The sequence below is a fragment of the Streptomyces sp. NPDC001093 genome (assembly GCF_040298985.1).
Taxonomy (GTDB): Bacteria; Actinomycetota; Actinomycetes; order Streptomycetales; family Streptomycetaceae; genus Streptomyces.
In genome coordinates, this window is record NZ_JBEPBF010000021.1 from 1 (window position 1) to 56,972 (window position 56,972).

Here is a 56,972-nt window from a genome sequence, read left to right on the forward strand (position 1 = left end):
TGTTCAGGCGAAGGCCGCCTTCACGTACGGCGGATACCAGACCGAGTGATCAAGTTCGACGCACCATTCGACGTCGGAGGTTAAAGCTCAAGCTAAGGCGTGTTTGAGATGTGCTCATGGTCCTTGACGTATCAGGGTGAGTTGGACGGTGGCTTCGTAGCGGACGGCGAGCTTGTCGTACCGGGTCGCGACGCCGCGGGTCTGTTTCAGCAGCCCGATCCGGCACTCGATCTTGTGCCTGCCCTTGTACACAACGCGGTCGAAGCCGGGCGGCCGTCCGCCGGCCGTACCGCGCCGCAGACGGTGTCCGGCCCGGTCGCGCTTCTCCGGGATGGTGTGCGGGATCTGCCGTCGTCGCAGGTATTCGCGGATGGCCCGGGAGGATCGGCCCGGTCGGCCAGTACGTGGCCCGGCTGGGGTGTGTGGATGCCCGTCGCCGGCACGCGGGACAGGGATGCGGTCTATGACTTCGGTGAACACCGGAGCGTCGACTCGCTGTCCGGCGGTGACTACGGCCGCCAGGATGTGGAAGGACGCGTCGACGGCGAGGTGCAGCTCGGTGGTCAGGCCACCGCGCGAGGGGCCCAGCGCGTGGTCGTCCGGCTCGGGCGCCACGCCGTTGGCGGACGCCCGGTCCGGACTGTGAGCCCCCTTCTTGCGGGCCTCGGTCGCGTGCTGCTGGGCCCGGCAGACGGTCGAGTCGACCGACACCTCCCACTCTGTGCCCGGCCGCATCCGCTGCGACCTGCAGCCTCTGCAGCACCGTCGCCCACGTGCCGTCGATCTGCCAGCGCCGGAAGAGGGTGTGCGTGGTCTCCCAGGGACCGTAACGCTGGAGCACGTCCCGCCAGGGCGTGCCGGGTCCGCGCCCGCCACCAGATCCTGTCGAAGACCTGCCGACGGTCGCGTGTCGGCTGGCCTATCTTCGGTATCGGCGGCAACAGCGGTGCCAGCCACCACCCTTGTTTGTCCGTCAGATCGCCCCTAGCCACCCCGTGATCGTTTCAGGGCCTTGATCGACATCTGCAACACGACCTAGGGGCGCGTATCTGGTCGTGATCAATGAGCCTCGCAGCTTCCAGGGCTGGTGCCAGCCTGGGGTACGGGCCCGGCGATCTACGGCTGCGCTCCTGCTGATTGACGGAATCTCACCGCTCCGCCCTTGTCGGCCGTGAGCCCGCGCCCCTCAGGGGCCGGTGTCATCCCCAGGTCTGACGCGGCTTCGCGCGGTCCGACCGAAGTCGCCCATCGGAACGGGAACTGCGGCTGACTTCACGGCCTGCTTACGCCGGGACGATGGAGCGGTCCCCGGAAGGCAGTACCCCTACGGACAAGCGAGCGTCGTGAGCGTCACCGGATCCAGTACGGCGGTGTCCGGCCTCGGTGCCGTGGGACAACCGACAGCGAGAGGAAGTACCGAAGATGGCCAAGCTGCAGAGCCTGGACCCGAATACGCCGATGTTCGCGCAGTTCAAGGAGAAGACCGGACCCATCGTCCTGGCCAACACCTTCTTCGTCCCGAAGGAGAGGACTGAAGCATTCCTGGGCCTCTTTCGAAGGCAGGCGGAGTTCATGAAGGCTCAGCCGGGATTCGTCTCCCTCCAGATGCACAAGGGAACGGCGGACAGTCAACTCATGATGAACGTCGCGGTCTGGGAGTCGACCGAGGCGCTCGCCACGGCTTTCGGCAGCCCGGAGTTCCAGCGCATGGCGGCCGAGTTCCCCGACGACATCGTGTCGTACCCGCACATTTTCGAGCAGATCGATGTATGACACGGCAGCTGTGGCCGGGGGAGGGCAGCCGGAGAAGCCCCGCCCTCACCCGGGCAGTCTCCCATCCATGTACCATGCCGGTCGCCAAGGCCGTACACCCGGGCGAGGCTGGACTCGGTGACGAGCCAGTGAGCGCCGGAGACGATGCGGACGAGGCGTTCCTCGTCCCATGCCGGGCGGACGAGGGCCTGGTGCTCACCGCACTCGGCGAGCCCGGCGTCACCGGCCTCGTACAGTGCGGCGAAGCGCATCGGATGGGTTATGACCAGCACGTGAGGGACGATCGAAAGCCAGCGGGGGCCTGATTCTGGAATACTCGCCTCAGGGGTGGGGTGATGCGTCTCAGGGCGTTCTATGGCAGACGCCTATGCGGGTGACGTCTTCCGGCGTCGCGGACTGCCGACCAGTCTCCCGTTTGGACACCTTGGCCTGTGGCCACCCCAGCAGGGCCGCCAGATCCCGTTGCGTGCGCTGGCCGCGCAGCTCATGGAGCCGACGGCCGAGCGCCTCGCGGGCTTGCTGGAAGTCCGTGGTCACAATGGGAAGTTACCCGCTGATCCCGGTCGAATGGCCCAGCGTGGTGCGAGGCAGCCTTGCGGGCCTGGCGTAGCGGAGGTCGCATGCTGGAGCGCGGTGAACATGCTGCCGTACTCGGCGAAGCTGATCGGCTGCGGCACGTGCACGGGCTCCTTCGGGCCGAAGTTCGCAAGCGGCTCGCGAGGCACGGTCACGTCGGCTCCGCCGTCCGTGAGGTCGAGTGCGACGGCTCGGCGGGGTCGGTGACGGGATCGCCCCGCACGACGTAGGTGTCGGTGCCGGGCTCGGTGTTCAGGGTGGTGTATCCGTCGTTGGCCAGAGTTCGTGCCGACCCTTCACAGTCGCCGGGTCATGGGGTGTCCCTTCGTCCCGTAGGTGATGTGCCCGCGCGCGCCGCAGTCGCCGTGGATATCGGGAGTCGACGGGCGCTACAGGCCCGTGCCGACCGACGGTTTCAGATGCCGAGAGGGAGACCAAGGGGGGAGCCCACAAGAGTGCTGACGGGTTTTTCGAGAAGACCGTCGGTGATGTCGTCGGTGCCCTGTGCCTGGGCGGCTGTGGCGGGGACGATCACTCCGAGGGAAAGCAGTGCGCTCACTGCTGCAACGGTCATGATGCGGCGGACAGACATCACGGTGATTCCCTCTTGGTGGGGAGAAAACGCTGGACGTATGGACGGGCAAGAGACTTTCCACCTGCCTGGCCCGTGCACGCTTTACGTCAATCGTTTGAGGGACGGCCGTACCCGCCACAGAGGCTTGATAGAGGCATTGAGAGGCTCCTGCACGGAGTACAGGGGCCCTCTGCCAGGCGTCCCGGGTGAACGGCACACGGGTCCGTTCACGGACTTGTGTCCTGGACGGAATCGCCCGAGGCGGAAGCGCCAGGCCGGGGAGCCGATCCCGTGCAGCACTGTAGGCGGCGACGTCCTCCGGACGGGTGCTGATCGTCGGGGCCGTCAATCGGTTCCAGTCGACACCGGCAACCGCGCCGCGCTGTGACGGGTGGCAGCGTGGTCGCCCGCTGGCAGTCATTCACAGGGTGGTGCGACAAGATGACGCACTATGTTCATCGTGTTGTCACCTTCATGCGGGCCGACACCGGAAGTGTGGCGGGTGTAAGGCGGGTGACGGAGAGGCCCTGAAACGTGACGGTGTGGTGGCGGGGAACGGTGAGCGCGGGTCGCTCAAGGACATGGATGCCGGTGGTGGCCTGGGCGGTGACGCGAGCGGTACTGCTGCTGACGCTCTTCGGCGCCCTGCGCTTCCCCGGTGACGACGTCCGCCCCGACGTGGTCGTGATTTACCACGGCTGGTACGAACGGCTGCTGACCGGCAGTTTTCCGGTCGGCGACGTCACCTGGCAGTACCCGCCCGCTGCGGCGGCGGCCTTCCTCGCCCCGGCACTGCTGCCGTTCCTGACGTACTCGCACGCCTTCTACCTGCTCGCCTGCGCTGCCGACGCGACGGTCCTGGCGATGCTGCTGCGGGCAGGGCGGGCCCACGGCCGGGACCTGGCCGGCGCCTGGCTGTGGGTCGCCGGGGTCGCCGTGCTCGGCCCGCTGGCGCTGGCCCGCTACGACGTGATGGTCACCGCCCTCGCGGTCGCCGCCCTGCTCGCCGCGGCCCGGCACCCTCGGGTGGCGGGCGCGCTGGCCGGGATCGGCGCGCTGGTCAAGGTGTGGCCGGTACTCGTGCTCGCCGGTGTGCGGCCGGGCCGCGCGACCCGCCGCTCCTGGGGGGCGGCGCTGGTCACCACCGTCGGTGTCAGCGCCGTGTTCGTGGCGTCCACCCGGGGACCGTTCGCGTTCCTCACCGAGCAGCGTCAGCGCGGTGTCGAGATCGAGTCGCTGGGCGCCCTGCCGTTTCATGTCCTGCGCTGGCTCGGCCTGTGGCACGGCACCTCCCGGCTGCACTATGGGTCGTTCGAGTTCCTCGGCCCGTATGTGCCCACCGCGGCCCGGATCGCACTGGCCTGCGCGGTGCTGGCCTTCTGCTGGCTGGTCTGGTGGCGGGTACGCGCCCGCACTTTCAGCGACGTCGTGCTCTACGACGCGGCGTTCGCCGCGGTGCTGGTCTTCGTCACCACCAGCCGGGTGATCAGCCCGCAGTACCTGATCTGGCTGCTCGGGCTCGGCGCGCTCTGTCTGACCAGCCGCTCCACCGTCCAGCGCCGCCCTGTGCTGCTCATCCTGGCCGCGTGCTTCTTCACGGTGCTCGAATTCCCCGTCGGCTTCGGCCCGGTCGTGCGGAGCAATCTGCCGGGCATAGTCGTACTGCTGATCCGCGACGGGCTGCTGCTCGTGGCGATGGTCTCGGCCTGCCGCCGGCTCTGGCGCAGTACGGCCTCGCGGCAGGGAGCGACGCCTGACGACGCGGCTTCCTCGGACGCGGACTACGCTGTGGCACAAGCGGGTTGAGCCACCTCAGGGCCAGGGGCCAGGGGCCAGGGGCGTCAGCCCTCGCCCCGGTGGGTCCAGGCGTGGAGTTCGGCATCCACCGGGCGGTCCATGGCCATGGACATCTCCGACCCCATGACGTTCCTGGCGAGCGAACGCAGGCGTTCGAGGGCTTCGGCACGCTGGTTGCCCTCGCCGGGCGGCAGGTCCCGCGCGCGATGCGCCGCCGGACCGATGACATGGGCGCGGATCAGCACCATGCTCACAACCCCGGACGAGCAACGTGCCTACGAACGGCGGCAGCCGGCAGCCGGTAGCCGGCGAAGACGAAGAGCGGCGGCCAGGCCCGAATCTAGATTGGTGGTCGTGAACGACAGCAGAGGAATCTCGCCTCAAGAGGCCACCGACATCCTGCGGAAGCGGATCCGGCACGGCGAGTTCACCACGACCGGCAGACTGCCGTCCCAGGAGAAACTGGCCGAGGAACTCGGTGTGTCGCGCCGTGCCGTCCGCCAGGCCCTGCAGGCGCTGCAGGACGAGGGACTGCTGGGCAGAACCGGAAAAGGCGGCGTCGCCCGCCTCGCCGAACCGCCCGTCGCCGACGAGGTGCCGCAGCCCAGCCGTGCGCCTGGCACATCGGCTGGAGGCGGCGTTCCTGGCGCCCCACGTGCAGATCGACGCCGTATGTCTCACTGCCGAGTCGCTGATGGTCTTCATGGACGCTCCGCTGCGTCTCGTGGTATTGCGTCGAGCCGAACCCGATTCGGTCACGGCACGCATCATCCTGCCGGCCAGGGAACACAGACTTCTCTACCCCGCCCCCTTGCAGGGCTGGGGCAGGGACGCGGCCGTCGACGCGGCTGTCCATGAGCGCTCCGAGCGGTTATTCGACGCACAGATCGAGGTGCTCAGGCTCCAATTCGACCGCTTGCGGATTCGGCACGGAATCAACGCCGAGGTGAGGTTCCGCGTCGCGAACAACTCGCCCTACCAGCAGCTCTATCTGCTCAACAGGACAGAAGTTCTGTTCGCGCACTACAAGATGACGGAGCGGACCGAGGAGATCTATGGCAACGAGGTACCGTTGCGGGACACATCGGGAAGCCAGCACCTGCTCTTCCCCTTCGACGGCCGCCACAGTGAACGGGACAGCATGCTCGTTCGCGACACCCAGGAATGGTTCGACGCGTTCTGGGACGGCCTGGGCCCGATCTGATGAACACTTCGGCGACGGACCAGGGAACGAGGCGGGCACAGGCGGATCCGAATCGGGGATGTGCGCCACCGCGCCACCGGAGTATCCGCGTCCGCATGGTGAAACGTGGGGAAAGCGGGCCTTGGAGGGCTGCCCTGTGCGGGCATGCCGTCCCTTCTGTAGCCGATGTCCGTGATGACGGTGAACTGGCCGAGGACTCCGAGGCGGTAAGCGTGGCGGACGGCCGTGGTGGCGCGGGATGACTTCCTGCTGCGGGAGCCGTGGATCGTCGCGACGCCTACGTCTTCCACGGCACGGTCACCCTCGCATGCATGGTCCGTGCTGAGCATCGGGAGCTTTTCACTGGTCACCGGTCTGTCGATCACCGCCTTGCGGCACAACGACGACGCAGGGCTGCTGAAACCCGCCTACGTCGACCCCGACACCGGATACCGACGGTGCCGGTCCGGCCAGTTTGACGAGGCGCGTCTGTATGCCACGTCGCGCCGTCTCCAGGTTTCTCCAGGTTCCCGTCGATGCGATGCGCGGTTGGCGAACACGGCGCCGGTGCTGTGCTTGCCGAGCACCGGTGAGCGCCTGCAAGCCAGAGTCGACACGCTGACGAAATTCATCGAGACCGTCGATGGATACTGCGATGGTCGCCCGGCAGCCGCGAACTACCGGGCACCCGAGGGGCAGTTCAGCGCAGCAGCGGCTCCCCGGGGGTGCGCGCCGAGAGGTCAGGGTGTGGGCGCCTGCAGGAGGGCGGCGAACTGCTCCAGGGCGAGATCGGTACGCTCGCGTTCGCCGGTGGTGGTGAGGTCGAACAGCAATCCTCGTATGACGGCCATGACGAGGGTAGGGGTGGCGGTGTCGTCGTTCCCGGTGGCGATGTCGGCGAAGACGGTGCGCAGTGGGCCGAACCAGTCGGTGACGGCCCCCGCCTGGTCCGGGTAGTGCTCTGGGTGAGCCAGCAGGTCGGCGTGGACTTCGAAGAACAGCCGGACGAACGGGGCGCGTTCGGGCGCACTCAGCCACGTCCAGATCCCGCGCAGCCGCTCCTGGACGGTGGCGCCGCTCGGCGGCAGGCCGTGCGCGAGGCGCTCAGCGCCGCGTCGGCGCGCCTCGGCGAGAACCGCGGCCACCAGTTCCTGCTTGCTGCCGAAGTCGTAGAGCAGCATCCGCGGGCTGGTACCCAGTGCCACGGCCAGCGGACGAAGACTCAACCCCGCCAGCCCCTCCGCGAGGACATGGTCGGTGGCCTGTGCCAGAACGCGGTCACGCCGGACGGGATCGGCAGGTCGTCCCACGGTGTGCACCGTCCTCTCGTGCGATAGTGCCGTGCAAGTATATGACACGGGTGTTTCACTAACAGAAGGAGAGCCGTGGAGACCGACGGCGTACACGAGCTCGACCGGGCACTGGTCCTGGGGCCCGGCGGGCGTCTTGGCATCGCATGGACGGCCGGACTGGCAGCAGGCCTGCGCAGCTTCGGGGTGGACCTGGGTGAGGCCGATCTCATCGTGGGCACCTCCGCCGGAGCGATCGTCGGCGCAGTCCTCGCCACCGGGCAGGACCCCGCCCGCCTCGCCACCGCTTCCGTCCGGCGCCCCGCTGACGTTTCGTCCGCGCCGCGCCGCCCCGATCCGGCTGTGACGGGTGCGGTGTTCGCCGTCCTCGGCGCCCCGGGCCTGGACCCTGCCGATGCTCGTCGCCGGGTGGGTCGCATCGCCCTGGAGACAGTCGACGCGGAGGCGGAGAACCAGCTGATCGCCCAGCGCGCCGCGCTGATCGCTGCCGACAGCTGGCCGCGGCGCCCTCTGCTGATCCCGGCCGTTGACGCCGAGACCGGTGAGCCGATCGTGTGGGACGCCGCCGCGGGCGTCCCACTGGTACGCGCGGTCGCCGCGTCCAGCGCCTTCCCCGGGATCGAGCCGCCAGTCGCCATCGGCGGCCGCCGCTACCTGGACGGCGCCCTGCGAGCCGGCACCAACACCGACCTGGCGGGCGACGCCCGCACGGTGGTGGTGGTCGACCCGCTCGCCCACCGCCACCCCCACCCCACAGTCGACGGCGCTCACATCCTGGCTCCCGATCCGGCCGCGGTGCGCCTCCTGGACACCGAGCAGAGCGACCCTGAAGCGTGGAAGGCGGCCTACCAGGCGGGCGGGGCCCAGGCCCGCGCGGCAGCTGAGGGACTACGCGCGCACTGGCGGCCTGCCTCGGCCCGGGGCTGAAGGGACAGCATTCGTCGCCTGGTGTCCGTGCCGTCGTGACCAATGCGATCGGGAACGTCGGGACAGTGGTCGGCTGTCTTGTGGTGATCGACGGCTCGGCCGGTTCATGCCTGGAACTCGGTGAGATCGATGGCGTGAACGCGCAGCGGGTAGCCGTACACCGGGTGTACCGTCTCTCGCTCGGGCACCATGCCGAGCTTGCGGATGACGTTCTCAGAGGCGTTGTCACCCACCCGATTGATGCTGATGACGCGGTCCAGGCCGCGGTCCTGGAGAGCGAACTCAAGCGTGGCGTGGGCGGCTTCGGACGCGTATCCCTGGCCCCAGAACTGTGAGCCGATCCGCCAGCTGATCGCCACGGCCGGCATCACCTCCGGCATGAACTCGGGCACGGACAGTCCCGTGAAGCCGATCAGTTCGCCCGAGGCCAGCAACTCGACGGCGAAGAGTCCGAAGCCCTCCTCGTCCCACTCCTCCTCCCACCGCTCGATGTCCTCGGCCGTGTGGTCCAGGTCGCGTACCGAGCCGTCGCCGATCCAGCGCATGACCCGGGGGTCCGCGTTGATGTCCGCCATCGGTGCGAGGTCGTCGTCGTGCCAGCTACGGAGGAGGAGGCGGGGTGTGCGGATCTCGGTCATGCGCCCATCCTGCCGAAGGCGACGGCCTCATCGGTAATCCGGCACTCGCCCGCGCTACTGCCTCATGCCCTCCCCGTGCCCGGCCTGTCCCGGCTCTCCCAGCTCGCAGAGTCGTGTGGCGTTGGGCGTCACAGGGATGTGACGGCCCGGCACTCCGGTGCGTTGTAGGAGTGGGCTCAGGGACCCAGGGGCCTCGTGACATCCGCTCGCCCCCTATTCCGAGCGGGTGGTCGCGCAATGAGGGGCAGGCAGGTGAATCCCCCGTCGTCTGCCTGCCCCATGCGCATTCCCCCACGAAGGCTTCCGTGCAGGGTCTGCTTGCGGACCGCTACAAGTTGTAGGAGTTGACGTCGTCAGCATGTACGACTTCGGCGCGCACCATGACCAGCCCCACCTGGTCATGGAACTCGTCGACGGCTGGAACCTGGCTCAGGAACGCTCCCTGCGCGGCGCCCTGCCCCCGGCCGAGGCGGCCGCCATCACGGCCCGGGCGGCCGCCGGCCTCTGCGCGGCACACCAGGAGGAAGTGGCCCAGCGGGACGGCGAACCCACCAACGTGATGCTGGCCGCCGACCGCGCGGTGAAGATCACCGACTTCGGCATCGCACGCTTCCCCGAGGAGGTCGCTGGCGCCCTGACCGCCAAAGGCAAGATCATCGGCACCGCCGACCACCTGGCTCCGGAACGCGCGCTGGGCCGTCCCGCGCAGCCCGCGTCCGACGTCTACTCCCTCGGGTGCGTCCTGTACGAACTGCTCACCGGGCGGCCTCCGTTCAGCAGAGCCATGTCACCGGCCGTGGTCCAGCAGTACGTCAGTGCCACACCGGGCACCGGCCGACCGCCTGCGCCCCGGCGTACCGTAGCCGCTCTCCGACTACGTGCTGCGCATGCTCGTGAAGGACCCGGCCCACCGGCCCACTGCCGAGCAGGCAGCCGCTTGGGTGGCCGCGCAGCACGTCACACCTCGACCGGCCGAGCACGACGGCACCACCCTCATGCCCGCCCTGGCAACTCCATCGTCTCCGGCACTGCACGCCGGTAAATCCCGCGCAGCACGCACTCCCGCCCCAGCGGTCGCCGCAAACCGGCCTCCAAGGCCGTTCTCGCCGGCGTCGGCCTCGCGCTGGTCGCCGGGGGCTACGGCCTCGGAGCCTCGCTGAATTCAGGTGCCACGGCGCCCACGTCTCCGGCTTCTCCCTCACCCGCCCGCATCGCATCAACACCCGCCGGTCGGACCCCGGCCACGCCTGGACGCCGGCTATGACTGCCAGCCCGTCTACACGGAGCCGGCCGAGCGCGGCATCACTGCCGAGATCACCGAGCGTGGCACCAGGACCCCGATCCGGGCCGACGGCCGCTGGGTTGTGGAGCACACGAACTCGTGGTTGAACAGCTTCGGCAGACTCCGGCGCAACACCGAACGCAGCCGGATCCGCGCCGAGTTCTACCTCGCCCTTGCCACAGCAATCATCACCGTGCGTAGCCTCATCCGGCGGGCCTGGTACACCCGCCGCTGGGACACCCGACCCGCCGGCCCCCGCATCCCATAACCCCAGCTCACGCCCGACTGGCGGACGCTCTCACTCGTGAGGTGCACCAGCACCTGGCTCCGTACGACGGGTATCCGGACGGCCACGGCATCACACCGCGGATCGCCCGCCCGGGAAATGGACTCGAGCCGACCACTTGGCCGGCCAGCGGCCGCACGGCGTTCCCGAGCGTTTACAACAGCGCCGGGTGGAACACCCAACATCGGGGAGGCAGGCTGTAGTCATGCGGTCGCTCATCCGCCCGTCCAGTCCATCTGCGGCGGGCGGTCATAGCCCGATCCTCTGCAGAGTCGCGCAGTGTGTGCCATTCGTGATCATACTGCTCGCGCTGGGGATCGAGCTTTCCCCTGCACACGCGGTGATCACCGGTCCTCTCCTCGCCGCCATGCCGGCATTGGCCGCGCTGACGATGGGCCCCAAAGGCACCCTTTCAGCAGCGGCCGGAGCCTTCACCGTCACCGTCATGACGGCCACCCTGCACCACAGCTGGGGAGGCCAGGTCTACAGCAACCTCGTCTCCCTCCTCGTCGTGACGGCAGCAAGCGTCACCATGAGTAAGGCAATGCACACGCGCAGGCAGAGCGAGCTCAACCAGGTCCGCCGGGTCGCCGCTGCGGCGCAACGGGTTCTGCTGCGGCCTGTGCCACCCCGACTCGGTCCCGTCCAGATGGCCAGCAAGTACCTCGCGGCAGAGACGGGCGCGCAGATCGGCGGCGATCTGTACGAGGCAGTACACACCCGGTACGGGGTCCGGATGATCGTGGGAGACGTCCGCGGCAAGGGGCTGCCCGCCGTGCGCCTGGCCGCGGCTGTGCTGGGTGCGTTCCGGGAGGCTGCGCATTACGACGAGGATCTGGCGGAGGTGGTGAATCACTGCGCGGCAGCGCTGGAACGCGAGCGGGTGGCGCTCAGCGCGGTTGATCAGGCGGAGGAAGACAATCTGACCGAGGATTTCGTCACCGCACTCGTGGCTCAGGTATCAGACGCCTTCGTGGTCGAGGTGGTCAATCGGGGCCACCCGCCCCCGCTGGTGCTCCGCCGGGGAAAGGTAAAGGCCCTCCTCCCTGCCTCCCCGCTGCCGCCCCTGGGCCTGGAAGATTTCATCGCCGTTCCGCCTGCCCAAGCGGAGAGCTACCCATTCATACCCGGTGACCGTCTCCTGCTGCACACCGACGGCGTGATCGAAGCCCGCAGCCCCGACGGTGATTTCTTTCCCCTGCCCAAGACCGCGGAATCGGTGCACCCCTGTACCCCGTCCGAGTTCCTGGAGCAGTTGCACCAGGAACTGATCCGGCACACCCACGGCTACCTGGCGGACGATGCGGCGATGCTCCTCGTTGAACGGCTCAACGAAGGAGGCGAGAGCGGGCTGCATGGCCCCCACGCCCTCTGAGGTACTCGCGCCGGCCGCTGTGCCTGGCCGCCGGAGCCCGCCGCGGAGGCGGTAGCCGGCCGAACCCCCGCGACCAGCAGCCTTGCTCCGACCTCACCAGGACTCTCCTCCGGCTGTAGCCCATCGCGCCAGCAGTGTGCCCCGCATCCCACAGTGTTCGGGTAGCGCGCGCTACCTCTCTGATGAAGGAGAGTCCGCATGCTGCTGCGTGAAGTGATGTTCGCCGTCGACGCCGACGCACACGGCTACCTCACGGTTCGACGACGATGACGACTTCCCACCGGAGATGCCGTTCGGCTGGCGCGGTGGCCCCGTACGAGGCCATTGCTATCAGTCGGGTCCAGCCGGAACACGGCGGCTGGTACGTCGTACGTCGTACCAGTCGTCGGCGGAGTCGATGGTCCGCTCGTCCGTGCCAGTCGATTCGGCGCAGCACACAGCCGCGCAGGGGACGGTGGGCCAGGTCGAGGAATCGCAATTCCTCGGTGCTCTGGGACTCCGGCACCGCGACCAGCACGGTTCCGCCGGACACGATGAGGGCTGCGAGGCGTTGCGATCCCTCGCCGAAGAGGGATCCGGGCAGGTGATGAGGCAGAACAAGCATGTGACAGCGTCGTATATGCCGAGGGCGACGACGTCGGTGAGCGGGTCGGCCAGGGCGAAGCGTGCCTGGGGCGCCTGGCGGGGCGCATAGGTAAGCATGACCGCAGAGACATCGATGCCCGTCCAGTCCCCTTGCGATAGCCCGCTGTTCGCGACGCATCACGTGGAGTGCGCGGCGATTCTGGGGGACGGCTGGCACATGGCCGCTGACCTGCCGGTTCTTTCGCTTTCTCGCCGGGTGTGGCCGAGGGTGAGAATAGGTCCGTCGGGCGAGGCAGGGGATGGGTATGGCGAGTGAGGGCGGGCCGGTCACGTTGCGGGGAATCGCGGAGCGGCTGGGGCTGAATGTCTCGACCGTCTCGCGCGTGCTGAACGGATCGCGGGGCGAGCAGGAGCGGGCGGCGTCGCAGGAGACGGCGCAGCGCATCCGCCGCCTCGCCGAAGAGCTGGGCTACCGGCCCAATCCGCACGCCGCGAGCCTGCGCACCCGGCGCAGCAACCTGGTCGGGGTTCTCTTTCCGCAGCTGTCGGAGATAGTGGTGGCCACCATCTACGAGGGCATCGAGGCGGAGGCGACCGCGCGGGGCCTGTCGACCTTCGTCACCAACACCCACGACGCCCCCGCGCTCCAGCGTGAGCGGATCGGCATGGTGCTCGCCCGCCGCGTGGACGGGCTGATCATCGGCGACGCCCATCTCGACGGCGCGGTCCTGACCCGGCCCGAGTTGCGTGAGGTGCCGTTCGTCCTCGTGAACCGCCGCTCGGACATCGGCGGCGTGTCGGTGACGTGCGATGACAGGCTCGGCGGGCGCCTGGTCGCGGAGCACTTCCTGGCGCTGGGGCACCGGCATGTGGCCGTGGTGGCGGGCGAGCCGTTCGCCAGCACCGGCGCCGACCGAACCGCCGGGTTCGCCGAGCGCTACCGGGAGGCCGGACTGCCGATTCCCGCCGAGCGCATCCGCAACTCCTCCTTCGACATCGCCGGAGGCCGCCGCGCCGCCCTGGAGCTCCTGGACCGTCCCGACCGGCCCAGCGCCCTGTTCGCGGTCAACGACTTCGCCGCGATCGGCGTCGCCGGCGCCGCCCGCGACCTGGGCCTGATCCTCGGCACCGACCTGGCGCTGGCCGGTTTCAACGACACCCCGCTCGCGGCCGAGCTGCCCGTTGCCCTCACGAGCGTGCGGTCTCCCATGACCGAGCAGGGCAGGCGCGCGGTGCGCCTGCTGCTGCGCCGGATCGCCGGCGAGGCCCCTGCGTCCGAGGTCCTGGCGCCCAAGCTGATGGCGCGAACCTCCAGCGGGGCTGCGGTCGGGCCTCCGCTGGCCTAGCGGGGCGTTCGCAGGCCTTCCGGGACACGGCGCAGGCCTCGTCGTGCCGCGATGCCCAAACGATTGCGCCAAACGTTTGGGCACCTCATACTGAGCTCCGGGCAGGGGAGGGCGACGTGGCGCAGCCGGGGGAGGGATCGCCGATGACCGAGCCGTACATCGCGTGGACCTGGATCCCGGACCCGCATCGGCACCGCGTCCTGTCGGCGCGGTTCCGCGGCGAGGTCCTGGTCGTCGGCTACGGCTCGGACGGCGCGGCGGACTCCGGTGTCCTCGCCCTGGACCCCGTGGTCGGCCGCACCCTGTGGGCCCGCGAGGTTCCGGGGATGGTGGCCGGGCCCGGAGGCACCAGGGAGGTCATCGCGGTCCTGGACCGTGAGCGGGATCTGTACGGCTTCCGGCTGGGCGACGGTGCCCAGCTGTGGCGCCGACGAAGCGTCATCGGACCCGGGCGTCCGGCTGAGGACGCCAGGAAGTCGGCGGTGTTCCACGTCGGTACGGCGGCCCGTGGCAGGGACCTGTTCACCGTGACACGCGAGTGGACTCGTACCCTCGTCGGCATCGACGGGCCGGAGCGGGAGGCGTCGAACGAGATCGCCGTACTCGACGCCGACGGCCGTGTCCGCGACCGACGATCCGGTGTGTCGTACTACGACGACTCGTGGACCCGCCCGGTCCGGGAGTTCTCCCTCTCATGGCGCCGGATCGTCGCCCGCGACGTGGTCGATGCCTCCGTGCGCTGGCGCTCGCGCAAATGGCGGGGTTCCACGCAGGTCCACATCTGCGTTGACCGGGAAGCGGGCCTGGTGATCGGGGTCGGAGAGTACGGCATCAGGGCCTACGACATCGCCACCGGCTTCCCGCGATGGCGACGCCGTGGCGTGCGGGCGCGGCCGGGCGTGGCCTTCTCCCTCGTCGTTCGCAGTGCGGTGGTGTCGGACGGCGTGCTGTGTGTCGAGGCGGGTGGTCGCCTCACCGCGTTCCGGACCGCCACCGGCGTGCTGCTGTGGCGACGGGACATCGACGACGGGGAACACGACCTGCGGGCCGACCGCGGTGTGCTTTACCTGCTGGGCCCCCGGAACACGAATCTGCGGGCGTTCGCGGCGAGTGACGGAGCCGAGCTTTGGCACTGCACACCCGACGCCGCCCGTCCGAAGGCGCGGCACCTCATCGGTGTCCGCGACGGTTTCGTGTATGTGAGCGAGGGGGAGGCGATCCGTGCCCTGAGGGCCCCCGCCCCCGACAGGACCGTCCGGCCGGGCGGGGGCGAGACGGGGCTCGAGGTGTTCCTCGAGACCGCCGAGGAGGCGGAGAGACTGGCCGCGCCCCTCCCGCGCCTCGGCCGCCGCTTCCTGCTCGGCCTGGAGCGGGAGCACCGCGCACACGCCCCCGACGACGGCTCCTTCCGCGTGGTCTCCGTGCGGGGCCGTGACATCGCGGTGGCGGAGTACGGCTCCCGCTTCTACGACGAGGGCATCCCCGTCCACCTCGCCGTGGACCTGCGTACGGGCGCCTTCCAGCACTGGCACGCGAACGCCGTCGAGAACCGCTCCCGGCCGTCGCTCGCCCTGGCGCGTCTCGTCCCCCCATGGGACCCCGTACGGCGCTGGCTGGCCGCCGGTCCCACGGCCGCGCCGGTCACCGTCACGATCCGCACTCGAGGGCAGCTGGCGCGCTTCAGCGCGGCCGAGATCGCGCGCGCCGATCGGCCCGGCCCGGCCGCCGTACCGCACCTGAAGGCCTCACCGCTGCTCACGCTCACCAGCCCGCGTACCCGCTGCCTGATCCGTGACCACCCGGCGGAGACGCTTCCCTACCAGGCCCTCTTCGGAGGTCAGGTCCATGCCCCGACCCACATCGGCGCCGACCCGCGCCCCACTCCGGCGCCGGCCCACCGCCGAGGGCCGGCGCCGGACGGAACCGACGGCTGATCGCCCGCGAACGCCACCGCCTGGCCCACCTGCCCGGTGTGGCCATGGCGACCGGCTGCGTCACCGTGAAGGCGCTCTCCGAGCAGCTCCATGGTGACGGTCCCCTCGCCCGGAGGTCGGCCCCCCTATTGCAGGCCCGTGAAGAACCTGACTCGGGGAGAGAGAACTTGAAGTCGTCACTGGTTATGTGGGTCGGTCGGCCCGCAAGCCGCGGCGGGCCAATCGGGCGGCCTCGGTCTTTACGGCGCCGGCGCTGGGCCATCACATACACCGCGACGGGCTTCTCCTGCGGCGTGATCCGCCCGAGCTGCGGCACGATCGAGTCATCGAAAACCCAAAGGTGCTCCTCAGCCGATGGCCTGTGGTCGTCGACCCTGGGCGCCTGCAGGCGCAGTTGGGCAGTGCAGCGGACCGGCCCGACCCAGGCGGCGGCGCGCTCGGCGCGCGGCATACCGCCAGCGACCAGTCCTCCGGGAGCCGGGGGTCGGCAAGAAGCCGGTCGGCGTCGGCGAGTCCACGGCCTGGTCATCTGCATAGGCCGCGAAACCTTACGCGGTCCGCTCGCCCGCCTGCCTCCGCTGGCGCTACGCCAACGCCCGTCACCGACGTCGGGGCCGCCGAACGCAAGGAACGGGCCCCTATCCGCAGCGAGAAAAGCCGCTGGCGCCGGCCGCCCTCTCAAACCCGCAGCCTGTCCGCAACCCAGCGAACCTGCGCGGTCGCAGCACCATCCCGGGTGGTCATGTCTACGCTGGCGGCGTGGCATTGGTGTGGGTGACGGGCAATTCAGGGACTGGTAAGTCCACGGTCTGTGGGGTGTTGCGAGCGCGTGGCTACGTTGCGCTCGACGCCGACGAGGACGGCTTCAGTGGCTGGATCGACCGGGCTGGGGGCGAGGTTGTGGTGGACCCTCCGTATCCGGTTCCTGGGGGCTGGCTCGACCGCTACGGGTGGGCGATCGTCCGTGAGCGCGTTGAGGCCCTCGTCGAGGAGTCTCGTTTCCGAATCGCGTTCTTGTGTGGGTCGGCGGAGAACGAGGCTGACGTACGCGATCTTTTCGACCTCGTCGTGTGCCTGGTGATCGACGAGGACACCCTCCGCCACCGGCTCGCGACCCGCACCACGAACACATTCGGTCAACATCCCGAAGAGCTCGCAGCGGCCCTGAAGTGGAATCCTCGGATGCGTGCCATCTACGAAAGCCGTGGCGCGACGATCATCGATGCATCCAAGCCGGTGACCGAGGTGGTGGACAGCGTGATCGGCGCAGTTCAGGGGCTGACAGGGTCCACCCGATAACTCGGACGACGTCTGCGCGCCGCGTGGTCGCTCAGCGGCATTCCCGGAGTCCCACAGGGCACCTGTGCACCCGCCCCAACAGTGACGGTCACCGGGAACCATCCCGGCAGGAGGCGGAGTCGATCAGGATGGCCGTGACGCGGTCAACAGGGGTGTGGCCGTCGATGGGCGGGTGAGCGGCGCCGGTGCGTACGACGCCGAGCAGCGCGAGCGGGGCGGTCTGACTACGGAGGTGACGGCTTGGGCGCGCAGGGACGTCGCCGACGTCCCGTGAGAGGGCCCGGTGACGGCGGCGGCTGGAATACGGCCGCGCGGCGGCCGGTTGCCTCCGGACATGCGACGTGATCAGGAACCACCCGGCGACATCCACCCCCTGCTGGCCGGACGGTTCAGCCCCTCTCGGTTCGACCCGTCGGCCGCCGTGGACGACCACGCGGTCAGTCTGCTGCTGGAAGCCGCGCGGTGGGCGCCGTCCGCCGGCAACTCCCAGCCCTGGGGCTTCTTCCTGAGCCGCCCCGGTGAGCCGGAGCACGAGCGGGTGGTGCGCCACCTCGCCCCCAGTTCGGCCCGGTGGGCGGCGGACGCGGGCCTGCTCGTCGTCGCGCTGACGCGCCGCCACGTCGACGAGACGCAACTGCTCTACTCCGAGTTCGCGGACTACGACCTCGGCCAGGCCATCTCCCACATGACCATCCAGGCCCAGGCGATGGGACTGGCCGCTCATCAGTTCCGCGCCTTCGACCTGGAGGGTCTCACCAAAGAGCTGGAGCCGAGCCCCGGGTGGGTGATCATCTCCATGATCGCGCTGGGCAGGGCGGCCGAAGGGCCGCCGGCGCGCCGCGACCGGCGCAGCATCGCCGATCTGCTGTCCGCCCCCTGGCCGCTGTCGGAGTAGCGCTGTCGCGTCATATCCGCAACGGTTCCACGATGTTGGGAAAGCGGTTACCGAAGCGTAGCGAACGGACGTGCGCCACCTCTAGGCTCTGCGTGACCGCCGGGCACTGTGAAAGGGATTGACATGTACATGATCAGTCGAAGACCGCGAGCCGTGCGGCCGACCGTCGAGGCTCTGCCGCTCCCCGAGACAACGATGCCGGCCGCCCACTCCGAAGACCTTTCCGGGGCGACACCGGCCGAGGCTTCGGGCACCGGCATCCACAACACCTACAACGACAAGTCGGCGTACATCTACCTCGCCGATGCCCTGGACACCGGCACCTCCCTGGTGGAACTGGACACCTGGACCGTCCGCGTCGAACACGACGATCCAGGGGTGCGGGGTGGTGTCGCCCTACCGGGTGCGCGGGGCGACTGCCTGCGCGCCGAGGACACCGGAGAAGACCGTCCAGTCGATGGTCCCGGCGGCGAGGTCCTTGAGGTGCTAGGCGTAGACGACGTTCACCCAGGTGGAGGCGGGGGCGACGGCTTGCTCGAAGGTGCTGGGGATGATCTCCACGATCGCCATTCCGCTCAGGGCGGTGTATCCGGCCCGGTTGTTCGCGCGGCCAGCGGTGCCGAGGTCCGGGTAGCGGGTGCCGTCGCTCCTGCTCAGCAGGTCGGCGGGGGTGTGGAGGATGCTGCCGAGGTGGGCCTTGAGGTAGGCGTCGAACGAGGCCGGGTTCATGCCGAGGGTGTTGTCGAACCCGACGCCTGGGCGGGCGACGGCGACACGCAGCGGTACGCCACCAGTCACCACCTGACGGTCGTCACCCACGGCTACGACGTGTCGCCCACCCTCAGCTCCTCCGACCCCTCCCTGGCCGATGCCCGGGCACGCCTCGGCGAACTCGCCGCGGACGGGGCCGCGTACATCTCCACCCACTGGATCACCATCCCGTCGAACGACGTGCTCGGCGAGGTACTCGGCCGTGGCTGACACCCTGCGCTCGCGCACCCTGACGCGGGTGCTGGCGGCCGGGGCGATGGCGCTTGCCTTCGCCCTGCCGGGCCAACTCGCCCCGGCGGCACGGGCCACAGCCGTGACCGACCCCGTGCCGCTGGTCAACCCCTACATCGGCACCGGCGCGAACAACGACTTCAGCGCCGGGAACACCTTCCCCGGAGCCGACGTCCCGCACGGCATGCTCCAGTGGTCCCCGGACACCACCTCGCGCCCCAAGGGCGGCGGGTACAACTACGGGGACTCGGCCGTCTCCGGCTTCAGCCTCACCCACGTCTCCGGCGTCGGCTGCGACGCTGCCGGGGACCTGCCCATCCTGCCGGTGGTCGGCTCGATCGGCTCCGACCCCGGCGCCACGACGGAGTCGTTCTCCCACAGCGACGAAACGGCGACGGCGGGCTCCTACTCCGTCGCCCTCGGCAACGGCACACACGTGTCGCTCACCACGACCACGCACGCCGGAATCGGCCAGTTCACGTTCCCCGCCTCCACCCAGGCCGACCTGCTGCTGAAACTGAACGGCACGCAAACCCCGTACGCCTCCTCGACGCTGAACGTGACCGGCGGCGACACGGTGACGGGCTCGGTGACCAGCACCGGCTTCTGCGAGGCGACCAACCCCATCACCGTCTACTTCGCCATCACCTTCGACCACCCCTTCACCGCCGGCGGCTACAGCGGCGGCGAGTACCTCACCTTCGACACCACCAGCAGTCGGACGGTCGAGGCCCGGGTGGGCATCTCCTACACGTCGACGGCCGAGGCCGCCGCCAACCGGGACGCGGAGGTCACCGGCAAGAGCTTCACCGACGTGAACTCCGCGGCGACGACGGCGTGGCGCGACGCACTGTCGAAGATCACGGTCAGCGGCGGCACCGGCGACCAGCAGCGCATCTTCTACACCGCCCTCTACCACGCCTCCCTCTTCCCCAGCGTGGTGAGCGATGCCGACGGCTCCTACCGTGGCTACGACGGCGCCCTGCACACCGTGACCAGCGGCCACAGCGCCCAGTACACCGACTTCTCCAACTGGGACACCTACCGCTCCCAGGCACAGCTCACGGCGCTGCTCGACCCGTCCGCGGCCTCCGACATGGCGCAGTCGATCGTCAACGACTACAGGCAGGGCGGCACCCTCACCAAGTGGGGCATGGCCACCGGCGAGACCCACATCATGGTCGGCGACCCGGCCGTGCCCGTGCTGGCCGACTACTACGCCTTCGGCGCACGCGACTTCGACACCTCCACGGCTCTCGCCGCCATGATCGAGGAGCAGACCACCGACACCGACGTCACCCCCGGCGTGACGTACCTGGACTCCTTCGGCTATCTGCCCACCAACTCGCTGTACGGCTGTTGCCACGAGTACGCCACCACCTCCACCCAACTGGAGTACGACACCGACGACTTCGCCCTGTCACGGTTCGCGGGCGCACTCGGCGACAGCGCGAACCGGAAGAAGTTCCAGGACCGGGCGCAGGACTGGGAAAACGTCTTCAACACGTCCTCCGGCTACCTCCAGCCCCGGCACTCCAACGGCCGCTGGATGGACGGCTTCAACGCCAAGTTGATCACCGGCACGGCAGCCAACGACTTCGCCGAGGGCGACGCCTTCACCTACACGCCGATGATCCCGTTCAACCTCGCCAAGCTGGCGTCCCTGGAGGGCGGCACTTCGTCCCTGGCGTCGTACCTGGACGGCGTGCTCAGCGGCTACCAGGGTCTGGGCAGTGTCATCGGCACCCAGTCCAACATGGGCAACGAGCCCAGCATCGGGCTGCCGTGGGAGTACGACTGGGTCGGCGAGCCGTACAAGACGCAGTCCACGGTGCGTGCCGTGCAGGACCAGCTATGGACCGACGCCGCCGGCGGGGAGCCCGGCAACGACGACCTCGGCGAGATGAGCGCCTGGTACGTCTGGTCCGCGCTCGGCCTGTACCCGGAGACGCCGGGCACCGCCGACCTGGCCATAGGCAGCCCCCTGTTCACCTCCGCCGTCGTCAGCGCAGGCGGGCACACGCTGACCGTCAACGCCCCTTCTGCGGCGGACGGTTCTCCGTACGTGCAGGCACTGACCCTCAACGGCGGCACCTGGAACAAGGCCTACGTGCCGGCGTCCTTCCTCGGCTCGTCCACCGAGCTGGACTTCACCCTCTCCTCGACCGCCGACACCTGGTGGGCGGCGGACGCCTCGGCCGCACCGCCGTCCTACGACGGCACCCCGGGCACGGGAGTGGCCCAGCCCAGCGGTCCGCTCACCGAGACCCTCACCGGCAAGTGCGTCGACGACGCAGGCTCCGGTACGGCGAACGGCACGCCTGTGCAGATCTACGGTTGCAACGGCAGCGCTGCGCAGACCTGGAAGGTTGTCCCTGACGGCACCCTCCAGGTACTGAACGACTGCATGGACGTCACCGCCGGCGCCACCACCTCCGGGGCAAAGATCCAGCTGCACACCTGCAACGGCACCCAGGCCCAGCAATGGCGGCCCGACAGCTCGGGTGAACTCGTCAATCCGGTCTCGGGTCTCTGCCTCACCGACTCCAGCAACGGGGCAACGAGCAAGATCCAGTTGACACTTGGGACGTGCACGGGGAGTGTCGGCCAGCGCTGGACTGCGCCGACCGCGTAAGGGGCGGTGGGTCCCTCACGCCGAGACCGTGGGAGGGACCCACCCTGGAGGTCAGCGGCGCGCGTCGGACGTGGTGGTGTAGGGGGCCGCTGCATGCTGGGCGGCGTAGAGGAGGGCCGGTTCGATCTTCGGCCAGAAGTAGCTGTCCTGGCAGGAGAACGGCGGAGTGAAGCCGTCGCAGCCGACGCCGTCGCTGTCGCCGATCTCGATGGTGAAGCTGGCCAGGCCGAGCTTGTCGTACGTCCAGTCGTCGGTGCCGCCGGAGGCGTTGTAGAGGATCTCGCCCGCCTGGCCGTACTGGTAGCCGGTGAGCGAGGCCATGTGGGCGGCCAGCGCGCGCAGGGCGGTGTCGTTGCCGGTGTGCACGGTGGAGTCGTACTCCCAGGGGAAGAGCACCATGCTGGCGTCACTGTGCATCGTGATCATCATGCCCTTGGCGTTCGACGGGGCCGGGTCGGCGTCGCCGGTGCCGGTGCGCACCGCCGGGAACAGCTCGCGGAAGAGGCTCTCCAGAGCGGTGTTCTCCACCTCGGAGTCGGCGGCCGGGCCGCCGTAGGTCTGGTCGCACGCTGCGCTGGAGGTGCCGGAAGCGTCCCAGTGGGAGCCGGTGTTGCGGTTGAGGTCGACCCCGATCTGGCTGTAGGCGCTCACCCCGCACCGGGAGCCGTGCGAGTCGTCGGCGTTCTTGCGCTGCAGGACGGGGTTGTCACCGCCCGCCGCGACCATGTCGACGCCGTCGGGGTTGGCATCGGGCACCACCCACATCTCGGTGGTGTCCATCAGCTTGGTGATCGCCGAGTCCTTGCCGTAGTTGCTGGTCAGCGCGTCGATCCAGCGCCACGACATCTCACCCGTCGTCAGTTCACGGGCGTGGATCTGGCTCATCAGGAAGAACCGCGGCTTGGCCGAGTTCGGGCTGAGGGCGCAGTCGCCCGTCTGGATCTTGGTGATGCATATCGCCTTGAGATCGCGGCCGCCTCGCCCCCGCTGCTTCAGCCACGACCGACCATAGGTCACCACCTTGGCGAGATCGGGGTGTTGGGAGGCGGTGTCGTCCAGGTGGGAGTACTGCGCGGTGACCGTGTGGTAGCCGCCGTCGAACGTGTCACCCGCGGCGGCGCGCGTCACCGCGGTGGGGGAGGGGATCGCCTCGGTGAGCGTGGAGGCGATGGCGGGGGTGAAGCCGAGCCGGCGCAGTCCGGCCGCGGTCGACGTGTCGCCGGAGACGAACAGGCTGTTGCCGTCCCGCTTCTCCAGCAGATCGTATCCGGAGTCGGCGAGGCGCTCGGCATCGGCGAGCGGATGGCGCGTGGGCACACGGTAGATGACGACCGTACGGTGCCCGCCGTGGGGGCGGCCGGTGGTGGTGGCGTGGCCCGCTGTGGCGTCCGCGCCGGTGCCGGCCAGCGCCGCCTGCGGCAGCAGGGCTGTGGCGACGATGACGGCACCGGCGGTCAGGCCCGCCAGGCGTTTGTATGCCATGGAGGTGACCTTTCGTGGGGGATGGACGCATCCAATATGGCATGTTCATGGTGAGAACGACATGGCTGGTGCGGTGCGGCCCCGGGTTGTCCTGAACGCGGGTGCGCGGGTGCGCGGGTGCGACGAGGAAGGCGCGAGGTGGCGCGTGCGGCGCCGGATTGACGAGGAGTCAGCGCGGCGGCCGTGACGACGGCCGGGCACCGGGTGCGGTCAGCCGCGCACGTGCAGCCCGAAACCCGTGGGGCCCGCGCGCTCCACGCCCTACCCGGCGCTCGGCGCGGTCTTCCAACGCATGGCCCAGCGGGCCTGGTTCAGACGGTTGACGCAACACGACGAGCGTCGTCAGTTCGCGGAGCCTGATCCAGGCAGTGGCCGAGGGTGCGACCGCCCAGCGCACTCCTCCCGGCAACGACACCAGCCCTCGGTGGCGCGCACCACTATCCGTGCGCTCCGCCCACCGACGTCGCTATGCGGACCAGCGCCGCCGTCGCCCTGGAACGGGACTGTTGAGGCCAGGCGATCGACAAGGTGGCCGGGGGTGCGTCCGGGACCTCGCGGTACGCGATGCCCGGGCGCGGGTATCGGGCGCACACGGATTCCGGGAGCAGGGTGACGACGTCTCCGAGTTCGACGAGCTTGAGCAGTTGGGCGAGGTCCTGGATCGCGTACCGGTCGACGATCCTGTCGAGGTGGCGGGACAGGCATCCCTGAGTGTTGTGCTCGCTGCGCGGGAGACCGAGGTCGGCGAGGGCGATACGGTCCCTGGCGGCCAGTGGGTGGTTGGCCGGGAGAGCGGCCAGGCGGCGTTCGACCGTCACCAGCTCCGTGTCGAGACCGGTGCGGTCGAACGGTTCGTAGATCAGGGCCGCGTCGGCTTCGCCCCGACGCAGCAGGCTGGGCTGGTCGCGCCAGCCGGAGAGGCGGATCGTGACCGGTTCGGCCGCGGGTTCGGTGGCGTACCGGGCGAGGATGGACTCCAGCAGGCCTCCATCACCGTCGGCCTTCACTGCGAGCACCAGCTTCGGCTCGGCCGCGCGTTGTGCCCGGCGCCCGGCCGCCTGCAGGGCGTCCAGCGCGGTCCGCGCCTCCGCGAGCAGTACGGTGCCGCACGGGGTCAGCGTGACGCTGTGCGTGGTGCGTTCGAAGAGGGTGACGCCCAGCTCCGCTTCGAGGTTGCGGATGGCGCGCGACAGGGGAGGGGCGGAGATGCCGAGGCGTTCTGCGGCGCGGGCGAAGTTGAGTTCCTCGGCGACGGCGACGAAATAGCGCAGCGGGCGGGACTCCACGGCCTGGCACCTCCGATTGGTATGTCCGTGAGGGTAACAAGCAGGATCCCTGCGATCCTTCCGTCCTGCCGGGCCGGATCAGATGCTTCTTCCATGATTGTCATCACCACTCCCACCGGCCAGATCGGCCGACAGGTCCTCGACGCCCTGCTCGACAGCGAGCAGCCGGTCCGCGTGATAGCCCGTGACCTCTCCCGGCTTCCCGCCCGGGTGCGCGAGCGGGTCGACGTCGTCCCCGGCTCGCACGGCGACCTCGATGTCGTCATGGAGGCGTTCGCGGGCGCGGACAGCGTGTTCTGGGTCGTCCCGCCGGACTCCCGGGCGGACAGCGTCGAAGGCCACTACCTGGACTGGACCCGTCCCGCGTGCGAGGCGATCACCCGTCACGGCGTCAAGCGCGTCGTCGCCGTATCGACCCTGGGCACCGGGATCGAGAAGAACGCCGGGCACCTGACGGCGTCCCTGGCCAAGGACGATCTGATCAGGTCCACTGGGGTGAGCTTCCGGGCGCTGGGGGCGGCGGCCTTCATGGAGAACCTGCTCTGGCAGGTCGAGGCGATCAGGAACCAAGACACGTTCTTCCTCCCGTCCGTGGCGGACCGGGTCCTCGCGACGATCGCCACCCGCGACATCGCCGCGACGGCCACGCGGCTGCTGCTCGACGACTCCTGGAGCGGGCAGGACGGCGTTCCGCTGGTCAGCCCCGACCGCATCTCCCCCGACGACATGGCTCAGATCATCTCCGAGGTGCTGGAGCGGCCGGTCCGGTACCAACAGGTGCCTCTCGACGCGTACAAGGAGACGGCTGTGGGCCGCGGGGCCAGCGAGGCCTGGGCACAGGGCCTGGTCGACATGGCCGCGGCCCAGATCGCCGGCGCGTACGACGCCGAGCACCACTCCGCCGAGCCCTCCCCCACCGGTTTCCGCCAGTGGTGCGAAGAGGTGCTCCGGCCGGCTGTTCTGGCCTGAGAGCCGTGGCGGCCGTCGGTCTCGGCGTGGCTTTCGGCGTCTCAGCGGATCACCGGGTATTCGTCAGCCGTCATAGGAAGGCGGACAGGGCCTTTGCCGCGTCAACCCAGGAGTCCCCGGTCGCGCGCTGCCGGGCGGGTCAGTCCGAGCAGGCCGGCGAAGACAGCGGGACGATGTTGCATGCCGGATCTCTCGTGATCTCGAAGGGGTGAGGAGTGGGTGCTTGGCCCTTTGCCGATGCGCGGCGGCCTGGTGAGGACCCCGCCGTGGCCTTGTGGCCGGGCGGGGTTCGCGCTACGCGGCCGGCCGGCCGGTGTACGGCAGCGGGTGGGGTGGCGGCGTCGTAGGTGTCGGGGCTGGGCTCGAGCCGCTGTGGCAGGAGTCGCGGCAGCCCTGGGGGAGCAGCGGTACTGGCGCAGGGCACTTGTTCTCGGGGTGCGGCATTCGGGTCCGGGAGCCGAGGCTGCGGTCGCTGGAGGCCGTGCGAGGCCTTGAGGCAGTGGAAGTGGCGGTTCCCATTCGTGTCGGGACCGCCACTTGTCGGGTGCAGAGTGTCAGGCCGCGCGGACGGAGTGGGAAACGTTCGGGTGGATGCGCATCGGGTCACCGCGCAGTCCTAGGCCCGCGTCTGGTGGGTCCAGCAGGCGTGTCTCGGCGCTTGTGGTCGATCGCGGCCCGCCGGCGGTGACCGGATCACCCGGTGAACCGACACGGACGTGCTGAAACCGCGGTGCATGGCGCAGCGTCTTGATGCCCAAGGCCGGGAGAACGTGTCGGAGTCACGCCATCTCGGGCCTATGCGGATGTATCAAGAGAGGCTGATTCGACATGACACGCCGGAACCGTTCCCTGTACCGCGGCGCCGCTCTGGGGATGGCCGCTGCCGCAGTGGTCCTGCTCACAAGCTGCACGCAGAACAGCACCACAGCGAACAGCAGTTCTCCGAACGCGAAGCAAACGCCTTCCTCATCGGCCGTAGCATCCACGACGGTGGGCACGTCGACCGGGCACACCGCTGCCGGCTCCTCGGCCAAGACCGGCGGCTGCCGGTCGCTGCCGGCGTCGCCCACTGTGAAGGCGAGCGTCACGGCGGCCTACCGCAGACAGACCCAACCGCCCCTCACCCACATTGCTCCGGTCAAGGGCACGTTTTATTACGGCAGTTGCGGCGGCGTGCTCTACGCGGGAACCCGCTTCCACCTCATTGCCGGCAGCACGGAGGCGGAGCAGGTCGCCCTGCAGGACGACGGAGCCGCGATGAAGTACTTCGTCGATCGCACCGGAGCCGGTTGGCGCTACGTGGCCAGCGACAGCTTCCCCGCCGGCCCTCGGGGGTGTGCCGCCATCGCCCAGATCCCGGCCCACCTGGCCGCCCTGTGGAACGACTGCCAGTCCACGGCAGGCCACGAGTGACCTCTGAAGCGAAGTAGCCCATGCCCCGATCGCCGTCAGCGGCGCCGACGAGGAGGACCGTGCCCTCTCGTTTGCCCACGGTGCCGCGGTAGCGCTGGACGACGGTCGTACCTGGCGGTGTTCACATCGCCGGTTCCTGGACGTGGGGGCCGGGGGTGCCCCTATGCCCTTCGTCAAGCTGTCGTGATGATGGGTGGCATGTTGGATGAGGGCCGTGGGCCGGGACGTGAGAGCCGCCAGGAGTGGACGCCGCTGCACTTCGCGGCGGACGAGCAGGATGCCGCGACTGTGGGCTCTCTTCTGGCCGCGGGTGCGTGGGTGGATGCCCCGGATGGGCAGGGTAATACGCCGTTGTGGCAGGCGGTGTTCACGTATCGAGGTGATGGTGCGGTGCTGTCGTTGCTGGTCAATGCTGGCGCCGATCCCGACAGGGGCAACCTTCATGGTGTGAGCCCGCGGCGTCTTGCCGACTGGCGCGTCGGTTCGGATGTCGTGGTGCATCTCGGCCAACGTCCCGCCTTCTAGGGCTGTTTCTGCAGGTCAGCCCGATTTGGCAGGGTGGGGTTCGTAGATGGTTCCGTCGCGGAGCATCGCGAAGAGGACGTTTCGGCGAGCAGGTGCTCCCACCCTCGAGCACCGGGTGGGGAGACTCAAGGCTCTGGCCGCAGTTCCGTGAATCCCGGCTCTGCCTGGTATCCGACGCTGCCGTCGGTGCCCGCCACCTTGGAGCTTGGACAATCGGTACGCTGACCCCCATGGGGCTGGACATCACGGTGATGATCGCAGACTGGTCATGGCTGAGGGAGGTTCCGCCCCGGGAGCGGCTGCCGCGGCTGCGGAACGCCTGGTATGCCGATGAGACGGGGCTGTGGGATCACGACGCGCCGGAGGTCGAGGGCGACTGGGAGTGGCCACGGGGACCCAACAGCGCCTTCTTCGCTGTATACGAGTTCCGGCACACCTGTGGCTCGTTCAAGGCGCACTTCTGGGCCGGGCAGCGGTGGGAATCCGTCCGCGACCATGTTGATCCCCTGGTGCGGGCCGAGCTGGACACGTTGTTGCTCGGGTTGATCTGGATCGGGCTGGACGGTGAGGCGCAGCACACGGATCCGGACTGCTTCAGCGACGACCCCAGCGTCTATGGGCTGCTGCTCGCACAGCCGCCAGACGCCGTGAGGGAACTGGCTGCGACCTGGGAGCGGGTACGGCCTCGCCTTGACAGGATGCAAAGAGCCTTCACCGAACATGCCGCCGATCCCGAAGGATGGGTCGGCAACTTCGGCGCGTTCACAGACCTGCTGGCGGAGTGGGGCCACGTCCTCACCGAAGCCGCCCGACGAGGCTGGGGCGTCGTGGGGCTGAGCGAGTAGAGCAAGGACGTCCCTTCGAAACCGGGCCTCAACCGTCCTCTTCGCCACGGCAGAAGAAACCCTGCCGGAAAGATTGCCTGTTTGCGCCACTGACCTGGGGATTCGAAAATTTTCTGACCGCGATTCCTCGTGTCCTGCGGTCCACGGGGGAACCCTGGAGTCAATGGGCTCGGTCTGGTGGTGCGGGTACAGGAGGTCGCCGACCGCGCGGTGACCCGGCCGGTCATGGTGGCCCGGGCCTGGGCCGACCGGTGCACCGACGACTGGGAAGGCGCGATCCCGGAGTGTGAGTGGGTTGGCCGTCAGTGGACCTACCCGAGCCACTGAGAGCACTTGCCCTGCCCGGGCACACGTCGAATTGGCGTGGCTGGCAGCCTCCCTTCTAGCCCGGGCCGCTCTCTCGACGAAGCTCGGCCCAGAAGCCGTGAAGATCACGGGCGGGTGAGGATTCGGATCCGCAGGAGCCGGAACGAGGCCTGGCCGTACATGGCTCGCTTGATCGTTTTCACGCGATTGACGTGGCCTTCGACCTTGCCGGAGCTCCATTCGTGGGTGAGCCCGGCGGTGACGGCGTCGAAGTCCTGGCGGAGGAAAGCGGCGAACTTGGCGACGGGGGTAACGTCGGATTGTTCGGCCTGGCGGATCCAGGCGGGCAGCAGTTGGCCTCGACGGTTGCGGACGAGGTCGGTGAAGGCTCGGTCGAGGTCGCAGGCCCGCGCGATGTCCGGGCAGGCGAGGCGGGCCTGGTCAAGGTGCTCAATCTCCCGGGCGCTGAGGAGGTCTCGGTTGCGCATGATCCATGCAGTGATCCGGCGCGGGCTCGGAATTTCCGTTGGTGCGGCCGGAGCCGTGCCGGCTTTCAGGGTTCGCAGGTAGGGCGTGAGTGTCGAGTAGCCGCCGCGGAATCCGCGTTCGCGGATCTGCTGGAACAGCGTGCGGCCGCTGGTGGTGTCGGCGGCGTACTGCTGCTGCAGGTACGGCTTGAAGGCATCCAACTTCTCGGGGCGGCGGTCACGGGCGCTGTCGAGGAGGGCGGTCGCTCTCGGGGGCCACCGAGGATCGCAACGGGTCGGCACTCCACAGCGGGTAGGACCGCAGGGCTGTGGCGGTCGCCCTCTGGAGCGACCGGGGATCGCAGCGAGGTGAACTGGCGGCGGGCGTGGCGGTGGTCCTTCGGTGCGACCGAGGATCGCGACAGCGAGTATCCGGCCGTCGGCGCTCAGGTCTTCTTCGGGTGGCGGCCGTTCTCCAGGACAACGCATCGCCCCCAGGCCTGGCCGGATCCGGATCTTCCCCGCGGGCGCGGGGCTGCAGACGTGGACGTTGCTTCCGGCGTTCTTCGCGTCGGGACCATCCCCCGCGGGCGCGCGGAGCACCTCCTGCCCTGAGGTACGCCACTGCCGTGTAGACCAGTTGAGGTTATCGGCAACGAAAGCAGCGAAATTCATCGGGGTTGGCAAGACGGATGCCGAGGGTTTCTGACTGAGAACTGCTATCCGAATGACTTCAGGAATCGCCGGCAGAACAGCGCGCATCGTAGTTGAGGGCTGGATGGCCCATGCCGCCTTTGTGTACGCGGTGCGGCCACACGGGTGGTTCTGCGCGGAGCGCCTATGCCCGCAGCTCGGCCTTGCAATGCCTTGACTGCACAGGGAACTTGGATCAGCCGCCGGACCGACGCCTGTGCTCGTTGATCAGACGATCCGGCGTGCCGACGAGCAGGTATAGGACATTTACCCATTAACCTCTCGTCACCTTATGACGTGGCGGATTCCGCTCGAGTCCGTTCCAACACCCGGAGAAGACATGCGCAAGCCTCGCAAGACCGTTGTCGTGACCGTCCTTCTCGGCGCTGTCGGCTTCCTCGGCGCCGGTACCGCTTACGCCCACGGCGACGGGCACAAACACGGACACGGTCACGGGCGCGAGCACGGCGGTCGAGAGAGCCAGACGGTCCGCATCAGCCAGAACACGTCATGCACGACGGCCGAAGAGAACGTTGACGTACAGGGCGAGTCCGGTTTCGAGAACGGCCGGGAAGGCAACTACGACAAGGGCTCTCCCGGCACGCAGAACACCAACGTCGGCTCAACCCTGGGGTGCAACAACACCATCGTGTTCGGCAGGTAGCTCACATGGGCCTCGGCGCCGAACCACACGCCCCGGCGCCGGGGCCCGGACCCGGGGCCCGTTAAAGCAGCATTCTCGTGCGTAGGCGTGGGCAACGTGGGTGGCGCTGCTGTCGGTGGCTGCAACCGCTGGTAGTGCACACTGAACGCCCAGGGGCCAGAAGCTGCCCAGCCGGGTGGCCGTCAACGGCTACGTCCTGGCCTGCGGTGGCGACCCCGAGGACTTCAGCCAGGGCTGGCAGGCCTGCCGCCTGATGGCCGCCGGGCTCTACGGCGATTCGTGCCGCCAAGCACTGAGTCGCGGGGAGCGCACCGGCCCCTCGCACCGGCCCCTCACACCGTCCCCGGTGCACAGGGCGGCAGCTGGTGGACAGTCAGCCATGAGCGGGGCGGCGACCAGCTCACGCATGGTGCGACTGGCATGCGTGTTCAACATGCGTGTTCAAGTCGTCCCACACCAGAACGATGGGGCCCGCCGAGCTGCTGGTGCGCGGCATCCAGCAGGCGGGTGTAGTCAGTGTCGGTAAAGCCCTTACGGCGGCCCTTGGCGGGACCACGGTCGAGGTGGATGCGGTAGATCAGCCGGGGCCGGTGGCCGGCTTGGCGCAGGCCAAGCGGAGCCGCTCACGCCGAGCCGCTCACGCCGAGCCGCTCACGCCGAGCCCGTTCCTCCGCGGTCAGCCCCCTATCGGGATGCCTCACCCCTCCGGCATAACGCGGCCCACGAAAGCCCGTCACGACCCGACGTAACCCGCACGGTCAAAGATCTCTAGTGACGGCCGGTTGGTCAGGGCCGTGAGATGTTGAGCGGCAGATCTCGGTGGAAGACGGCCATGGCCCTGCCGGGGCCGTTGTAGTCGTCGACGATCTTCGCGTCGAAGCCGAGGCTGCGATGGAAGGCGATCGAGCCGGTGTTCTCGATTGACGTGATCGCCTTCAACTGCCTTGCACCATGACGTTCCGCTGCTTCAGCGAAGGCCGCATACAGACGACGCCCGAGGCCGGTGCCGCGGGCGTCGTCCCGCGTGGCGATCAGATGCACGTATCCGGTGCCGTCCGGGGTGACGAACCCGAAGATGTACCCACGGATTCCGTCCTCGGCTCGGGCAACCAAGCAGGTAGAACCGAATTCCTGCACCAGTGCCAGAAGGTGCAGCGACCGAAGGTCGCGTTCCCCCCAGTAACGGGGGTGATCAGTCAGGACCTGGTGGAAGTCGGCCACCCCGGCCGGTGCGATATGTATCCCCATAATGACGATCATGGCAGGCGCCTTGGCCGTTGCAGGCGAAGGTCCGCACGCGTTGGGTAAGTCGTGACGCAAGCCTGGGCCCGTGGGGCCTGTCCCCACCCTGCCCTCGGCGGGGTCTCCCGCGCACATGGGGGCGAGTTGGTCGAAGAACTCGCCCCCAAGTGGCAGGCCGCCCGCGAGTCGGCCTTGCGTGAGCGGCGGGGCGGGGACCGCAGGCGGGCTGTTGGTGCCGGGCCCAAGCAACGACTGGTCTTCATCGACCGGCTCCTGGTCACGCTGGTGCACCTGCGGCTTGGGCTGCCGCACGCCGCTCTGGCACAGATCTACGGCGTGGACCGCTCCACCGTCTCCGCAGCGGTCCGAGAGGTCCGCCCGCTGCTGGCGGCCCGCGGCTTCGCTGTCCCTGATCGTCTCGGGCTGCGGCTGCGCACGCTGGAGGACGTATTCGCCTACGTCCAGGCGGAAGGCGTGGACCTGCGGATCGAAGGGACCGAGGTGCAGGTCCGCCGGCCCTCGCGCGGCTCGCCCCGGCCGCAAGGCGTTCGTCTCCGGCAAGAAGAAGCCGAACACGGTCAGGACCGGACCACCACCTTCGGAGGCTTCTTCCCGCCGTCCTCGGCGTCCTGGCCGACGACACCGGCATCGCCACGGTGCTCGTCTTCATCACCGCCGCCCTCGCCGCCTCGCTGCCGCCGCACAAACGCACCGATAAGGAAGTGCACGGGGGAAGACTCCCGAACGCGGACGAACTCTACGACGAGGCCCTGGACCTCCCCGGGCTCAGCGGCGCCGGCCGAGCGCGTCCCGTCGGCCCGGGACCTTCCGGAGACAGGCCCTGCCGACGGCGCCGCCTGACCGGCCGACGGCCCGCGGTCACGTCTTCAGGCCCGGCCGGAAAGCCCGGATGCCCGGCTCTGGCCGTGATGCGAGCACCCCGGGTCCCGCAGGCCGCCGTCGCCCGTGCACACCGCCCTCCGACGATCACTCGCCGTGTCCTGTCCCGTCGGACGGAACCGATGATCGCCGGGGCCCCTCTAGCCAAGTAGCCGACATGCGTGGTCATTGCGGACGCTACAGCCGGTATCGCCCGCTTCACTCTCGTTCAGTGGTCCAGAAAGGTGGTCGTGTGTCTCTCACCGGAACGCCGTTCTTCGTCGCCCTCATCGTCGCGACGGTCGTGGCGATGGTCGGCACGATCGCCCTGTGGGCCAGGATCCGCGGGCCCAGGCCGGTGCGTTGGCTGGCGCACGCCGTGATGATCGGCTTGTGCCAGCTCACCGCGATCAGCGTCGTGGCCACCTGGATCAACAACAGCTATGGGCTGTATGCGTCCTGGGACGACCTCATGGGCAACACGGACAACACCAACGCGGTCGCGATGCCAGGGCCGCCGGTGCAACGCGCGAAGTTCAACCACAGCACCAAGGGCGGTGTCCTGGACACGTACTTCCACGGCCAGAAGTCCGCCCTGTCCGGGCAGGTGCTGGTGTGGGAGCCGCCGCAGTACGACGAGCCGGCCTACAGGAACAAGCGGTTCCCGGTCATCATGCTGCTGCACGGCGTGCCCGGATCCCCGGAGTCCTGGCTGGAGCACGGCGGCATGCCGGGCGCCTTCTCGGACCTGCTGAAGCAGAACAAGGTGCACCCCTTCATCCTGGTGATGCCCGTGGTCAACCCGGGCAGTGTGGACACCGACTGCACCGACCTGCCCAACCGCAAGGTGGCGACCTGGATGTCGGTGGATGTCCCGGACCTGATCAGCCACAAGTTCCGCACCCTGCGGGGTGCCGGTGGCTGGGGTGTGATGGGCTTCTCGACCGGCGGCATCTGCGCCGCGAAACTGCCCCTGCAGTACCCGAAGGTCTTCGGTGCGGGCGCCGCTCTCGACCCCGACCCGCTGACCGGCGACGAGTCCGTCCTCCCGGACCCGACCGTGCGCCGGCTCAACAGCCCGACCTACCTGGTGCGGCGCACGAAGTCCCACGTCAGTCTCTTCCTCTCCACCTCACGCGAGGACCGTCTGAGCCCGCCCTCCTACATCACGCAGTTCCAGGCGGCCGCGGCGTCCTCGCCGGTCACGGTGCGCACGCTGTTCCTGCCGAACGGCGGCCACAACTACAACACCTGGTCCGCGGAGTACCCGCCGGCGTTCGCTTGGCTCAGCCAGTGGCTCTCCGCCCCGCACTGAGCCCGCTGCGGGGTTGGCTCAGCTCGTGATCGTGTGGCGGTAGGCGGTAGGCGGTAGGCGGCAGCGAGGTGAGTGAGGTTGGCGGTGTGTCTCTCGCCGGGCAGGGGCTGTACGCGCAGCGCGCCGGGCGCGCATGGCCACGTGGTGTCGGCTGGTGGTGAGGGTGAGCCGGGGGCCATGGCCGGGTAGGTCACCGGCTGCTGGACCGGGTGCGGCGGTGGGCGGGGGAGCGGGACGGTAGTGCTCCTCGGCGAGGTGGTCCAGCGCAATGGCGTCGGGCTGCCGGATCGGTACCGGTCCCGTCACAGAGCGCGGTTCCCGTTACTGCACCACCAGCCCGCGCCTGAGAAAAGGCCCGGCGGAGCACCGCTCACTGGTCCCGGTGGTCCGAGGTAAAGATGGCCAGGACCACGGCGACCAGTGCCCAGACGGCGAGGACGATGCAGGCGCCCGTCACCGTCCACGGCCACATCGTCGTGGTGGCCTGCTCGTAGCCGATGCGCCGCCATGCCTGAAGGACCGTCATGTGCAGGAGGCTCACGGTGAGGTGCTTCTGACTGTTCAACAGCGAGGGAAGGACAAAGAGCAGCGCGCTCGTGGCCACGATGGTGAGTACGCTGTGCCGGATGACTGCGCCCAGTCCCATGCCCACGAGTGCGGACACCGGAGCGAGTAGCGCGGACGCGACGAGCAGGCGCACGACACCGTGATGGCCGAGGCCGACGGCGGCGCCCTGACCGGCCAGAATCACCTGGGCCGCACCGAACGAGACCAATGCCAAGGCCACACCGAGGACGGTCGTGGTCACGGTGACCACCGCTGTTTTCGCGGCCATCACCGAACGGCGAGCCGGGACGGCCGTGAAGGTCGTCCTGATCATGCCGGTGGTGTACTCACCGAGGACCGTGATGGCGCCGATGGCGCCCACCCCGAGAATCAGCACAGTGGCGGCGCCGGTGGGGAACGAGTCGCCCACCGCGCCGAACATGCGGAAGTACTCCCGGTGCCCCTCGTCGTAATGTGTGAAGTTCTGGGAGTCACCATAGGCGGCAGCGACGGTGACCATGAGGACCCCCGCCACTGTGGCGGCGAAGGCCCAGGGAGTCGAGCGCAGCGACCACAGTTTGATCCACTCGGCAGCGAACAGGTCGGTGAAGCGGGCCTTGGGCTCCGGGGCCGGCACGTTGGGCATCACGGTCTTGGTCGTCGGCGCGGTCACTGGGTCTCTCCTGCGAGGTATTCGACGCTGTCGGCGGTCAGCTCCATGAACGCCTCTTCCAGCGAGCCGGTGTGGTTGGTCAACTCGTGGAGCAGAATGCGGTGCTGGAAGGCGATCTCGGCGATCCGGTCCGCGCTGAGCCCGACCACCGTGAGCTGTCCGTCTGCCTCGCGCTGGACCGATGCGCCCTCAGTGCTCAGCAGCGGCGACAGGCACGCGGCGGCCGCTGTGCGCACCGACACGCTCCGGCCGGCCCCGCGGGCCGCGAACTCCGTCACGCTCTGCGCGGCGATCAGCTCACCGCGGCCGAGGACGATGAGCTGGTCGGCGGTGTGCTCCATCTCGGACATCAGATGGCTGGAGACGAGGACCGTACGCCCCTCGCCGGCCAGTCGGCGGAACAGGCCACGCACCCAGTACACGCCCTCCGGGTCGAGTCCGTTGAGCGGCTCGTCGAAGAGCAGCACCGGCGGGTCACCGAGCAGTGCGGTGGCGATGCCGAGGCGCTGGCGCATGCCGAGGGAGAAGCCGCCGATGCGCCGGTCCGCCGCGTCCGCGATACCGACCTCGCGCAACACCTCGTCCACCCGACTGCATGGGATGGCGTTACTGCGGGCCAGCGCGCGCAGGTGGGCCCGGGCGGTGCGCCCGCCGTGCATGTCACCGGCGTCCAGCAGTGCGCCGACATGCCGCAGCCCCCGGGGCAGCGAGCGGAATGAGCGGCCGTCGATGGTGACGGACCCGCTGGTGGGGGTGTGCAGACCGAGAATCAGCCGCAGTGTGGTGCTCTTGCCGGCTCCGTTGGGGCCGAGGAACCCGGTGACGTGACCAGGGCTCACGGTGAAGCTGAGATTGTTGACCGCCGGCTTCCTGCCGTACCGCTTCGTCAACTCGTGGACTTCGATCATGTTCTCAACGGTGCCCGGGCCGGGGCCGGGCGGCATCGGACCAGAGCTGACACTCCGTCGCGGCACCGCTCGACCCTGGTTGTACAACCGTGGTCCGATGCCGGCGGGAAGGCACCTGGTTACGATCACCGCATGTCCGTGACGCCGGCCCTGCCCCTGCTCAAGCGCGTACCACCGGGCGCATGGACGGCCCTGGCCTGGTGCGTGTCGGTCGCGTACCCCGCAGTTGTCCTCGGGCGACTGGACCATCCCATCTCCCGGGCGGGCGGCGCCGCCGGGCACCGGGACTGGTCGATCCTGGCCGCCGCGTCCCTTGTCGCATTCGGCGCCGCTGCCCTGCTGCGCCGACGGCCGCTGCTGTCGATCGCCCTGCTGCTCGTCGCCACGCTCGCGGTGACGGACGCGACCCACGCGAACGTACAGCTGCCATTGACCGCGCTCCTGGCGGTCGACGTCGCGCTCTGCCTGGTAACGGCCGCCCAGCCTCGCCCGACGTCCCGTACGGCCCTAGCCCTGGTGCTGGTCCTGCTGATCGTGCATCTGAGCCTGACCCCCGACAACACCGTCGGGTTGACGACCGCCACATACGATGATGTTCCGGCGCCGGGTACCGTGTTCGTCGTCGATCATTTCCAGCTGACCACCAGCCTGCCGCACATCGGCGTCTCTGACGAGGGCGTCCTGGCCGCCGTCATCGCCTGGCTGGTAGGCCGGTCGATACGCCAGTCCCGCGAGCACACCGAGGTGTTGAGCGCCCAGCTGGCCGCGCAGGCGGTCACGGCCGAACGGCTGCGGATTGCCCGGGAGATGCACGACACGGTGGCGCACAGCATCGGCATCGTCGCGCTGCAGGCCGGTGCGGCACGGCGGGTCATCGACAGCCGGCCGGACCGTGCGCGCGAGGCGTTGGCCGAGATCGAGACCGCCGGACGGGAGACGCTGTCGGGGCTGCGCCGGATGCTCGGCGCGCTGCGCCAGACCGAGCACGACACGGACTTCGAGACCAGCCCGCTGCACCAGGCGCCGGGACTGGCCGACCTGGACCGGTTGGTCGCCGCGACGACCGCTGCGGGCGTGCGGGTCGACGTCCGATGGCAGGGCGAGCGGCGCCCGCTGCAGCCGGACGTCGACCTGGCGACCTTCCGGATCATCCAGGAGTCGATCGCCAACGTGGTGCGCCACGCTGAGGCCACCTCCTGCCACGTGTCCATCGACTGCCGGAAGAGCGGCCAGGTGGCCGTCGAGATCACCGACCGGGGCCGCGGCCGCGGCAGGACCCCGGGCAATGGATACGGCCTTGCCGGGCTGCGCGAGCGGGTCACCCTGCTGCACGGGGAGTTCCACGCCGGCCCCCGGACCGGCGGCGGCTTCCGAGTCTCGGCCCGTCTGCCCGTGACGGGCGGAGCGCGATGAGCGTCCGCGTCGTGCTGGTCGACGACCAACCGCTGGTACGGGCCGCCCTGGAGATGGTCATCTCCGGCACACCCGACGTCGAGGTCGTCGGAGAGGCCGGAACCGGTGCGGAGGCAGTCCAGCTGGCCGAGGAACTGCACCCCGACGTGGTGGTGATGGACATCCGCATGCCCGGCATGGACGGTATTGAGGCCACCCGCCTGGTCACCGCGGGCCCGGGAGAACCACGCGTGGTCGTGCTGACCACCTTCGACGACGACGATTACGTCTACGCCGCGCTGCGCTCGGGGGCCTCCGGCTTCCTGGTCAAGGACATGGCACTGGACGACATCCTCACCGCGATCCGGGTGGTCGCCGCCGGGGACGCCCTGATCGCACCGAGCGTCACCCGCCGACTGATCGCAGAGTTCGTCGGACGGCCCGAGGTTCCCCCATCCACCCCTGCTCCCGCGTTCCGGAAGATCAGCAACATCACCGACCGGGAGCGAGAAATCCTCACCCTGGTCGGACGTGGCTTGTCCAACCCCGAGATAGCCGCCGAACTGGTCATCAGCGTGGCCACGGTCAAGACGTACATGACACGGCTGCTCGCCAAGCTCGACGCCCGCGACCGGGTGCAACTGGTCATCCTCGCCTACGAGACGGGCCTGGTGACACTGCCCCACTGAACATCGCCCGGGTTCCCCCACCTAAAGTGACCGTCGCCCGCGAGCCTGACCCTGTCGCGCGAAGTACGACGCCGGCTCAGCGCGCTCGGCTGGTCCTGAACGCCGCCGTGCTGTGGACGACCCGCTATTCTGGACGCCGCTGTCAATCAGCTGCAGGCGCTGCCCGCCGATCAGCGCGAGCACGAGGTCGGGGGTTGAGGAACATCCATGTCAGATCGTGCGCCAGGCCGATGTCGGCCCTGGTGGGCGGCTGACGGCGCGTCGGCCGCAGGGTCGGTCGGAAGTCGTCCCATGGATAACACCCCAATATCTGCGGTAGCTTGATCCGTCACCTGCGGTGGCGTTCTCCGCGCCGTACTTGAAGCGGCACTGTTGTCTGTGGCAGGGAGGACGCGGTGCCCGCCGTCGTACAACAACTGCCCGCCGGGAAGGCATTGACCGTCCGCGCGCGGCCGACGTGTTCCTCGATGCGCTCGGCAACCGGAACAGGTCCGGAACTACGGGTTCGGGGCGGGCAAGACCGCCGAACAGCTCGGCGAGGCCCCGCCGCTGGCGTCGGTCGCGGATGACGTGATCGGCGAGGTCCTCGAACTGCTCAGGAGCGGATCCCCGCGACTGTCCACGATGCGGCGGAGATTGGCCTTCCACCCGGCGAGCCGCTCGGCTCCATCGTGCGGTCGTGGCGCAGGTGCGTACCCGAGGCGGTGCGAGAGTACGCCCATCGCGCGCCGTGCCTGGCGAGTCGGCAGGCGAGCTTCTGGTCTTCGAGGCCCCCGACGAACGACTCGCCGAATCCGGCCGGCGCGGCCCGCTCCAGGAACCACCGATGGCCGCCTGGCATGTTCCAAGGCTGAATGCTGGTTCGGCGAGCGCGGGGTTCATCACGGCTGGGCCGCCCGCGCCCAGTGCGAACACCTCGGGGGAAGGTTCCACGGTCAGCAGAGCAACGCCTGACGCGCGCGGTTCGGCGATCTCCTGTCCGACCGTCTGGAAGGCTGCGAGTGGCTGGTCCAGGGGGAAGCACGACACTGGTCAGCGGTCACGGCCTGCCCCATCCTGGCGAGCGAGCGCACCGTGCCCGACAGGTCGGCTCCGCAGGCCAGGAATGCCCCGACCAGGGCTCCTGCGGAGGTGCCGACGACGAGGTCGGCACCGAACAGGTCGCCGTAGGCCTCGGCCGGCCCGGTCAGCAGGCCGGTCTGTCAGCCGATCCCGACGGCGCCGCCGCCCAGCATGGCAGCGTCCCCGCCCAACGTCATGCCCTCTCGGCGGTGAGGCGGCCGATGGCCCTGATGACTTGCCGCCGGGTGGCCATGCGGCGGGCGAGGAAAGCCATCACCCGGTTCGCACTTCCCACGATGACGCTGGGCGGCGGGTTCCTGCGGTCCAGCGCGGCCAACGCGGTGCGGACCACGTCGACCGGCGAGGCCAGCTTCGTTCCCCCGGCAGCCCGATCTGTCCCCGCGACTTCGAAGAACTCGGTTCCGGGTGGCGCCGGGGGACAGGGCGAGCACCCGCAGCCCGGTGCCGCGGGACTCCTCCCAGAGCGCCTCGGTGAGGCTCAGCACGAACGCCTTGGTCGCCCCGTACAGCGCCATGCGCGGGTTGGGCTGGTAGGCGGCCATGCTCGCCACGTTGACCAGCACCCCGCGACCCGCCGTCCGCAGCTGTTCGATGAAGGCGCGGCTGATGTCGGCGACCGCGGTCACGTCGACCGCGATCTCCTGACGCAGCCGTACCGGATCCGTCTGGTGGAAGGGGCCGAAGCTGGCGAACCCGGCGTTGTTGATCACGCTGGTGACGTGGAGGCCGAGTCGCTCCAGCTGCTCAGCCAGTGCCTGCCCGGGGTGGCCGGTGGTCAGGTCCATTGGCAGCACGTGCACCTGGACCCGATGGTGCGCGCGCAGCTCGGCGGCCAGCGCCTCCAGACGTTCTTGGCGGCGGGCGACCAGCACCAGGTCGGAGCCGCGGGCGGCGAGCTGGCGGGCGAACTCGGCGCCGAGGCCCGCGCTGGCGCCGGTGATCAGTGTGGTCTGGCCGCGGTAGTCGACGGCTGTCATTGGCTCTCTCCTTTGTGCAGTCGCTGCCTTTCTGGCAGTTAATGCCAAGTAGGCGGTCGCTGTCCAGGGGAGGGTAGACTTGGTTTCCATGACGACGTTGTGGGACCGATCGCGGCAGGTCGCCGTCCAGGAGATCCTGGACACGGCGGTTCGGCTGTTCGCCGAGCAGGGCTACGAGCAGACGACGATCGCGCAGATCGCGCGTGAGGCGGGGATCTCGCAGCGCTCCCTGTTCCGCTACTTCGGCACCAAGGAGGACCTGGTCTGCGGGGACCAGGAGGCACTGGGCGAGCTGCTGAGGCGGACCGTCGAGCAGCAGTCGGCCGGGGTATCCGTCTGGGACGCCCTGCGGGCCGGATTCGAGGCGATCCTCATCGCCAACCACACCCAGGAACGGGCGCTGGAGCTGTCCCGCCTGATCTTCGAGACCCCCTCACTACGCGCCCGCTACATCGAGAAGCGGCTGCGCTGGCAGACCGAACTCGTCCCGATCGTCCAGGCCCGCCTGGACACCGGCTCCGGCCCGTCCCCCGACCCGCGCGCCAGGGCGATCGTCGCGGCGGTCTTCGCCTGCGTCGACACGGCGACCGAACTCTGGGCCGAGAGCGAAGGTCGACTCGACCTGGCTGACCTCTACGACCAGTGCCTCGCGGCGGTCCGGGACGGCAGCTGAGACGCGCCACTACCGGCCAATTGCCTTGATCGCGCATGGCTTCCTCTGCCGCCGGTAGCCGGAATCGGAAGGCCCGCCGACGAGAGTCGAGGTGCTCCCTGCTGCCGGTGTGAACGGTCACGCAATTGCACGACCGTCCACACCGGCACACCAGGGCGAACCCGATAACCGCAGCCAGCACGTCCGCACCGACGTCGCCGTGAAGACACGTCACCCAGCTGATCCCGCGGCTCCAGGCCGTGCCGCCGGTGCGGGGCAAGCGAGGTCGGCCCTCGACGCCGCGCGGACGCGGTGCGCCCGCCGCGGCACCGGGCATGGTTCCGGCCTGGGCACCCAACGCTGGGTCGTGGCCTCAGCGTTCGCCCATGTGCAGTGGTTCTGTCGCCCGTCCTCGCGAAGAAGGCCGGAACCGAGATCATGACCTACGAGCCCACCGGGCAGGGTGGGACAGCGTCGTACCCGGGCCATGAAGGGCGTAGAACGAGATTGCGCAGGGTCTCGAACCAGAACTGCTGATCGTCCTGGAACATCAACTGCCGCATCGCATCTCCCTTTCCAGGACGGCGCGGAAGGTGCGCGCGGGCCGACCGGTGAGGCGCTGGACGGTGTCGGTGACGCGGTCCTCGGCCCCCTCGGCGATGGCCCGGTCCATGCCGGCCAGCATGGCGGCGAACTCCAGCGGCATGAGCGCGGCGAGGCGATCGCGCAACTGCTTGTAGGACAGCCGGCGGTGGGCGACGGGCCGGCCGGTGACCTCGGTGACGATCGCGGCGATGTCGTCGTAACCGAGCGCTTCCGGTCCGGTGAGGACGAGATCGGTGTTGGGTGCCTGCTCGTCGGTCAGGGCGTGCATGGCGACGGCGGCGATGTCCTCGGCGTCGACGAAGCCGACCCGACCGCTCCCGGTGGCGGTCCAAAGGGTGCCGTCTTCGCGGATGCTGAGGGCGTGCGTGTGTGTGCCGGTGAAGTTCTGCATGAACCAGGAGGGGCGCAGTACCGCCCACTGTTCGAACAGGCCGGGCAGGGCCTGGTGCACCATCCCCACGGCCGGGCCGCCCGCGGGGATCGCCGAGGAGCTGAGGAGCACCGCGCGGTGTACGCCCGCGGTGCGGGCCTGCCCGAGGAGAGGCAGCATGATCGCCGCCGGGTCGGGGTCGCCCGGCGGCGGTATGAGGTAGACGCGGTCGGCTCCGTCGAGGGCGGCCTCGTGGGTGGCGGGCTCGTACCAGTCGAAGCGGACCGGCTCCGCGCCCGGGACCGGGGTGGCGTGCCGGCTGGCGGCTTTGACCCGGTGACCGGCGGCTGCCAGCCGCGCGGCGGTGCGGCTGCCGGTGGTGCCGGTGGCGCCGATGACCAAAGTGGTGCCGGTGGTGGTCATCGACCGCTCCCCACGAAGTCGGTGCCGGGTTCGAGGACGGCGAGGGGGTTCCAGTAGTCGCGGTAGGAGATGATGCGCCCGTGCCGGACCGCGACGACGGCGATGTAGGCCATGTCGAAGGGACTGTCGGTCTCGACCAGGCGTCCGACGCCGCGCATCTCGACCACGATGGTCTCCGGATCGGTGGTCTGGTGGATCCGCAGGTCGGGGAAGTCGTGCAGGTCGATGTGGTCGGGGTAGGGGCGCATGTAGGCGGCAATGGCCTCCCTGCCCTCCAGCCGCTTGGGCCAGCCGTGGGGGGCGAAGGGGAACTCCATGACACCGTCCTCGGCCCACAGGCCGACCCATCCGGGAATGTCCTTGTCCAGCAGCAGCCGCAGGCTGTGGCGGTACAGGTCCGCCGGGGAGGTTGATACGGGCATGGGTATCCTCCGTCCCATAGAATCCGGACCCCGAGTCCGGTTCGACAATACGGACCCAGGGTCCGCTTTGCAACCGGAGGAACCGCATGCCAGAGCGCAAGCCCCGCAAGGACGCCGCCCGTAACCGGGAGGCCGTCCTCGCGGCCGCCGACGCCCTCTTCGCCCGCCACGAAAGCCCCGAGGACATCACGATGGCCGATATCGCGGCAGCGGCCGGCGTCGGCAAAGGAACGCTCTTCCGCGCCTTCGGCGATCGCACCGGGCTGCTCCGCGCTCTGTACGAGGCGCGACTCGAACCGATCAGGGAGGCCGTGGAGTCCGGGCCGGAGCCCCTGGGGCCCGCCGCCCCGCCGCTCGAGCGTGTACCCGCCCTGCTCGACGCCCTCCTGTGCTTCAAACTCGACAACCGCCGCCTCGCGCTGGCCCTGGAGGAGACCGGGAACGGCAGCCCGTACCAAGCAGAGCACTATGAGCGATGGCACGGCCTGCTCCGAGCCGTGCTGGAGCAGATCCCCGACGTGACCGACAGCGACTTCACCGCCCATGCGCTCCTCGCCGCCACCCGAGCCGACCTCGTCGAGCACCTGAGCGGACAGGAGCGCGTGCCGCGCGGTAGAATGCGGGCGCAACTGGCGAACTTCACCACCAGAGTCCTCGGCTTCCGCGCTCCGCAGTCCTTGATCGCCGAGGACTGACCGGGTATCGGGCGGGCTCCCGCGCACATGCCTCTCCGCCGGACCCCCATCGAAAGCAGGCCGCCGTCGGACGCCCGTTGACCGTCGATCCCTCAGCAGAACTCGTCCTCATGCGAAAGCGGTCCCGACCCCCTTCCGGTGGCCATCGGGCGGGCACGCTTCGTCGTGCGGTTTGGTTGCCAGAGCCACAACTGAGGAACAAGGCCCTGCGCTGCCGAACGAGGCGGGAGGCGCTCTACCGGCGGACCGCCGAGATCAGTCCGCCGGGCCGCTCCTCACGCTGCGGCGGGGTGCTGATCGGGCGGCCGTAGGCGGCAGCGCACTCGCGCAGGGTGTGGCTGCGGGCCTCCCAGCCGTGCCCGGCCAGCCAGCCCACCGGGTCGTCGGGCATCTCCGAAACCCACATGGACGCCGCCGATCCCGGCACGGCGTCCGCGCCGAAGCGTTCGATCACGCCGCGTGTGCCCAACGTCAGCCCCATCCGACTGCCTGCCGCCGACTGGGCGCTGATCCGGGTCAGCAGCAGTTCCACCGCGTCCTCGGGCAGATAGATCAGCAGTCCTTCGGCGATCCACACGGTCGGTACCGCCGGGTCGTGCCCTGCGGCGGCCAGCGCGGCCGGCCAGTCCTCACGCAGATCCACCGCGACGGTGATCCGCTCGCAGCGTGCGACGGCCCGCTCCTGGCGCAGCACCGAAGCCTTGAAGTCCAGTGGCGCGGCGGTGTCGACCTCGAACAGCCGGGTGCCCTCGGGCCAGTCCATCCGGAAGGCCCGGCTGTCCATGCCGGCGCCGAGCAGCACGACCTGCCGGACACCGGACGCGGAGGCCTGCTGCAACAGGTCGTCGAGGAACTTCGTCCTGATGACGATGGAGAACGCCACGCCCAGCCGGCGGCGTCGGGCGGCCTCGTCATCGGGCAGCGGCGGCGAGGAGGGCCCCAGGCCGCCGGCGGTGGCGAAGGCCTGTGCCAGTGGGTCGCGGAACAGCGCGTTCTCCCGCTCGGTCTCCAGCGCCCGCACCCTGGCCACCCCCACGGCCGTGGCCCACACTCCCGACGGCTGCACCCGCTCCTGCTCATCAGTCACCGTGCCAGCCTAGAGGCAATACCGGTGACTTTGGGCTTCATTGTTCGTTGAGCAGGGTGTGCCAAGGCCCGTCAGGCGATGCCGTCAGGAGACGAGCGGCTGTCGGATCAGATCGTGCTTGGGGCGCTGACCAGTGCGTTTCCGCCGGAGCTGGTGGATGAGGTGGTCGCGGAGTGCGGGCGGGCCGAGCAGCGACGCCGACTGCTGCCGGCCCGGGTGGTGGCCTATTTCGTGCGGGCGATGTGCCTGTTCTCCGGCCAAGGCTATGAGGAGTCGCTCGGCTGCTCACACACGGGCCGGAGCGGATGGGCCGCTGGACGGGGATGTGGCGGGTGCCGACGACCGCGGTGATCGACCGGGCGCGACGACGGCTGGGAACGGAACCGCACACGGCTCCGCGGAACTGGAGGGTGACGCGGTACGCCGTCACCTGGCGGGCTCCGTCTTCTCAGCGGCGCGCGGACCGAGGACCCTCACTCTCTTGGAGGGCGGGGAGGTCGGCGTGCGCGGCATCGACGGCTTCCGGGTACGCCTCCTGCCTGGCGTGCTCGGCAGGCGCGCGGGTAGATGCTCGCGATCGAACGTTTGCGAGAGCGCGCCCCGAGGCTTGCAGGTCACGGGGGTGGGGTGGAGCCGCGGGTGTGGACAAGGTCGTAAGTGAACAGGACGAAGGCGCGGGTGGCGGCGCTGCGGTAGGTGCCTTGCCGATGCAGGAGGGTGACGGTGCGTGCGGGCAGGGGCGGGTCGAGGGGGAGGGGGCGAGGTGTGGGTGGTCGTGGGTGATGGCGTCGGGCAGGACGGTGGCCAGAGGGGGTGCGTTGGAGGGTTTCGGTGAGGCCTTGGATGGAGTTGGCCTCGACCGTGATGCGGGGGGCGACGCGGTGGCCGGCGAAGTAGGCGTCGATGTGGCTGCGGGTGGCGAAGTCGGCGCTGAGCAGCGTCAGTTGTTCGCCCTTCAGGGCGTGGACCAGGTAGGAGTTCGCCATACCTCCTGCTGGAGGAGAGCAATACGCAGACGTGCCAAAATACCTCCAACGGTCGTCACGATGTGTGACGGGGTTGCTGATTAGCGACACGAGCACCGCACCTTCCATGGCCGCTACCCGATCGTGCACCCCGCCCTGGGCAGTCCCTGCCTCCGCTGCGCAACCCACACTCCGAGCGCGAGACGGGCTGATGGCGGCGGCAGGCCGCAACTGACCGGCCGCCAGACGGATTGCGTGCCCTGCAGGTCGCGGGCCCGCCCGACCAGATCAGGAAAGAGCACCAGCCGCACCCAGGCCGCGGTCAGGAGTAGGGGCGGTACCACGGCTTCTTGCGCGGCGGCAGGCGGTGGGCGAAAAGGTGTGCCAGTTGGGCCTGTTCGTCGGTGGTGAACACCGCGGAGGGAAAGAAGCTGGTGCCGGTGGGGCTGGTCAGATACCAGAACCCGCGGTGGAAGCGGGCCTCGCGGTAGGCGTCCAAGCGCACTGTTGCTTGGTTGACCGCGGTCTGCAGGTGGTAGTCCGTGTCGGTGACCCGCACGGTCCATGGTCCCCGCATCTGGGTGGCGGCACGGCGTGCGGCCATCGGTATGCCCAGTGCCTGGACGAGGGCCAGGACGGCGAGGCACACGCAACCGAACGTGCCCAGCTTCCCGTCCACGAGCACTTTCAACAGCCCGAACACGATAACCAGCGCCGAGGCGATCGTCATTCTCCGCATCACCGGTGCGTTGCGGAGAGCGATGCGGAACTGGCGTCGCGACAAGGTGAAGGTAGCCGATACGTCCATTTATGTGCTTTCTGCGCTATGGCTGGTGTGAGGCGGGCGATCGCGTTACGGACAGTTGCCCACGGACGGCCTTCTGCGCCCGAGGCGGGTGACGCCGTGCGGCGAGGGACGGGCGTGTCGGCGGCCGTCCCGACGCCGCTTGCCGGGGGTATCCGCGACGGCCCGTCGCTGTCTTGAGACGTGCTCCGGCAAGAACAGGGCCGGGGCTGTCTGGGACGTCCTGACGGACGGCCTGGCGGGTCTGGGATCCCGACCGGCAGGGGTGGGGCTTGGCAGGGCTCAGGGTGTCGGTCGGTCACGGCCGGACGGCGGCGGCCTCGGCGAAAGGGTGGGGCGCTTGTTGCATGCGGGTGAGCCTGCGGACGAAGAGGATGGCCAGGGCGGCTGCCACCGCGTTGAGGAGGTCGCCGACTGCGGCGAGAGCAGTCGCGTGACGCAGTCCGGCGAGGGTGGTGGCCGAGTCCATGAAGGTGGAGCCGGCCCGGTCCATGACGGCGGAGGTGATGGTCAGGGCCCACCAGGCGTTGACCGGGGCCTTGGACACGGTGCGCCAGGAGCCATCGCGTGCGCTCTGGGCGCTGGCCTGCCAGATCTCGCTCGCGACACGGTAGGGCAGCCACAGGTTGCCGACGGGGACGAACCAGGCGCCGATGGCCCATCCACGGGCCATGGTGCACACGTCCTGGGCGAAGTACTCGGCGTTGACGCGTACCCGGTAGAACCAGGCGATGAAGACGACCCCCGCGACCACAACGGCACCGATCTGGGCTTTCCCGGCCACATCGAGGACGTCAGCGTCGTGGACGGCCTGGCCGGTGGAGCCGGTCAGCGCACTGCCCAGGTGGCCATACAGGCCGACACCGGCCCAGACGGCGAAGATGTCCACCGCGGCGGCGACACCGAGCAACACTGAGGCAGTGGCAGCCAGAGCCTTGACCGAGCGCAGCGCGGGGCCTTCGGCCGATCTGCCAACAGGACCATAGGACATGTCAGAACCCCCCAAAGGAACACGTCCTCACCCACGAGCGAGGACCGGTGAACGTGCGCGCCACCCCATGGGCCGGAGAAAGCCGGAGAACTCCTGCGGCCATCCGAGCACCGGCCAAACAGGTTGCACTGGTGCCGGGTGACGGTTCCCGATCGCGTCGCCTGGTCAGGGCGGCGGACGGAAAACCCATGCTGCTGCCGTTGTCCAGCCCGCTCCATCGGCCGAACTCCGCACATACCGGAGGCCGTTGGAGGATGTGACTACGGCAAGCCGCGGCAGGCTCGGCAAGAGTCCCGGGCGCGTCGCGGTGATCCTACCTGTGAAGAAGTTGTGCTCGTGCACCCCGTCTTCACTTTCGGCCCATGCGTCGAGCGAAGCACTGCGGATGGACCAGAACCTGCCAGCCGGGTGATGGCTCCGCATCTCCGCGAACGCAGAAGCGCAACGCTTCACGCCACAAGGGGTGTGGGGCTCGGAACGTCGCCCGTTGGGATCCCCCGTGTGTCGCGAACCTACTGTACGGGTTCCGTGAACTTCCTGTGACGATGGCCACGTTGTCTGTGCACCTGATGCCGCCCCGTAGCCGTCATCCACCGAGGACGACGGGTTCGCCGGTGAGTGCGACGCCGGCCTGGCGTAGTTCCTCGATGGCGTGGTCGGTGGTGTCGGTGGCGACGCCGGCGGTGTAGTCGAGCAGGACAGTCACGGCGAAGCCGGCTTTCGCGCCGTCCAGCGCGGTGGCCTTCACACAGTGGTCGGTGGCGATACCGACGACGTCGACATCGCTGACGTTGCGCGTGTGAAGCCAGTCGGCCAGGGATGCGCCGTCCTCGGTCGAGCCTTCGAAGCCGCTCTTCGAGGCGGAGTGCGCACCCTTGTAGAAGACCTCGTCGACGGCACCGGAGGCGGCGGTAGGCGCGAAGTGCGGGTGGAAGCCGCTTCCCTCGCTGCCGGCCACGCAGTGCACGGGGAAGGAGTTTTGGTAGTCGGGGTGGTCGGAGAAGTGGCCGCCCGGATCGATGTGGTGGTCGCGGGTGGCGACGATGTGCGCGTACTCGCCGCCGGCGGAGCGGCGGACCATCTCGGCGATGGCGCGGGCTCGGTCGGCACCGCCCTTCACCGGGACGCTGCCGCCCTCACAGAAGTCCTTCTGCACATCGACGACGATCAGAGCACGGGCACACAGTACAATCCCTTCCTCGCAGGAACCGTGCTCGTATGCCTGCCCGTCCGCTGGGAACGGACGCACCGCGGGCCCGTGATGCACCCAAACGACCCGACGCGCACGTTGACGCTGCCCGACGCCCCCAACCACTCCGCCGACTACCGCATCTGCGACGCCGGTGCCTGCACGCCGAGGGGATACCGCCCCCGGGGCCCCGGGATTCACGCCGGTGCTCTGTGCGCGCTTGTGGCGTCGGCGGTGGACCCGGTGGCGGAGAAGGGGGTAGCCGTGAGGGTGCGGCGGTGCCGTCCGGAGGGCGACGGCCGAGCCCTGGTACCTCGCTCGAACTAGATCGTCCCGGCGACATAAGCCCACGACTGCGGAAGTACTCAAGACTGCGGTGCGGGGTGCCCGCGGTGGCGCCTGCACCGAGCCAACGCCCGCATTTCCCCGACCGAACGAGCTGTGAGCCCCACAACAGCCGTGCCCACCACGACCGTTGACGACTCTCGCAGGCGCCCCTACAGTACCCTCGACATCTCGTAATGAAACGTTTCAATGCGCTGCATCAAGCCGGATGGGCACCGTGAGATGGCGCTGCCGATCCCGCCTCGCTCACCCCCCGCCCGGCCACCACAGCAGAGGTGGCCAGAGAGAAGGAGTACGGCGTTGAGCAGTGACGCGACGCACCACACAGGTTCGGCTCGGCCCGATGAAGACCAACCTCGGCTCAGCAGGCGACGCTTTCTGAGCGCCGGCTCGGGCATCGCGGCCGGCGTGCTCGCCGCCGGCTCCCTGCTGTCGCACCCGGATGTCGCAGCAGCAGCCCCACACACCGCCGCACCCGGTCCCGTCGACCTGTCGGGTGCCCACTGGGTCTGGTACCCCGAGGGAAGTCCGCGCGTGACCGCTCCCACCGCCTACCGGTACTTCCGCAGGACATTCAGCGTCCCGGCCGGCAGCACCAGTGATGCTCAGTTCGTCGTCACCGGTGACGACACCGTGGATGTATGGCTGAACGGACAGCACCTGGCCGCTTCTGCGCGCACCGCGGATTCATGGCGGGGCGCCGTCTATGTCGACCTGCGCCCCGCGCTCATCAGCGGGAACAACACGATCGCGGTCGCCTGCAGGAACAGCGGCGGTCCTGCCGGGCTGCTGGGACACGTCCACATCACCACGGACGGCGGCACGACCGACCTGGTCACGGACGGCAGTTGGCGCTCCGCGCAGTCGGTTCCCACAGGTTGGGAAGAGCCCGCGTTCGACGACTCAGGCTGGCCGGCCGCCATGGACCTGGGCGCCTACGGCATCTCCCCATGGGGTTGGAACGTCGCCGCGCCGGACCTCTCGGCGGTATCGCCGCTCAGCGCCGCGGGCCTCACCCTCGAGCACCAGGTCACGCCACTCGGGGTGGACGCGCCGAATCCACGGTTCGGCTGGACCCTGGACTCCGCGACCCCCCAGCAGCACCAGGCCGGATATCAGATCCAGGTCTCCTCAACCAGCGTCGGTAACGGGGACGTCTGGAACAGTGGCCGAGTCTCCTCGGCCCAGCAGGTCGACATCGCGTACGACGGCTCCCCACTGCACAGCCTCACCCGCTACCACTGGCGGGTCCGCGTGTGGGACACGCAGGGGCGGGCGAGTGCCTGGAGCGACCTGCAGTGGTTCGAGACCGGGCTGCTCGACTCGGCCGGCGAATGGCACGGCGCTTTCATCGGCCAGGCCGCCGCACCGAATTTCGCGGGGGCGAGCTGGGTCTGGTATCCCGAGGGCGATCCCGCGTCCTCGGCACCGACCGGCACCCGCTACTTCCGCCGTACGGTCACGCTCTCCAGTGCCCCGGCAAGCGCGTTACTGGCCATCACCGGAGACGACACGGCCGATGTCTGGGTCAACGGCGTGCTGGTGAGCTCCTCGCCGAGGGTCGGCGACTCCTGGAAGAGCGCCGCACTCGTCGACCTCACCTCGCATCTGAGGTCAGGCGCCAACACCATCGCGGTGTCCTGTACGAACACCAGCGTTTCCCCGGCCGGGCTGCTCGCCAAGCTCATCCTGCCCGGCGGTCAGGTCATCAACAGTGACACCTCCTGGAAGGCCTCCCAGTCCGGGCCCGCGGGTTGGAACACCTCAGGTTTCGATGACAGCACATGGCCCGCGGCGATGTCCGTCGCCGCGGCGGGCAGCGGCCCATGGGGCGCCCAGGTACGCGTGATCACCCCCGCTCCCATGCTGCGTAAACGCTTCACCATCTCCAAGCCCGTGGCGTTCGCCCGGCTCCTGACGACCGCACTGGGTCTGCACGAGACCCGCCTCAACGGCGCCAAGGTCGGCTCCGACGTCCTGGCTCCGGGCTGGACCGACTACAAAAAGCGCCTTCAGTACAAGGTCTTCGATGTCACCGACCGGCTCCAGCAGGGCGCCAACGCCCTCGCGGTCTGGGTCGGCAACGGCTGGTACAGCGGCAGCATCGGCTTCGCCGGCAGCCAGCACTATGGCACCCAGCCGTGGTACTCGGCCCAACTGGTGCTCACCTTCACCGACGGCTCCTCGCAGACGATCGCCACCGACAGCAGTTGGAAGACCAGCACTGGAGCCATCAGGGCGGATGACCTGTACAACGGCGAGACGTACGACGCACGCCTGGATGTCCGTGGCTGGGACGGCGCCGACTTCGACGACTCCGCGTGGGCCACCGTGACTGTCTCTCCGGTCTCGTTGCCCATGTTGGTGTCACAGGTCGACGGCGGGGTCACCGTTCAGGCCGAGCTCTCACCCGTGGCCATCACGCAGCCGCAGCCGGGCGTGTGGATACTGGACCTGGGCCAGAACTTCGCGGGGTGGAACCGGCTCTCACTGTCCGGCCCGGCCGGCACCACGATCACGATGCGGCACGGCGAGGTCCTCAACCCCGACGGCACGCTCTACACGGCCAACCTCCGCGCAGCCCAGGCCACCGACCGTTTCGTCCTCGCCGGCACCGGCTCCGCCGAGACCTACGAGCCGCGCTTCACCGTCCACGGCTACCGCTACGTCGAGCTCACCGGTCTGCCGCCCAGCGTGACCCCGACGAAGAGCACCGTCACCGGCCGTGCCGCCTGGACCACGGCGGACCAGCTCGGCACCTTCACCACCTCCGACAATCTGCTCAACCAGCTTCAGCACAACATCACGTGGGGGCAGCGCAGCAACATGCTCTCCATCCCCACGGACTGCCCGCAGCGGGACGAGCGTCTGGGGTGGACGGGAGACATCGCCGCCTTCAGCGCCACCTCCACGTTCAACCTGGACGTCCACCGGTTCCTGGCGAAGTTCGTCGACGACCTCATCGACGACCAGCAGTCCAACGGAGCGTTCACCGACGTCGCCCCGAGCGTGATCAATGGTTCCGGCACGGCCGGCTGGGGCGACGCGGGTGTCATCATCCCGTACACCTTGTGGCAGCGTTTCGGGGATGTGCAGGTCGTCGACCGGCACTTCACGGCGTTCGCCAACTGGGTCGACTACCTGCGCAACACCGCCGGCAGCGACCTCATCCGCAACCAGCAGACGTACGGCGACTGGCTCAACGTGAACGACGAGACGCCCCATGACCTGATCTGCACCGCGTACTTCGCGTGGGCCGCGCGGCTGGTGGCCCGGATGGCCGGTGCCACGGGTCGTACGGCACAGGCCGCGTCCTACGGGCAGCTGGCCGACCAGGTGGCGGCCGCCTTCGCCGGCCGGTACATAGGATCGGACGGTTCCGTCGGCAGCAACACCCAGACCGGGTACGTACTCGCCCTCGCCTTCGGCCTGGTGCCCACCGCGCTCGTCCAGCGGGCCGCGGACAAGCTCGCCGCCAAGGTCGCGGCCGGCGACGGGCATCTGACGGTCGGGTTCCTCGGCGTGGAGAACCTCCTGACCGTCCTGGCAGGCAACGGGCATACGGATGTCGCCTTCCGGATTCTGCTGCAGAGCGATTATCCCGGCTGGGGCTACATGATCAGCCGCGGCGCCACCACCATCTGGGAGCGCTGGGACGGCATCCGCACCGACGGCTCCTTCCAGGACCCGGGGATGAACTCGTTCAACCACTACGGCCTCGGCTCGGTCGGCGACTTCCTGTACCGGCACATCGCGGGGATCGGCCCAGCCACGCCGGGTTACCGGACCCTGCTCATCGCTCCCCAGCCGGGCGGCGCCCTGACCTCGGCTTCGGGTACCTACCGGACGCCGTACGGGACCGCCGAGAGCAGCTGGTCCGTGTCGCAAGGCGAGTTGACGCTCGAGGTCACCGTTCCCGCCAACGTGACCGCCACCGTGGTCGTACCCACCTCCCAGCCCGGCTCGGTGAAGGCCCCCGCTCAGGCCGTCCCGTCCGGGTCCGCCACGTACTCACTTCCAGGGGGCAAGTACAGCTTCAGCGCCGCTGTGTGAGGCGCGGTGATGAGAGCTGAGGTACCCCGGGCGCACGTTCCCCCCGGCACCTCAACTCCTCCTGAGCAACGGCTCGCTCACGCGTGGAGCGGGCCGTGGAGCCATTCCTGCTGAGGCGGCAGGAACAGATCCCGCTTGTCAGACTGATCGCAGGATGGGTGAGTCATGCACCGGCCCCGCGGAATCAGCAGTGGAACCCTGCTCCTCCTGTGTCTGCGGGTCCGTTGCGCACGGTTCTTGCGCCTGGCTCCGGCCGGTGGCCGGTCGGGCCTCTGGAACCTGGCCTGCTCGGCAGCCATGAGTGGCGGGGAGCGTGGGCCGGGCGGGTCCTTCGGAGGGGCGGCTGGATGCGGGGCGTGCCGTCCGGTGGGGGTGACGGTGACGGTGACGGGAGCGGCTGCGTCCGGGGGATCGAGGACGACCTGGGCGGCACGCGCCCCGGGACCGTGGGGGCCTTCGCCGAGCGCATCGAAGACACCGGCGGCCTCCCTCGGCTGACGGCGAGTCAAGGCCGGCGGCGCCCCGGACCTAACTGAGGGCCTGAGCAGCCCTGCTGACGCCGAGACCGAAGTCGCACGTGCACTCGGCCGACACCGCGGCCAGGCGGACACTGCGGCGACGCAGCCGCGGCGGCGGGCCGGTGAGGCGGTGGGGCCGACCTACTGCCGGGCCGTGCCGAGCCGTGCCGGCGCCGTTCCCGTCGGCTCCCCGCCCGCTGTCAGGGCCGTTCGGGAGAGCCGATCCCGCGCAGTATCTGCAAGGCTCGCAGCAGGGGTGCTGGGCCCGTGTCCGTGAGGCCGGAGGCCCGGCGCGCCCTGCGGGTGCGCAGTACGGCGCGCACCGCGGACAGGGCGGCGCACGCGATCACCGCGGCCGTGAGGTCGGCGTCCGGCGTGTCCGGCGGAAGTCTGCGCTCGACCAGGACGGTGAGCCGCTCCTCGAAGTCGGAGAAGGCCTGGACGAGCCGGGCCGTGACGACGTTCTCGATGCCTTGGACCGGATGACTGAGGGCGGTCAGAGTGGAGGCGGCGAACGGCTCGGCCGCCTCCAGCAGGGCGTTGCACACCGCGCCCAGGGGGTCCTCGTCCGCGGGACGCCGGGCGAGGGCGTTCTCGACGTAGGCGAAGATCTCGACGCCGTCCGGGAGCAGCAGCGCCTCCTTGCTCTCGAAGTAGCGGAAGAAGGTGCGCGCGGAGACGTTCGCGTACGCGGCGATGTCCGCGACCGTCGTGGCCTCGAAGCCGCGTTCTCTGAACAGGTGCGCGGCCCCCTCCAGCAGGCGGCGCCGCGTCTCTTCCTTCTTGCGTTCGCGCAGTCCGGCGGGGGTGAGCTCACTGGGCATGGTCCGAAGCCTCCCGCCATCGTGTCGCGACTGTCAATTGACACACATGCCACCCACGGCTGGCACCTCGCGGTTTGGCGCACCCCGCACCCGCGGCGCGGCCCCTGGTGCGCACGCACCCTCCGTGCGCCGCAGAGCGTCGCTCCAGCAAATGACACCACTGACAATTGTCATTCATGACACTTCGCCTCTAGAGTTCGTGTCACTCGTGACACTTTCTTCCTGGAGGCCACGGTGGCCCGATCTCTGCAGCACCCGCCCGCGCCGAGCGGGGCACACACCGCCACCCGTCCGGCGACCGACTTCGCCGCGTCCCGCCGCGGACTCGGCCGCCTCGGCGGCTTCTGCGCCCGGCACCCGGCAGCGGTGGTCGCCGCGTGGCTGCTGGTCCTCGTCGCTGCCCTGGCCGGACGGCACCTCGCCGCGCCCACCTTCAGCGACCAGGTCAGCCTGCCCGGCGCCGCCTCACACACCGGCGCCGATCTCCTTGCCACCTCGATGCCGGAAGCGGGCAGGCCGGGCGGCAAGGTCGTGTTCCACACCAGTTCCGGAGCCGTGGCCGACCAGCGGTCCGCGCTCGAGCGAACCCTGGCCGACCTCCGGGGTCTGCCGCACGTCACTGCCGTCTCCGCGCCCGTCACCAGCGCCGACGGACGCACCGCGTACACCGTCGTCTCCTTCGACGAGCAGCTGAAGAACCTCGGCCACGCCTACACCGGGCAACTGGACAAGGCGACCGGCCCCGCCCGGGCGGCGGGGCTCGGCGTCGCCTACGGCGGCGATCTGGATCAGGTCGTCCGTGCACCGGCCGACGACAAGTTGAGCGAGAGCGTAGGCGTCGTCACCGCTCTCGTCATCCTGCTGCTGGCCTTCGGCAGTGTCCTCGCCGCGCTGCTGCCGCTGGCCACCGCGCTGATCAGCGTCGGGGTCGGCCTCGGCATCGTGGGCATCGTCGCCGCCACGCTCTCCTTCGCAACCTCGGCCACCACCCTGGCCGGCATGATCGGCCTGGGTGTCGGCATCGACTACGCCCTGTTCCTGACGACGCGTTTCCGCCAAGACCTCATCGAGGGGCGCGATCCGGCCGACGCCGCGGCCCGCACCGCGCACACCAGCGGACGCGCCGTCCTCGTCGCCGCTCTGACCGTGGCCGTCGCCATGCTCAGCCTGTATGCCTGCGGGCTGACCTTCGTCGGCAAGATCGGCCTCGCCGCCACCCTCGCCGTCGTCGTCACGGCCGCTGCCGCCGTCACCCTCGTACCGGCGGCCCTGGGGCTGGTCGGCAGGCGCATCGACCGGTTCCGGCTGCGCCGCCCGGTCGCCGAGGGCACGGCGGCCGGCGACGGCCGGAACCGCTATGCGGATCTCGTCGCCCGGCGGCCCTGGACATTCCTCGTCGTCGGCGTCGCCGTCCTCGGCGTGTGCTCCCTGCCGCTGCTGTCGATGCGCCTGGGCCACGTCGACGCCGGTGCCGACCGACCCGGCAGCAGCACCCGCACCGCCTACGACTGGATCGCCCACGCCGACGGGCAGGGCTTCGGAGCAGGGGCGAACGGCCCGATCGTCACCGTCGTCGACGTGAGCGGCGCGAAGTCCCCCGTCGACCGGATCACGGGCGACCTGACCACGGCCCTGAGAACCACCCACGGCGTGGCCGCCTTCACCCCGCTCAAGGCGAGCGCCGACGGCAGGATCCTCGTCACCACGCTCACCCCGACCACCGGCCCGCAGGACGCCGCCACCGGCGACCTGCTCGACACCCTCGCCGGGCGGACGCTGCCGGAGGCCCTGAACGGCACGGGCGCCAAGGCCTACCTCACCGGCACCGTGGCCGGACAGGCCGACTTCCGGGACACGGTCGGCGAACGGCTGCCCATAGTCATCGGCATCGTCCTGGTCCTCGCCTTCCTGCTGCTCATGACGGTCTTCCGCAGCCTGGTGATCCCGCTCAAGGCCGTCGTGCTCAACCTGTGCACCACGGCCGCGTCCTACGGCGTGCTCGTCGCGGTCTTCCAGTGGGGCTGGGGCGACTCGCTGCTGGGGCTGTCGGAGCCGGTGCCCATCGAGTCGTACGTGCCGATGATGATGTTCGCGATCGTCTTCGGACTGTCCATGGACTACGAGATCTTCCTGTTGTCCCGGATCGCCGAGGCCTGGCACCGCACCGGCGACAACCGGCTCGCCGTGGGGGAGGGGCTGTCCGCGACGGCGCGCGTGATCTCCGCTGCCGCCTTCATCATGACCGCGGTGTTCCTGTCCTTCACCACCTCGCCGACCGTGGTCGTGAAGATGCTCGCCCTGGGGCTGGCGATCAGCGTGATCGTCGACGCCACCGTGGTCCGCCTGATCCTGGTGCCGTCCGCCATGTTCCTCATCGGCCGGGCGAACTGGTGGATACCCCGCCGGCTCGACCGGGTCCTCCCGCGCCTGCACGCCTGACCGCCCGCCGACCGATCCGGAGCAGTGACCACGTGAGCCCGAACCCCCGCGGGAAGACCCGCCTCATCGTGGCCGCCACCGCCGCGACCCTGGCCCTGCTCACCTGCGCGACCGACCTCCTCGTCGAGCACCGCACCGAGGAGCGGGTCGTCGCCCAGGCCTCGCGCCGGCTGAAGCCGGACGGCCCGGTGCACGCCGACCTCACCACCCCCCTCGCGGGCCTGCGCACCTTGGGCGGGGAGGTCGGCGATGTCGAGGTGAGCGCGAAAGGCGTGCACGCTCAGCACGCCGTGCTGGATGTGACCATCCGCCTGAAAGACGTCACGACGAGCGGCGACAGCGCCGGCGGCACCGCAAACGCCACCGTGGGATACGACCAGGTGACCCGCCGCCTGGGCGCGCTGGGCAAGGGCCTGACCGCCGGCGGCCAGGACGGCCACCTGATCCTCACAGGGAGCGTCGGCCGCTTGGGCCTGCCTTTCACCGTGCGGGCGACCCTGGCCACGGCCGGAGCGCGGCCGTCGACGACCTCCCTGACCTGCCGGCCACCTCCGGGCTCCGCGATGAACTGGGGCCCAGGACCGTGGCCGTCACCGGCCTGCCCCACGGCGTCGCGCTCACCTCGGCGCACGCCGGCGGCGACGGCCTCGTCCTCGGCTTCTCCATCGCCGCCGGACCGACACCGGGCACGGACCGGAAAGCCGCCTGACCGTCCGAGCTGCGGCCGCCCGGGAGACGGCCCCCGGCCGCCCGCCGCTGACGGTCGACGGCAACTCACACCAGCCTCGCTCAAACGCTGCCTGGAAGACGGCCATCC

The 56,972-nt window shown here is 69.6% G+C and carries 50 protein-coding genes and 5 pseudogenes; 30 read left to right on the plus strand and 25 right to left on the minus strand.

The genetic code is table 11. The features are described 5' to 3' along the window. Positions 1-114 precede the first annotated feature (114 nt). Positions 115-992, minus strand: a pseudogene (locus tag ABT288_RS13340) (IS5 family transposase). Positions 993-1,422: 430 nt separating this feature from the next. Here ABT288_RS13340 and ABT288_RS13345 point away from each other — a divergent pair. Then, entirely contained in the window at positions 1,423-1,773 is a 351-nt protein-coding gene (locus ABT288_RS13345; RefSeq protein WP_351606224.1) for an antibiotic biosynthesis monooxygenase family protein, read from the plus strand. A gap of 375 nt (positions 1,774-2,148) precedes the next feature. On the opposite strand, the pseudogene ABT288_RS13350 reads toward ABT288_RS13345, so the two are convergent. After that, a pseudogene (locus ABT288_RS13350) lies at positions 2,149-2,310 on the minus strand (helix-turn-helix domain-containing protein); the annotation flags it as partial. 454 nt (positions 2,311-2,764) lie between these two features. After that, the gene (locus ABT288_RS13355; RefSeq protein ID WP_351606226.1) at positions 2,765-2,908 is read right to left on the minus strand and encodes a hypothetical protein; all 144 of its coding nucleotides are present in this window, start codon (positions 2,906-2,908) and stop codon (positions 2,765-2,767) included. Between the two features lie 600 nt (positions 2,909-3,508). Here ABT288_RS13355 and ABT288_RS13360 point away from each other — a divergent pair. Then, positions 3,509-4,729 carry a glycosyltransferase 87 family protein gene (locus ABT288_RS13360; protein ID WP_351606228.1) on the plus strand — a complete coding sequence of 407 codons (1,221 nt, stop codon included), beginning with the start codon at positions 3,509-3,511 and terminating at the stop codon, positions 4,727-4,729. 35 nt (positions 4,730-4,764) lie between these two features. On the opposite strand, the gene ABT288_RS13365 is transcribed toward ABT288_RS13360, so the two are convergent. Further along, the gene (locus ABT288_RS13365) at positions 4,765-4,968 is read right to left on the minus strand and encodes a hypothetical protein (protein ID WP_351606230.1); all 204 of its coding nucleotides are present in this window, start codon (positions 4,966-4,968) and stop codon (positions 4,765-4,767) included. Here ABT288_RS13365 and ABT288_RS13370 point away from each other — a divergent pair. After that, positions 4,967-5,269: pseudogene (locus ABT288_RS13370) on the plus strand (GntR family transcriptional regulator); the annotation flags it as partial. The gene ABT288_RS13365 and the pseudogene ABT288_RS13370 sit on opposite strands and share 2 nt — an antisense overlap. A 61-nt stretch (positions 5,270-5,330) precedes the next feature. Beyond that, complete coding sequence (locus tag ABT288_RS13375; protein ID WP_351606440.1) at positions 5,331-5,924, plus strand: hypothetical protein; 594 nt, start codon at positions 5,331-5,333, stop codon at positions 5,922-5,924. A gap of 719 nt (positions 5,925-6,643) precedes the next feature. Here the strand turns inward: ABT288_RS13375 and ABT288_RS13380 are convergent. Next, positions 6,644-7,213 (minus strand): TetR/AcrR family transcriptional regulator, encoded by a 570-nt coding sequence (locus tag ABT288_RS13380; protein WP_351606232.1) that lies wholly within the window; start codon positions 7,211-7,213, stop codon positions 6,644-6,646. A gap of 75 nt (positions 7,214-7,288) precedes the next feature. Here ABT288_RS13380 and ABT288_RS13385 point away from each other — a divergent pair, with 75 nt between their 5' ends. Continuing rightward, entirely contained in the window at positions 7,289-8,140 is an 852-nt protein-coding gene (locus ABT288_RS13385) for a patatin-like phospholipase family protein (RefSeq protein ID WP_351606234.1), read from the plus strand. Positions 8,141-8,244: 104 nt separating this feature from the next. Here the strand turns inward: ABT288_RS13385 and ABT288_RS13390 are convergent, their stop codons facing one another. Continuing rightward, on the minus strand, positions 8,245-8,778 hold the full coding sequence (locus ABT288_RS13390) for a GNAT family N-acetyltransferase (RefSeq protein WP_351606236.1): 534 nt from the start codon (positions 8,776-8,778) through the stop codon (positions 8,245-8,247). A 358-nt stretch (positions 8,779-9,136) separates the two neighbouring features. On the opposite strand from ABT288_RS13390, the gene ABT288_RS13395 reads away from it, so the two are divergent. Together ABT288_RS13395 and ABT288_RS13405 are read left to right on the plus strand one after the other, a co-directional pair. Continuing rightward, a complete protein-coding gene (locus ABT288_RS13395; protein WP_351606239.1) occupies positions 9,137-9,820 on the plus strand; it encodes a protein kinase domain-containing protein in 684 nt (227 codons plus the stop codon). An 818-nt stretch (positions 9,821-10,638) separates the two neighbouring features. Then, positions 10,639-11,721: a PP2C family protein-serine/threonine phosphatase gene (locus tag ABT288_RS13405; protein WP_351606241.1), complete on the plus strand. Its 1,083-nt coding sequence runs from the start codon at positions 10,639-10,641 to the stop codon at positions 11,719-11,721. Positions 11,722-11,971: 250 nt separating this feature from the next. On the opposite strand, the gene ABT288_RS13410 is transcribed toward ABT288_RS13405, so the two are convergent. Then, the gene (locus ABT288_RS13410) at positions 11,972-12,325 is read right to left on the minus strand and encodes a hypothetical protein (RefSeq protein WP_351606243.1); all 354 of its coding nucleotides are present in this window, start codon (positions 12,323-12,325) and stop codon (positions 11,972-11,974) included. A 286-nt stretch (positions 12,326-12,611) separates the two neighbouring features. On the opposite strand from ABT288_RS13410, the gene ABT288_RS13415 reads away from it, so the two are divergent. From ABT288_RS13415 to ABT288_RS13430, 4 genes are all read left to right on the plus strand, one after another. Then, positions 12,612-13,652 (plus strand): LacI family DNA-binding transcriptional regulator, encoded by a 1,041-nt coding sequence (locus ABT288_RS13415; RefSeq protein WP_351606245.1) that lies wholly within the window; start codon positions 12,612-12,614, stop codon positions 13,650-13,652. A 143-nt stretch (positions 13,653-13,795) separates the two neighbouring features. Next, the gene (locus tag ABT288_RS13420) at positions 13,796-15,586 is read left to right on the plus strand and encodes an outer membrane protein assembly factor BamB family protein (protein ID WP_351606248.1); all 1,791 of its coding nucleotides are present in this window, start codon (positions 13,796-13,798) and stop codon (positions 15,584-15,586) included. A gap of 759 nt (positions 15,587-16,345) precedes the next feature. Further along, positions 16,346-16,885, plus strand: a complete 540-nt coding sequence (locus ABT288_RS13425; protein WP_351606251.1) for an AAA family ATPase — start codon at positions 16,346-16,348, stop codon at positions 16,883-16,885. A 334-nt stretch (positions 16,886-17,219) separates the two neighbouring features. Further along, positions 17,220-17,780, plus strand: a complete 561-nt coding sequence (locus ABT288_RS13430) for a nitroreductase family protein (protein ID WP_351606253.1) — start codon at positions 17,220-17,222, stop codon at positions 17,778-17,780. 486 nt (positions 17,781-18,266) lie between these two features. Here ABT288_RS13430 and ABT288_RS13435 read toward each other — a convergent pair whose 3' ends face one another. Next, entirely contained in the window at positions 18,267-18,578 is a 312-nt protein-coding gene (locus tag ABT288_RS13435) for a hypothetical protein (RefSeq protein ID WP_351606255.1), read from the minus strand. Positions 18,579-18,608: 30 nt separating this feature from the next. On the opposite strand from ABT288_RS13435, the gene ABT288_RS13440 reads away from it, so the two are divergent. Both ABT288_RS13440 and ABT288_RS13445 read left to right on the plus strand, forming a co-directional pair. Continuing rightward, complete coding sequence (locus tag ABT288_RS13440) at positions 18,609-18,761, plus strand: hypothetical protein (RefSeq protein ID WP_351606257.1); 153 nt, start codon at positions 18,609-18,611, stop codon at positions 18,759-18,761. Further along, positions 18,754-21,417, plus strand: a complete 2,664-nt coding sequence (locus ABT288_RS13445; protein ID WP_351606259.1) for a lectin — start codon at positions 18,754-18,756, stop codon at positions 21,415-21,417. Before ABT288_RS13440 ends, ABT288_RS13445 begins: the two co-directional genes overlap by 8 nt. Positions 21,418-21,468: 51 nt before the next feature. Here the strand turns inward: ABT288_RS13445 and ABT288_RS13450 are convergent, their stop codons facing one another. Both ABT288_RS13450 and ABT288_RS13455 read right to left on the minus strand, forming a co-directional pair. Further along, on the minus strand, positions 21,469-22,899 hold the full coding sequence (locus ABT288_RS13450; RefSeq protein ID WP_351606262.1) for a M14 family zinc carboxypeptidase: 1,431 nt from the start codon (positions 22,897-22,899) through the stop codon (positions 21,469-21,471). A gap of 437 nt (positions 22,900-23,336) precedes the next feature. Further along, on the minus strand, positions 23,337-24,185 hold the full coding sequence (locus tag ABT288_RS13455) for a LysR family transcriptional regulator (RefSeq protein WP_351606265.1): 849 nt from the start codon (positions 24,183-24,185) through the stop codon (positions 23,337-23,339). Between the two features lie 93 nt (positions 24,186-24,278). On the opposite strand from ABT288_RS13455, the gene ABT288_RS13460 reads away from it, so the two are divergent. The 5 genes from ABT288_RS13460 (at position 24,279) to ABT288_RS13480 (ending at position 28,264) form a co-directional block, all read left to right on the plus strand. Next, positions 24,279-25,154 carry an NAD(P)H-binding protein gene (locus ABT288_RS13460; RefSeq protein WP_351606268.1) on the plus strand — a complete coding sequence of 292 codons (876 nt, stop codon included), beginning with the start codon at positions 24,279-24,281 and terminating at the stop codon, positions 25,152-25,154. A 990-nt stretch (positions 25,155-26,144) separates the two neighbouring features. Then, positions 26,145-26,567, plus strand: coding sequence for a hypothetical protein (locus ABT288_RS13465; RefSeq protein WP_351606271.1), 423 nt, complete (start codon positions 26,145-26,147; stop codon positions 26,565-26,567). A 198-nt stretch (positions 26,568-26,765) separates the two neighbouring features. Further along, entirely contained in the window at positions 26,766-27,092 is a 327-nt protein-coding gene (locus ABT288_RS13470; protein WP_351606274.1) for an ankyrin repeat domain-containing protein, read from the plus strand. Between the two features lie 230 nt (positions 27,093-27,322). Beyond that, positions 27,323-27,937 (plus strand): hypothetical protein, encoded by a 615-nt coding sequence (locus ABT288_RS13475; protein ID WP_351606276.1) that lies wholly within the window; start codon positions 27,323-27,325, stop codon positions 27,935-27,937. Between the two features lie 177 nt (positions 27,938-28,114). Further along, positions 28,115-28,264 (plus strand): hypothetical protein, encoded by a 150-nt coding sequence (locus tag ABT288_RS13480; RefSeq protein WP_351606278.1) that lies wholly within the window; start codon positions 28,115-28,117, stop codon positions 28,262-28,264. A gap of 104 nt (positions 28,265-28,368) precedes the next feature. Here ABT288_RS13480 and ABT288_RS13485 read toward each other — a convergent pair whose 3' ends face one another. Further along, on the minus strand, positions 28,369-28,932 hold the full coding sequence (locus ABT288_RS13485) for a transposase (RefSeq protein ID WP_351606280.1): 564 nt from the start codon (positions 28,930-28,932) through the stop codon (positions 28,369-28,371). Positions 28,933-29,743: 811 nt separating this feature from the next. Between ABT288_RS13485 and ABT288_RS13490 the strand changes: the two genes are divergently transcribed. Next, positions 29,744-30,067 carry a hypothetical protein gene (locus ABT288_RS13490; protein WP_351606282.1) on the plus strand — a complete coding sequence of 108 codons (324 nt, stop codon included), beginning with the start codon at positions 29,744-29,746 and terminating at the stop codon, positions 30,065-30,067. 344 nt (positions 30,068-30,411) lie between these two features. Here ABT288_RS13490 and ABT288_RS50190 read toward each other — a convergent pair. Together ABT288_RS50190 and ABT288_RS13495 are read right to left on the minus strand one after the other, a co-directional pair. Continuing rightward, positions 30,412-30,666, minus strand: a pseudogene (locus tag ABT288_RS50190) (IS630 family transposase); the annotation flags it as partial. Positions 30,667-30,853: 187 nt separating this feature from the next. Beyond that, positions 30,854-31,327 (minus strand): GNAT family N-acetyltransferase, encoded by a 474-nt coding sequence (locus ABT288_RS13495; RefSeq protein WP_351606285.1) that lies wholly within the window; start codon positions 31,325-31,327, stop codon positions 30,854-30,856. A 267-nt stretch (positions 31,328-31,594) separates the two neighbouring features. On the opposite strand from ABT288_RS13495, the gene ABT288_RS50195 reads away from it, so the two are divergent. After that, entirely contained in the window at positions 31,595-32,170 is a 576-nt protein-coding gene (locus tag ABT288_RS50195) for a helix-turn-helix domain-containing protein (RefSeq protein WP_450861386.1), read from the plus strand. Between the two features lie 271 nt (positions 32,171-32,441). Next, positions 32,442-33,503: an alpha/beta hydrolase gene (locus ABT288_RS13505; protein ID WP_351606287.1), complete on the plus strand. Its 1,062-nt coding sequence runs from the start codon at positions 32,442-32,444 to the stop codon at positions 33,501-33,503. Between the two features lie 370 nt (positions 33,504-33,873). Here ABT288_RS13505 and ABT288_RS13510 read toward each other — a convergent pair whose 3' ends face one another. Further along, positions 33,874-34,722 carry an ABC transporter permease gene (locus ABT288_RS13510; protein WP_351606290.1) on the minus strand — a complete coding sequence of 283 codons (849 nt, stop codon included), beginning with the start codon at positions 34,720-34,722 and terminating at the stop codon, positions 33,874-33,876. Then, entirely contained in the window at positions 34,719-35,630 is a 912-nt protein-coding gene (locus ABT288_RS13515; protein ID WP_351606293.1) for an ABC transporter ATP-binding protein, read from the minus strand. The genes ABT288_RS13510 and ABT288_RS13515 overlap by 4 nt, the downstream gene beginning before the upstream one ends. A 132-nt stretch (positions 35,631-35,762) precedes the next feature. On the opposite strand from ABT288_RS13515, the gene ABT288_RS13520 reads away from it, so the two are divergent. Then, positions 35,763-37,043 carry a sensor histidine kinase gene (locus ABT288_RS13520; RefSeq protein WP_351606295.1) on the plus strand — a complete coding sequence of 427 codons (1,281 nt, stop codon included), beginning with the start codon at positions 35,763-35,765 and terminating at the stop codon, positions 37,041-37,043. Then, complete coding sequence (locus tag ABT288_RS13525) at positions 37,040-37,711, plus strand: response regulator (RefSeq protein ID WP_351606298.1); 672 nt, start codon at positions 37,040-37,042, stop codon at positions 37,709-37,711. Before ABT288_RS13520 ends, ABT288_RS13525 begins: the two co-directional genes overlap by 4 nt. A gap of 935 nt (positions 37,712-38,646) precedes the next feature. Here the strand turns inward: ABT288_RS13525 and ABT288_RS13535 are convergent. Both ABT288_RS13535 and ABT288_RS13540 read right to left on the minus strand, forming a co-directional pair. After that, complete coding sequence (locus tag ABT288_RS13535; RefSeq protein ID WP_351606427.1) at positions 38,647-38,904, minus strand: patatin-like phospholipase family protein; 258 nt, start codon at positions 38,902-38,904, stop codon at positions 38,647-38,649. A 9-nt stretch (positions 38,905-38,913) separates the two neighbouring features. Then, positions 38,914-39,771 carry an SDR family NAD(P)-dependent oxidoreductase gene (locus ABT288_RS13540; protein WP_351606301.1) on the minus strand — a complete coding sequence of 286 codons (858 nt, stop codon included), beginning with the start codon at positions 39,769-39,771 and terminating at the stop codon, positions 38,914-38,916. An 88-nt stretch (positions 39,772-39,859) separates the two neighbouring features. On the opposite strand from ABT288_RS13540, the gene ABT288_RS13545 reads away from it, so the two are divergent. Together ABT288_RS13545 and ABT288_RS13550 are read left to right on the plus strand one after the other, a co-directional pair. Continuing rightward, a complete protein-coding gene (locus ABT288_RS13545; RefSeq protein WP_351606303.1) occupies positions 39,860-40,444 on the plus strand; it encodes a TetR/AcrR family transcriptional regulator in 585 nt (194 codons plus the stop codon). Positions 40,445-40,653: 209 nt separating this feature from the next. Then, positions 40,654-40,841 (plus strand): annotated as a pseudogene (locus ABT288_RS13550) (IS5/IS1182 family transposase); the annotation flags it as partial. Between the two features lie 132 nt (positions 40,842-40,973). Here the strand turns inward: ABT288_RS13550 and ABT288_RS13555 are convergent. Beyond that, positions 40,974-41,822 (minus strand): NmrA family NAD(P)-binding protein, encoded by an 849-nt coding sequence (locus ABT288_RS13555; RefSeq protein WP_351606306.1) that lies wholly within the window; start codon positions 41,820-41,822, stop codon positions 40,974-40,976. After that, positions 41,819-42,244, minus strand: a complete 426-nt coding sequence (locus ABT288_RS13560) for a nuclear transport factor 2 family protein (protein WP_351606308.1) — start codon at positions 42,242-42,244, stop codon at positions 41,819-41,821. Before ABT288_RS13560 ends, ABT288_RS13555 begins: the two co-directional genes overlap by 4 nt. Positions 42,245-42,330: 86 nt before the next feature. Here ABT288_RS13560 and ABT288_RS13565 point away from each other — a divergent pair, with 86 nt between their 5' ends. Further along, positions 42,331-42,939 (plus strand): TetR/AcrR family transcriptional regulator, encoded by a 609-nt coding sequence (locus ABT288_RS13565; RefSeq protein WP_351606311.1) that lies wholly within the window; start codon positions 42,331-42,333, stop codon positions 42,937-42,939. A 235-nt stretch (positions 42,940-43,174) separates the two neighbouring features. Here ABT288_RS13565 and ABT288_RS13570 read toward each other — a convergent pair whose 3' ends face one another. Beyond that, complete coding sequence (locus ABT288_RS13570) at positions 43,175-43,990, minus strand: class I SAM-dependent methyltransferase (protein ID WP_351606430.1); 816 nt, start codon at positions 43,988-43,990, stop codon at positions 43,175-43,177. Between the two features lie 114 nt (positions 43,991-44,104). On the opposite strand from ABT288_RS13570, the gene ABT288_RS13575 reads away from it, so the two are divergent. Next, complete coding sequence (locus ABT288_RS13575) at positions 44,105-44,377, plus strand: transposase domain-containing protein (protein ID WP_351606314.1); 273 nt, start codon at positions 44,105-44,107, stop codon at positions 44,375-44,377. Between the two features lie 263 nt (positions 44,378-44,640). Here ABT288_RS13575 and ABT288_RS13580 read toward each other — a convergent pair whose 3' ends face one another. From ABT288_RS13580 to ABT288_RS13595, 4 genes are all read right to left on the minus strand, one after another. Further along, positions 44,641-45,012, minus strand: coding sequence for a LysR substrate-binding domain-containing protein (locus ABT288_RS13580; RefSeq protein WP_351606317.1), 372 nt, complete (start codon positions 45,010-45,012; stop codon positions 44,641-44,643). Positions 45,013-45,313: 301 nt separating this feature from the next. Next, on the minus strand, positions 45,314-45,721 hold the full coding sequence (locus ABT288_RS13585; protein WP_351606320.1) for a hypothetical protein: 408 nt from the start codon (positions 45,719-45,721) through the stop codon (positions 45,314-45,316). 373 nt (positions 45,722-46,094) lie between these two features. Next, a complete protein-coding gene (locus ABT288_RS13590; RefSeq protein WP_351606323.1) occupies positions 46,095-46,709 on the minus strand; it encodes a DUF4328 domain-containing protein in 615 nt (204 codons plus the stop codon). 664 nt (positions 46,710-47,373) lie between these two features. Then, positions 47,374-47,973, minus strand: a complete 600-nt coding sequence (locus tag ABT288_RS13595; protein WP_502972751.1) for an isochorismatase family protein — start codon at positions 47,971-47,973, stop codon at positions 47,374-47,376. An 882-nt stretch (positions 47,974-48,855) separates the two neighbouring features. Here ABT288_RS13595 and ABT288_RS13600 point away from each other — a divergent pair. Beyond that, complete coding sequence (locus ABT288_RS13600) at positions 48,856-52,374, plus strand: family 78 glycoside hydrolase catalytic domain (RefSeq protein WP_351606325.1); 3,519 nt, start codon at positions 48,856-48,858, stop codon at positions 52,372-52,374. Between the two features lie 718 nt (positions 52,375-53,092). Here ABT288_RS13600 and ABT288_RS13605 read toward each other — a convergent pair. Next, positions 53,093-53,716, minus strand: a complete 624-nt coding sequence (locus ABT288_RS13605) for a TetR/AcrR family transcriptional regulator (protein ID WP_351606328.1) — start codon at positions 53,714-53,716, stop codon at positions 53,093-53,095. A gap of 234 nt (positions 53,717-53,950) precedes the next feature. Between ABT288_RS13605 and ABT288_RS13610 the strand changes: the two genes are divergently transcribed. Then, complete coding sequence (locus tag ABT288_RS13610) at positions 53,951-56,155, plus strand: MMPL family transporter (protein WP_351606331.1); 2,205 nt, start codon at positions 53,951-53,953, stop codon at positions 56,153-56,155. 583 nt (positions 56,156-56,738) lie between these two features. Then, a complete protein-coding gene (locus ABT288_RS13615) occupies positions 56,739-56,864 on the plus strand; it encodes a hypothetical protein (RefSeq protein WP_351606333.1) in 126 nt (41 codons plus the stop codon). Positions 56,865-56,972 lie beyond the last annotated feature (108 nt).

Excerpts from the sequence above, each read along its gene's own strand:
- ABT288_RS13345 (WP_351606224.1), top strand. The coding sequence starts at position 1,423 with ATGGCCAAGCTGCAGAGCCTGGACCCGAATACGCCGATGTTCGCGCAG.
- ABT288_RS13360 (WP_351606228.1), top strand. The coding sequence starts at position 3,509 with ATGCCGGTGGTGGCCTGGGCGGTGACGCGAGCGGTACTGCTGCTGACG.
- ABT288_RS13365 (WP_351606230.1), bottom strand. The coding sequence starts at position 4,968 with ATGGTGCTGATCCGCGCCCATGTCATCGGTCCGGCGGCGCATCGCGCG.
- ABT288_RS13390 (WP_351606236.1), bottom strand. The coding sequence starts at position 8,778 with ATGACCGAGATCCGCACACCCCGCCTCCTCCTCCGTAGCTGGCACGAC.
- ABT288_RS13395 (WP_351606239.1), top strand. The coding sequence starts at position 9,137 with ATGTACGACTTCGGCGCGCACCATGACCAGCCCCACCTGGTCATGGAA.
- ABT288_RS13410 (WP_351606243.1), bottom strand. The coding sequence starts at position 12,325 with ATGCTTGTTCTGCCTCATCACCTGCCCGGATCCCTCTTCGGCGAGGGA.
- ABT288_RS13415 (WP_351606245.1), top strand. The coding sequence starts at position 12,612 with ATGGCGAGTGAGGGCGGGCCGGTCACGTTGCGGGGAATCGCGGAGCGG.
- ABT288_RS13420 (WP_351606248.1), top strand. The coding sequence starts at position 13,796 with ATGACCGAGCCGTACATCGCGTGGACCTGGATCCCGGACCCGCATCGG.
- ABT288_RS13430 (WP_351606253.1), top strand. The coding sequence starts at position 17,220 with ATGCGACGTGATCAGGAACCACCCGGCGACATCCACCCCCTGCTGGCC.
- ABT288_RS13450 (WP_351606262.1), bottom strand. The coding sequence starts at position 22,899 with ATGGCATACAAACGCCTGGCGGGCCTGACCGCCGGTGCCGTCATCGTC.
- ABT288_RS13460 (WP_351606268.1), top strand. The coding sequence starts at position 24,279 with ATGATTGTCATCACCACTCCCACCGGCCAGATCGGCCGACAGGTCCTC.
- ABT288_RS13470 (WP_351606274.1), top strand. The coding sequence starts at position 26,766 with ATGTTGGATGAGGGCCGTGGGCCGGGACGTGAGAGCCGCCAGGAGTGG.
- ABT288_RS13475 (WP_351606276.1), top strand. The coding sequence starts at position 27,323 with ATGGGGCTGGACATCACGGTGATGATCGCAGACTGGTCATGGCTGAGG.
- ABT288_RS13490 (WP_351606282.1), top strand. The coding sequence starts at position 29,744 with ATGCGCAAGCCTCGCAAGACCGTTGTCGTGACCGTCCTTCTCGGCGCT.
- ABT288_RS13495 (WP_351606285.1), bottom strand. The coding sequence starts at position 31,327 with ATGATCGTCATTATGGGGATACATATCGCACCGGCCGGGGTGGCCGAC.
- ABT288_RS13515 (WP_351606293.1), bottom strand. The coding sequence starts at position 35,630 with ATGATCGAAGTCCACGAGTTGACGAAGCGGTACGGCAGGAAGCCGGCG.
- ABT288_RS13520 (WP_351606295.1), top strand. The coding sequence starts at position 35,763 with ATGTCCGTGACGCCGGCCCTGCCCCTGCTCAAGCGCGTACCACCGGGC.
- ABT288_RS13525 (WP_351606298.1), top strand. The coding sequence starts at position 37,040 with ATGAGCGTCCGCGTCGTGCTGGTCGACGACCAACCGCTGGTACGGGCC.
- ABT288_RS13540 (WP_351606301.1), bottom strand. The coding sequence starts at position 39,771 with ATGACAGCCGTCGACTACCGCGGCCAGACCACACTGATCACCGGCGCC.
- ABT288_RS13545 (WP_351606303.1), top strand. The coding sequence starts at position 39,860 with ATGACGACGTTGTGGGACCGATCGCGGCAGGTCGCCGTCCAGGAGATC.
- ABT288_RS13555 (WP_351606306.1), bottom strand. The coding sequence starts at position 41,822 with ATGACCACCACCGGCACCACTTTGGTCATCGGCGCCACCGGCACCACC.
- ABT288_RS13560 (WP_351606308.1), bottom strand. The coding sequence starts at position 42,244 with ATGCCCGTATCAACCTCCCCGGCGGACCTGTACCGCCACAGCCTGCGG.
- ABT288_RS13565 (WP_351606311.1), top strand. The coding sequence starts at position 42,331 with ATGCCAGAGCGCAAGCCCCGCAAGGACGCCGCCCGTAACCGGGAGGCC.
- ABT288_RS13575 (WP_351606314.1), top strand. The coding sequence starts at position 44,105 with ATGCCGTCAGGAGACGAGCGGCTGTCGGATCAGATCGTGCTTGGGGCG.
- ABT288_RS13580 (WP_351606317.1), bottom strand. The coding sequence starts at position 45,012 with ATGGCGAACTCCTACCTGGTCCACGCCCTGAAGGGCGAACAACTGACG.
- ABT288_RS13585 (WP_351606320.1), bottom strand. The coding sequence starts at position 45,721 with ATGACGATCGCCTCGGCGCTGGTTATCGTGTTCGGGCTGTTGAAAGTG.
- ABT288_RS13605 (WP_351606328.1), bottom strand. The coding sequence starts at position 53,716 with ATGCCCAGTGAGCTCACCCCCGCCGGACTGCGCGAACGCAAGAAGGAA.